Annotated in this window: 59 protein-coding genes (2 of these 59 only partly in view); 24 read left to right on the forward strand and 35 right to left on the reverse strand. The window is 65.0% G+C overall.

What is annotated here, in order from left to right:
• Both plsX and rpmF read right to left on the reverse strand, forming a co-directional pair.
• On the reverse strand, positions 1-304 hold the 5' portion of the coding sequence (gene plsX, locus OU999_07070) for a phosphate acyltransferase PlsX (protein WAC25372.1). It extends 767 nt beyond the left edge of the window; the window shows 304 of its 1071 coding nt (coding positions 1-304); its start codon is at positions 302-304; its stop codon lies off the left edge, out of view.
• Between the two features lie 49 nt (positions 305-353).
• Positions 354-530 (reverse strand): 50S ribosomal protein L32, encoded by a 177-nt coding sequence (gene rpmF / locus OU999_07075; protein ID WAC24939.1) that lies wholly within the window; start codon positions 528-530, stop codon positions 354-356.
• A 219-nt stretch (positions 531-749) separates the two neighbouring features.
• Here rpmF and OU999_07080 point away from each other — a divergent pair, with 219 nt between their 5' ends.
• Positions 750-1148 (forward strand): MAPEG family protein, encoded by a 399-nt coding sequence (locus OU999_07080; protein WAC24940.1) that lies wholly within the window; start codon positions 750-752, stop codon positions 1146-1148.
• A 48-nt stretch (positions 1149-1196) separates the two neighbouring features.
• On the opposite strand, the gene OU999_07085 is transcribed toward OU999_07080, so the two are convergent.
• From OU999_07085 to OU999_07100, 4 genes are read right to left on the reverse strand one after another with little or no spacing between them, the layout of a single operon-like run.
• Positions 1197-1874, reverse strand: coding sequence for an MBL fold metallo-hydrolase (locus OU999_07085; GenBank protein ID WAC24941.1), 678 nt, complete (start codon positions 1872-1874; stop codon positions 1197-1199).
• A 37-nt stretch (positions 1875-1911) separates the two neighbouring features.
• Positions 1912-2295: a helix-turn-helix transcriptional regulator gene (locus OU999_07090; protein WAC24942.1), complete on the reverse strand. Its 384-nt coding sequence runs from the start codon at positions 2293-2295 to the stop codon at positions 1912-1914.
• 9 nt (positions 2296-2304) lie between these two features.
• Positions 2305-2559 (reverse strand): type II toxin-antitoxin system RelE/ParE family toxin, encoded by a 255-nt coding sequence (locus OU999_07095; GenBank protein WAC24943.1) that lies wholly within the window; start codon positions 2557-2559, stop codon positions 2305-2307.
• Positions 2560-2604: 45 nt separating this feature from the next.
• Positions 2605-3300, reverse strand: coding sequence for a peptidase S24 (locus OU999_07100; GenBank protein WAC24944.1), 696 nt, complete (start codon positions 3298-3300; stop codon positions 2605-2607).
• 128 nt (positions 3301-3428) lie between these two features.
• Between OU999_07100 and OU999_07105 the strand changes: the two genes are divergently transcribed.
• Positions 3429-3614, forward strand: a complete 186-nt coding sequence (locus tag OU999_07105; protein ID WAC24945.1) for a hypothetical protein — start codon at positions 3429-3431, stop codon at positions 3612-3614.
• Positions 3611-3943 carry a hypothetical protein gene (locus OU999_07110; GenBank protein ID WAC24946.1) on the forward strand — a complete coding sequence of 111 codons (333 nt, stop codon included), beginning with the start codon at positions 3611-3613 and terminating at the stop codon, positions 3941-3943. The genes OU999_07105 and OU999_07110 overlap by 4 nt, the downstream gene beginning before the upstream one ends.
• Positions 3944-3989: 46 nt before the next feature.
• Here the strand turns inward: OU999_07110 and OU999_07115 are convergent, their stop codons facing one another.
• The 4 genes from OU999_07115 to OU999_07130 form a co-directional block, all read right to left on the reverse strand.
• The gene (locus OU999_07115) at positions 3990-8309 is read right to left on the reverse strand and encodes a hypothetical protein (protein ID WAC24947.1); all 4320 of its coding nucleotides are present in this window, start codon (positions 8307-8309) and stop codon (positions 3990-3992) included.
• Positions 8290-10113 (reverse strand): hypothetical protein, encoded by a 1824-nt coding sequence (locus tag OU999_07120; protein WAC25373.1) that lies wholly within the window; start codon positions 10111-10113, stop codon positions 8290-8292. The genes OU999_07115 and OU999_07120 overlap by 20 nt, the downstream gene beginning before the upstream one ends.
• A 342-nt stretch (positions 10114-10455) precedes the next feature.
• Positions 10456-12438 (reverse strand): heme-binding protein, encoded by a 1983-nt coding sequence (locus OU999_07125; GenBank protein WAC24948.1) that lies wholly within the window; start codon positions 12436-12438, stop codon positions 10456-10458.
• Positions 12439-12533: 95 nt separating this feature from the next.
• Positions 12534-13889, reverse strand: a complete 1356-nt coding sequence (locus OU999_07130; GenBank protein ID WAC24949.1) for a multiheme c-type cytochrome — start codon at positions 13887-13889, stop codon at positions 12534-12536.
• 304 nt (positions 13890-14193) lie between these two features.
• Here OU999_07130 and OU999_07135 point away from each other — a divergent pair, with 304 nt between their 5' ends.
• The gene (locus OU999_07135; GenBank protein ID WAC24950.1) at positions 14194-14871 is read left to right on the forward strand and encodes a cyclic nucleotide-binding domain-containing protein; all 678 of its coding nucleotides are present in this window, start codon (positions 14194-14196) and stop codon (positions 14869-14871) included.
• A gap of 77 nt (positions 14872-14948) precedes the next feature.
• Here OU999_07135 and OU999_07140 read toward each other — a convergent pair whose 3' ends face one another.
• The 15 genes from OU999_07140 to coxB all read right to left on the reverse strand — a co-directional run bounded on the left by OU999_07140 (position 14949) and on the right by coxB (position 26687).
• On the reverse strand, positions 14949-15545 hold the full coding sequence (locus tag OU999_07140; GenBank protein WAC24951.1) for a fasciclin domain-containing protein: 597 nt from the start codon (positions 15543-15545) through the stop codon (positions 14949-14951).
• Between the two features lie 26 nt (positions 15546-15571).
• On the reverse strand, positions 15572-16357 hold the full coding sequence (locus tag OU999_07145) for an SDR family oxidoreductase (GenBank protein WAC24952.1): 786 nt from the start codon (positions 16355-16357) through the stop codon (positions 15572-15574).
• Positions 16354-16737, reverse strand: coding sequence for a dihydroneopterin aldolase (locus OU999_07150; GenBank protein ID WAC24953.1), 384 nt, complete (start codon positions 16735-16737; stop codon positions 16354-16356). Before OU999_07150 ends, OU999_07145 begins: the two co-directional genes overlap by 4 nt.
• 170 nt (positions 16738-16907) lie before the next feature.
• Positions 16908-17804 carry a class I SAM-dependent methyltransferase gene (locus OU999_07155; protein ID WAC24954.1) on the reverse strand — a complete coding sequence of 299 codons (897 nt, stop codon included), beginning with the start codon at positions 17802-17804 and terminating at the stop codon, positions 16908-16910.
• Between the two features lie 10 nt (positions 17805-17814).
• On the reverse strand, positions 17815-19230 hold the full coding sequence (gene thrC, locus OU999_07160) for a threonine synthase (GenBank protein WAC24955.1): 1416 nt from the start codon (positions 19228-19230) through the stop codon (positions 17815-17817).
• Between the two features lie 66 nt (positions 19231-19296).
• Positions 19297-19803: a GNAT family N-acetyltransferase gene (locus OU999_07165; GenBank protein ID WAC24956.1), complete on the reverse strand. Its 507-nt coding sequence runs from the start codon at positions 19801-19803 to the stop codon at positions 19297-19299.
• Positions 19804-19820: 17 nt separating this feature from the next.
• Entirely contained in the window at positions 19821-20408 is a 588-nt protein-coding gene (locus tag OU999_07170) for an SURF1 family protein (GenBank protein ID WAC24957.1), read from the reverse strand.
• Positions 20405-20797, reverse strand: a complete 393-nt coding sequence (locus OU999_07175) for a DUF983 domain-containing protein (protein WAC24958.1) — start codon at positions 20795-20797, stop codon at positions 20405-20407. Before OU999_07175 ends, OU999_07170 begins: the two co-directional genes overlap by 4 nt.
• A complete protein-coding gene (locus OU999_07180; protein ID WAC24959.1) occupies positions 20790-21302 on the reverse strand; it encodes a DUF3291 domain-containing protein in 513 nt (170 codons plus the stop codon). The genes OU999_07175 and OU999_07180 overlap by 8 nt, the downstream gene beginning before the upstream one ends.
• A gap of 19 nt (positions 21303-21321) precedes the next feature.
• Positions 21322-22137: a cytochrome c oxidase subunit 3 gene (locus OU999_07185; GenBank protein ID WAC24960.1), complete on the reverse strand. Its 816-nt coding sequence runs from the start codon at positions 22135-22137 to the stop codon at positions 21322-21324.
• Positions 22138-22180: 43 nt separating this feature from the next.
• On the reverse strand, positions 22181-22756 hold the full coding sequence (locus OU999_07190; GenBank protein WAC24961.1) for a cytochrome c oxidase assembly protein: 576 nt from the start codon (positions 22754-22756) through the stop codon (positions 22181-22183).
• A complete protein-coding gene (locus OU999_07195; protein ID WAC24962.1) occupies positions 22753-22911 on the reverse strand; it encodes a hypothetical protein in 159 nt (52 codons plus the stop codon). Before OU999_07195 ends, OU999_07190 begins: the two co-directional genes overlap by 4 nt.
• Complete coding sequence (locus OU999_07200) at positions 22908-23822, reverse strand: heme o synthase (protein WAC25374.1); 915 nt, start codon at positions 23820-23822, stop codon at positions 22908-22910. Before OU999_07200 ends, OU999_07195 begins: the two co-directional genes overlap by 4 nt.
• Before the next feature lie 150 nt (positions 23823-23972).
• Complete coding sequence (gene ctaD / locus OU999_07205; GenBank protein WAC24963.1) at positions 23973-25640, reverse strand: cytochrome c oxidase subunit I; 1668 nt, start codon at positions 25638-25640, stop codon at positions 23973-23975.
• A 15-nt stretch (positions 25641-25655) separates the two neighbouring features.
• Positions 25656-26687, reverse strand: a complete 1032-nt coding sequence (coxB, locus tag OU999_07210) for a cytochrome c oxidase subunit II (GenBank protein ID WAC24964.1) — start codon at positions 26685-26687, stop codon at positions 25656-25658.
• A gap of 259 nt (positions 26688-26946) precedes the next feature.
• Between coxB and pyrE the strand changes: the two genes are divergently transcribed.
• From pyrE to lepB, 5 genes are all read left to right on the forward strand, one after another.
• The gene (gene pyrE, locus OU999_07215; protein ID WAC24965.1) at positions 26947-27540 is read left to right on the forward strand and encodes an orotate phosphoribosyltransferase; all 594 of its coding nucleotides are present in this window, start codon (positions 26947-26949) and stop codon (positions 27538-27540) included.
• Positions 27537-28664 carry a serine hydrolase gene (locus OU999_07220; protein WAC24966.1) on the forward strand — a complete coding sequence of 376 codons (1128 nt, stop codon included), beginning with the start codon at positions 27537-27539 and terminating at the stop codon, positions 28662-28664. Before pyrE ends, OU999_07220 begins: the two co-directional genes overlap by 4 nt.
• A complete protein-coding gene (locus OU999_07225; GenBank protein WAC24967.1) occupies positions 28661-29401 on the forward strand; it encodes a pyridoxine 5'-phosphate synthase in 741 nt (246 codons plus the stop codon). The genes OU999_07220 and OU999_07225 overlap by 4 nt, the downstream gene beginning before the upstream one ends.
• 193 nt (positions 29402-29594) lie before the next feature.
• Positions 29595-29999: a holo-ACP synthase gene (acpS, locus tag OU999_07230; protein ID WAC24968.1), complete on the forward strand. Its 405-nt coding sequence runs from the start codon at positions 29595-29597 to the stop codon at positions 29997-29999.
• A gap of 64 nt (positions 30000-30063) precedes the next feature.
• On the forward strand, positions 30064-30906 hold the full coding sequence (lepB, locus tag OU999_07235; GenBank protein WAC25375.1) for a signal peptidase I: 843 nt from the start codon (positions 30064-30066) through the stop codon (positions 30904-30906).
• 156 nt (positions 30907-31062) lie between these two features.
• Here lepB and OU999_07240 read toward each other — a convergent pair whose 3' ends face one another.
• Entirely contained in the window at positions 31063-31860 is a 798-nt protein-coding gene (locus OU999_07240) for an NTP transferase domain-containing protein (protein ID WAC24969.1), read from the reverse strand.
• A 132-nt stretch (positions 31861-31992) separates the two neighbouring features.
• Between OU999_07240 and OU999_07245 the strand changes: the two genes are divergently transcribed.
• The gene (locus OU999_07245) at positions 31993-33297 is read left to right on the forward strand and encodes a homoserine dehydrogenase (protein ID WAC24970.1); all 1305 of its coding nucleotides are present in this window, start codon (positions 31993-31995) and stop codon (positions 33295-33297) included.
• 3 nt (positions 33298-33300) lie between these two features.
• Entirely contained in the window at positions 33301-34239 is a 939-nt protein-coding gene (locus tag OU999_07250) for a DUF808 domain-containing protein (GenBank protein WAC24971.1), read from the forward strand.
• Positions 34240-34281: 42 nt separating this feature from the next.
• On the opposite strand, the gene OU999_07255 is transcribed toward OU999_07250, so the two are convergent.
• The gene (locus tag OU999_07255) at positions 34282-34812 is read right to left on the reverse strand and encodes a GNAT family N-acetyltransferase (protein ID WAC24972.1); all 531 of its coding nucleotides are present in this window, start codon (positions 34810-34812) and stop codon (positions 34282-34284) included.
• Positions 34809-35318 (reverse strand): hypothetical protein, encoded by a 510-nt coding sequence (locus tag OU999_07260; GenBank protein WAC24973.1) that lies wholly within the window; start codon positions 35316-35318, stop codon positions 34809-34811. Before OU999_07260 ends, OU999_07255 begins: the two co-directional genes overlap by 4 nt.
• 98 nt (positions 35319-35416) lie before the next feature.
• Here OU999_07260 and glpX point away from each other — a divergent pair, with 98 nt between their 5' ends.
• Positions 35417-36418: a class II fructose-bisphosphatase gene (gene glpX, locus OU999_07265; protein WAC24974.1), complete on the forward strand. Its 1002-nt coding sequence runs from the start codon at positions 35417-35419 to the stop codon at positions 36416-36418.
• 31 nt (positions 36419-36449) lie between these two features.
• On the opposite strand, the gene OU999_07270 is transcribed toward glpX, so the two are convergent.
• Entirely contained in the window at positions 36450-36650 is a 201-nt protein-coding gene (locus OU999_07270) for a hypothetical protein (GenBank protein WAC24975.1), read from the reverse strand.
• Between the two features lie 132 nt (positions 36651-36782).
• Positions 36783-37679, reverse strand: coding sequence for a LytTR family DNA-binding domain-containing protein (locus OU999_07275; GenBank protein WAC24976.1), 897 nt, complete (start codon positions 37677-37679; stop codon positions 36783-36785).
• 115 nt (positions 37680-37794) lie between these two features.
• On the opposite strand from OU999_07275, the gene nadC reads away from it, so the two are divergent.
• Both nadC and OU999_07285 read left to right on the forward strand, forming a co-directional pair.
• Positions 37795-38643, forward strand: a complete 849-nt coding sequence (nadC, locus tag OU999_07280) for a carboxylating nicotinate-nucleotide diphosphorylase (GenBank protein WAC24977.1) — start codon at positions 37795-37797, stop codon at positions 38641-38643.
• Positions 38643-39359, forward strand: a complete 717-nt coding sequence (locus tag OU999_07285) for a ribonuclease T (protein WAC24978.1) — start codon at positions 38643-38645, stop codon at positions 39357-39359. Before nadC ends, OU999_07285 begins: the two co-directional genes overlap by 1 nt.
• A gap of 4 nt (positions 39360-39363) precedes the next feature.
• On the opposite strand, the gene OU999_07290 is transcribed toward OU999_07285, so the two are convergent.
• Positions 39364-40713, reverse strand: coding sequence for an MFS transporter (locus OU999_07290; protein WAC24979.1), 1350 nt, complete (start codon positions 40711-40713; stop codon positions 39364-39366).
• Positions 40710-41045 (reverse strand): antibiotic biosynthesis monooxygenase, encoded by a 336-nt coding sequence (locus OU999_07295; GenBank protein ID WAC24980.1) that lies wholly within the window; start codon positions 41043-41045, stop codon positions 40710-40712. The genes OU999_07290 and OU999_07295 overlap by 4 nt, the downstream gene beginning before the upstream one ends.
• 130 nt (positions 41046-41175) lie before the next feature.
• Between OU999_07295 and OU999_07300 the strand changes: the two genes are divergently transcribed.
• The 3 genes from OU999_07300 (at position 41176) to OU999_07310 (ending at position 43081) form a co-directional block, all read left to right on the forward strand.
• On the forward strand, positions 41176-41835 hold the full coding sequence (locus tag OU999_07300; protein ID WAC24981.1) for a methyltransferase domain-containing protein: 660 nt from the start codon (positions 41176-41178) through the stop codon (positions 41833-41835).
• Between the two features lie 66 nt (positions 41836-41901).
• Positions 41902-42246, forward strand: a complete 345-nt coding sequence (gene rpoZ, locus OU999_07305; protein WAC24982.1) for a DNA-directed RNA polymerase subunit omega — start codon at positions 41902-41904, stop codon at positions 42244-42246.
• A 310-nt stretch (positions 42247-42556) separates the two neighbouring features.
• The gene (locus OU999_07310) at positions 42557-43081 is read left to right on the forward strand and encodes a hypothetical protein (GenBank protein ID WAC24983.1); all 525 of its coding nucleotides are present in this window, start codon (positions 42557-42559) and stop codon (positions 43079-43081) included.
• 226 nt (positions 43082-43307) lie between these two features.
• Here the strand turns inward: OU999_07310 and ettA are convergent, their stop codons facing one another.
• A complete protein-coding gene (ettA, locus tag OU999_07315; GenBank protein WAC24984.1) occupies positions 43308-44987 on the reverse strand; it encodes an energy-dependent translational throttle protein EttA in 1680 nt (559 codons plus the stop codon).
• Positions 44988-45103: 116 nt separating this feature from the next.
• On the opposite strand from ettA, the gene OU999_07320 reads away from it, so the two are divergent.
• Both OU999_07320 and OU999_07325 read left to right on the forward strand, forming a co-directional pair.
• Positions 45104-46498: a M20/M25/M40 family metallo-hydrolase gene (locus OU999_07320; GenBank protein ID WAC24985.1), complete on the forward strand. Its 1395-nt coding sequence runs from the start codon at positions 45104-45106 to the stop codon at positions 46496-46498.
• Between the two features lie 282 nt (positions 46499-46780).
• Positions 46781-47320 (forward strand): RcnB family protein, encoded by a 540-nt coding sequence (locus OU999_07325; GenBank protein ID WAC24986.1) that lies wholly within the window; start codon positions 46781-46783, stop codon positions 47318-47320.
• Positions 47321-47420: 100 nt separating this feature from the next.
• Here OU999_07325 and OU999_07330 read toward each other — a convergent pair whose 3' ends face one another.
• Positions 47421-47909 carry an SH3 domain-containing protein gene (locus OU999_07330; GenBank protein WAC24987.1) on the reverse strand — a complete coding sequence of 163 codons (489 nt, stop codon included), beginning with the start codon at positions 47907-47909 and terminating at the stop codon, positions 47421-47423.
• Between the two features lie 134 nt (positions 47910-48043).
• Between OU999_07330 and OU999_07335 the strand changes: the two genes are divergently transcribed.
• Both OU999_07335 and OU999_07340 read left to right on the forward strand, forming a co-directional pair.
• Positions 48044-49072, forward strand: a complete 1029-nt coding sequence (locus OU999_07335; protein ID WAC24988.1) for a D-glycerate dehydrogenase — start codon at positions 48044-48046, stop codon at positions 49070-49072.
• Between the two features lie 117 nt (positions 49073-49189).
• Positions 49190-50560: an ammonium transporter gene (locus tag OU999_07340; GenBank protein WAC24989.1), complete on the forward strand. Its 1371-nt coding sequence runs from the start codon at positions 49190-49192 to the stop codon at positions 50558-50560.
• A 28-nt stretch (positions 50561-50588) separates the two neighbouring features.
• Here the strand turns inward: OU999_07340 and lepA are convergent, their stop codons facing one another.
• On the reverse strand, positions 50589-52394 hold the full coding sequence (gene lepA, locus OU999_07345; protein ID WAC24990.1) for a translation elongation factor 4: 1806 nt from the start codon (positions 52392-52394) through the stop codon (positions 50589-50591).
• Positions 52395-52499: 105 nt separating this feature from the next.
• Here lepA and OU999_07350 point away from each other — a divergent pair, with 105 nt between their 5' ends.
• The 3 genes from OU999_07350 to OU999_07360 all read left to right on the forward strand — a co-directional run.
• A complete protein-coding gene (locus OU999_07350; GenBank protein ID WAC24991.1) occupies positions 52500-53336 on the forward strand; it encodes a diacylglycerol kinase family protein in 837 nt (278 codons plus the stop codon).
• Positions 53333-54064, forward strand: a complete 732-nt coding sequence (locus OU999_07355) for a metallophosphoesterase (protein WAC24992.1) — start codon at positions 53333-53335, stop codon at positions 54062-54064. Before OU999_07350 ends, OU999_07355 begins: the two co-directional genes overlap by 4 nt.
• A gap of 92 nt (positions 54065-54156) precedes the next feature.
• A protein-coding gene (locus tag OU999_07360) for a GMC family oxidoreductase N-terminal domain-containing protein (protein WAC24993.1) crosses the window boundary here: on the forward strand, positions 54157-56027 show its 5' portion. It continues 181 nt past the right edge of the window; the window shows 1871 of its 2052 coding nt (coding positions 1-1871); its start codon is at positions 54157-54159; its stop codon lies off the right edge, out of view.

Here is a 56027-nt window from a genome sequence, read left to right on the forward strand (position 1 = left end):
TGACAGCAGCGCTGCAATCACCGGACTTCACCGCCTGGATGGCGAGGCCCATCGACGAGTTCTTGGACTTGCGCAGCGCCTGGCTCGGCTTGTCCTCACCCTTCACCACCTCTTCGGTGTGAAGGATTTCGGACGCAGCGCGCAGATTGGGGTGATTATCCAGGCCTGCCTTGATCTGCTGTTCGTCGCCGACCAGCAGAAAGGTGAAGCTGTCATGGCGGTGGCGAGCCTCGGCCGCCCCACCCAGCATCACGCGCACGCCTTCATCACCGCCCATCGCATCAATCGCGATCCGCGGCTTCATCGGCACCGGTTAATCCCCCTGAAAAAGTGCAAAGACCGTCTGAAAAGGATCAGGCGACTTCGAGCACCTCACGGCCGTTATAATGGCCGCATGCGCCGCAGACATGGTGCGGGCGCTTCAGTTCACCACAGTTGGAGCATTCGCTGAACGCATCGATGGTCAGCGAATCGTGGCTGCGACGCATGCCACGCTTGGAGGGCGAAGTTTTTCTCTTAGGAACAGCCATGGCAGCCTGCTTACCTTAAATTGCTTGTCAATCAATGCGATGCTGCCAGGTCATTCCATCAGGAAGCGACTGGCGCGGCCTGACGGGAGAGCGACAAGGCCCATTCGCGTGCGAAGGCGGGGCTATAGCGAAAATATCGTGCGTTGCAAGCTTTGTCGCGCTAATCCGCCACCGAAAGCGCCGCTGCGATGAGCCGGTGCACCAGAGGGGACGAACCACATGAACCTGCCGCTGACACTGACCATGGCCGCTGCCGCCGGATTGATCAACATCTGGCTCGCCATCCGCATCGGCCAGGTGCGCACCAGCCAGAAGGTGAGCGTGGGCGACGGCGGCAATGAATTCGTCATCCGCCGCATGCGCGCGCAGGCCAATTTCGTCGAGTTCACGCCCTTCGTGCTGATCCTGATCGGCGCACTGGAATGCTCTGGCTATGCCGCAACCTGGCTGTGGGTGGTCGGCATCGTCTACATGATCGGCCGCCTGGCGCATGGCCTTGGCATGGATGGCGGCGCGTTCGGCATCGGCCGCACGCTCGGCACGATCACGACGCTGCTGACGCTGCTCGGCCTTTCCGGCTATGCGGTCTATGTCGCGAGCGTGCTGCCGGTGGCTTGAGGGGCGCGCCGCCCCACTCTCCCCTGCCGCTTGCGGGAGGGGAGAGAGTTAAGCCAGCACGTGGTCCGCGACGAAGCCGTTGCGCTGGCGCTCGAAACCGAAATTGCTGGTAGGCCCATGGCCAGGCACGAACACCGTGTCATTGCCCAGCGGCCAGAGCTTCTGGGTGATCGAATCGATCAGGTCCTGGTGATTGCCGCGCGGAAAATCGGTGCGGCCGATCGATCCCTGGAACAGCACATCGCCCACGATCGCGAGCTTCGACGGCGCGTGGTGAAACACGATGTGCCCCGGCGTGTGCCCCGGGCAATGGATAACGTCGAGCACCAGATTGCCGACGGTGACGGTATCGCCATCCTTCAGCCAGCGATCGGGCTCGAACACCGATCCGGCAATCCCATAATTGCGGCCATCGTCATCGAGCCGCGAGATCCAGAACCGGTCTTCCTCATGCGGCCCCTCGATGGTGAGGCCGAGTTCCTTCGCCAGCGTGCCGGTCTCGCCGCAATGGTCGATATGGCCATGCGTCACCAGCAGCTTTTCCAGCGTAACCCCGGCCTGTGCCACCGCGGCCTTGAGCTTGGGCAGATCGCCACCCGGATCGACCAGCGCCCCCTTCATCGTCTCGGTGCACCAGAACAATGTGCAGTTCTGCTGCAGCGGCGTCACCGGAATGATCGCGGCACGAAGCGGCGGCTGGGCGGGATTTGCGGATGCGTCGGTCATGCCAAGCTATGTGGCAAGGATGGCGGATGGGTGCAAGTCAGTCGTCTTCGATCGACCAGAGCGGTGCCTCGAGCGCTGTCGCGATTGCCCGGCGCAGCTTGGCGGCTCCGCGCGACGCGCCGGATTCGATCTTGCTCAGCCAGACCTGGCTGCATCCGACCTTCGCCGCAAGTTCGGCCTGAGACAGGCCGCGATATTTGCGCCATGCGCCAATCGGCGACATCTCGTCGTTGAGGATGAAAGCGAGCACTTCACCCGGCATGCCCCCCTCGCCCTGGCGGAGACGTTCGAGTTGGAGGGTGGCGGCGATCACATCCTCGGCATCTTCGGCCAGTTCGCGCAGGCGCTCGAACTCGTCTGCGGTCAGCACGACCATCCTGGTGCCATCGGGCGCAGTAAAATGCTGCGGTTCGTATCCCATTACCCAACCTCAATCATAAGCGCTGCCGCGCGAGGCGACCCGGACCACGTGCACGACAACCATGTCCTGGTTGAAGATCACCCGCCAATCGCCAACCCGCAAGCGCCAAAGCCGCTCTTCGCCCTGCAGCCGCTTGACCTGATTGGAAAGGCTGGCCGGGTCCTCTGCATATTGCGCCACCTTCGCCTGAATGCGTCTGGCGGTCGCATTGTCGATCGATCGCAGGGTCTTGAGCGCATCGCGGGCATAGATGATCTGACGCACGCCCAACACTATAACGAAACGTACAAAAAACCAATAACCAATCGTTTAAACCCGCCGCCCCGCCCAGATCACGCGACCGACGATATGCACGCTCTCCGGCGCCAGATCGGGGAAGCTGGGGTAGAGCGCATTGTCCGAGGTCACTGACAATCGCCCATCGGGACGGAACGCCAGCCGCTTGACGATTAGCGCGTCGTCCATGCGCAGCACATGGATGCCGTCGCGGCGGGGCGTGCCGGTGCCGCCGTGCATCGCGACCAGAATGTCGTCGCCATCGCTGAGCGTCGGGGCCATGGAATCGCCCTCGACGCGGATCATCGTCACTGCGTCCGATCCTGCGCCCAGACGCCGCAGCCAGGCCTCGTCAAAGGCAATCTCGGCAATAGGCGCCTCGTCATCGGCCAGCGCTCCAGGGCCTGCCGATGCCCCCACCGCGAGGCGCGGGATCAGCCGCATGCGCTGAGGCAGGCTGCGGAGTGCACCGCTGCGCGCCGGGCCGCGCATTGCCCTGCCCTGCCCTGGCGCAAGCGCCGCGTCAGGCGCGCCGAGCGCCTGTTCGCTGACGCCAAAGAATTGCGCGAGGATCCGCCGGTCGCGTTCGTCGAGCCTTTTGGGCGTGCCGCGCTTGATGAATTGCTGGATATAGGCGGAATTCTTGCCGAGCAGCTGCGATACCCCGGCAAAGCTCACCCCACGCGCCGCGATCAATCGTTCCAGCGTCTGGCGAACATCCTGTTCCATAATGGACATATAGCATCTCGGCCGATTTTCTCAAGGATATTTCCTACAACCCACGAATCGCTTATAGGATTATTCCTACGACTGTCCTGCGGGCCCTGCCCCGCCCCACGGCCCAAGGGAGAATGCCGATGCCGCTGCTGCGCCTGGTCGAGAAATTCCTGCGCGAAACGGGGATGCCGCGCACCCGTTTCGGCCGCCTCTCCGCGCGCGATCCGCGCCTGGTCGATGATCTGCGCCGGGGACGCGAGCCGCGCGAGGCCTTGCGGAATCGGATAGAACATTTCATGAACATATATCGACAGGAGCAGGCATGATTCACCAGAAAATCCGCCACGACCCCGCCACCGCGCTGATCCGCGCCGTGCTGACGCTCGCCCGGGGCCAGGCGCAGCTGGAGGAGCATCGCGGCACCAGCTGGGCCAGCGCGACCTTTACCGGGATGCGCCATGTGATGCGCGTCTCGCTATTGGGAGAGACGGGCGTGCGCACCGGTGCATGGCTGGTCGGCACCCTGCCCGACCACGAATTCCATATCGCCGGTCATCTTGTCGCGGACATCACCGTCAGCGAGATTCATCGTCGCGCCGAAGGCACGCCCAGGATGACGCTGACCATCGAGGCGCTGACGGTCGAGGCGGACTGACGTCCGCCTCTCCCCCTCCCCCTATCTCAGAAATTGCTGAAGCGGCCTATTGCCCCTTGGCTGCCAGCATCGCCGGGCGCGGGCCCAGCCAGTCGGCCATGGTCACGGTATCGCTGACCTTGTAGGGCCTGCCCGCCTTGTTGAGGAAAAGCTTCTCCATTTCCGAGCGGGTAAAGGGACGCGAGCCCAGACGTCCGAAGATCGCCATCTGCCCACCCGATTCATCGACCCCGCGGTCACGGTCCAACCCCTTGGCCACCGCCAGCGCCGCCGATGGCGTCCGCGCCCAGGCGATCAGATCGGGCCTGGGATCGGGCGAGAAGCCATAGAAATTCGGCTGGCTGGAGGGCGATGTCAGCTGCAGCACCTTCATGCCGTTGCGACCATCGGCGACATAGGCGAACAGCGTCGCGTTGGTCGACCCAACGATCACGTCCTCGGCATCGTTGAGCTGGCCGCCAGCATTGTAGCGCATATATTCGCGCGGGGCCTCCGGGTTGGTCATGTCGAGGATCACCAGGCCGTCCTGCTTGGCAGCGACATAGGCGAAGGTGCGGGCCAGGTAGAGCTTGCGCGCATTGGCCAGCCGGAAGGTGCCCGAGGGCACCGCCACCGGCGCTTCCAGCCGGGTGATGTCGAACAGCTTCACGCCTTCGGCATCGGTCACCCACAGGTAACGGAACTGCACCGCGCTCGCCCGCGCATCGGTGAGCGGCAGGACCGCCATCAGCTGCGGGTTGAGCTTGCTGTAATCATAGTCGCGCGGCGGATTGGCCGGGACGGGATCGGACAGCCGCACCACGACAAGCCCGGCATCGGCGGTGATATAGGCATAGTCGCCCGCCAGCGTGATGTGCCGCGCCCCCTTGAGCACATTGTCCGGGTTCCAGGTCAGCGTGCGCTTGAAGAAGTTGTTGCGGAACTCGCCATCGGCCAGCGTGTCGATGTTCACCGCGATCAGGCCTTCGACGCTGTCGGTGACAAAGGCGTAATGATAGACCGCGTGGAACGGCTGTTCCTGATTGGCCTCGCGCATTTCCGGCGTGTTGCGGCTGGGCGCAATCGGCTGGGTCGTCGCGATCGCCATGCAGGTCGCGTTGGTCGTGTCGACATGCGTGTCATGGCCGAGCGACGAGAATGGTGCGCGGATGATGCGTTCGGAAAAGCCCTTGTTCCCGATCGAGGCGATGTCATAGGCGCGGAAACCGCCCTTGCCTTCCGCGACGAACATGTACTCGCCGCGGTTCTGCAGGCAGTTCACCGCGCCATCGGTGCCCTGCACGACATTGGCAAATTCCTCGCGCGCCTGCGTCTCACCCGACAGGCCATCGCTGAAGATCGGGCCACGCGTCCAGTTCTTCAGCTCGCGGCCATTATCCTCGACATGCTGCTTGTAGTAATCGGGATAGGCATAGCGGTGCAGATACGATCCGATCACCGCCTGCGGCTCGTCCCATTCGGTGACGCGCACCGCCTCGAAGCCGCCTTCCAGACCGAACCAGCTGTTCAGGCCGACAAAGTTGACGAAATTGGTGCCGAGCAGCAGCAGCTGCGACATCACCGCGTTATTGTCGTTCGCCTCGCTCAGGTGGCAGTCGGTGCACTGCTTGGTCTCGGTCTTGCGCACGGTGTGCGGGAAGTGCGGTGCGAACGCCTGGGACGAGAAGCCCGGTGCCGAGATCGGCGGCTGCTGCACATAGATGCGCTCGCGGTTGATGTTGGTCGACGACAGGATCAGCGCCGAGGTCGAGCGGATCGGGGCGATGATGTTGCCCTTGCTCGTCTGGTGACGGCCGATCTGGAACATCTCGTCACGCGCGACCTGCGGGTTGTAGGTCGCATAGTTGCGCGTCTCGTCTTCCTCGTATTTGTGGACCTTGGCCTTCCAGTTGGCCTCGATCGGCAGGTGACAGCCGCCGCACGAAGTCGTCCAGCTCAGATGGCAGGTGAAACAGGCCATCTTGTCGGTATCGTGCGCGCGGTTCTCCTTCGAGACCGCGAGGCCAAAGCCGTATTTGCCGGTTTCCGCGCCCTGCTTGGCCATCAGCTTGGAGCGCGCGGCCTTGGGGTTGAAATCGGGGCTGTCGGGATTGACCGCATCCTTGACCAGGCTGACCTTCCACGACAGTTCGGGATCGAGCACCGAGCGCTGGATCAGCACGCGCCGTCCGGTCGCATCCTTCATCCATTCGAAGCGCCGCTGGCCATCGGGATTGCGGATCAGCGACAGGTTGTTGCCCTTGGGCCGCGCCGCCAGGTTCGAGGTGAACAGCGTCGGATAGGCATCCGCGGTACCGTGGCAGTCCTTGCAGCCGATCTCGACCGCATTGGCGACTTCGCCATAGATCAGGCCGTTGCCGTGCCCGTCCTGGCTGAAGTGACAATCGACGCACTGCATGCCGAGCTCGGCATGAATGTCCATCATGTGCACGGCCTTGCCGGGATTGGTGCCGACGGGCACGAACTTGCCCTCGCCTGCCTTGCGGAATTTCTCCGGATCGTCGGGCGAGACCATGTTGGCGGTATCGGTGCCCCAGGTCGCCATATTGCCTTCCGCGTCGAGCAGATTGCCCTTGCGGTCGCGCTTCAGGATCGCGCGGAAGTTCCAGCCATGGCCGTGATAGTCGGCAAACTGGGTGTCCTTGGCCTCGGTATTGAGGTCATAGACGTTGCGGACGAAATCGATATCCGACCACAGACCGCGCGGCGATGCGCCTTCCGGGTTGCGATCGAGCGTCGCGCGCACTTCCTTGGCGGTCGGATAATGCTGCTTCTTGTAGATGCGCTGATAGTCTTCTTCCGACATGCCCTCGGGCTTGGGCGCACGGTTTTCCGGCCCCGGCCACAGCAGCGGCGCGTCGGATTCATAATCCCACATCGTGTAGCCGAGATAGCTGTTCAGGAAGATATTGGGCTGGTGCATGTGGCAGTTCATGCACTGAGCGGTTGGGATCGCACGGGTGAAGGCGTGCTTGAGCGGATGGCCCTTTTCCTTGAACGCGACCTTCTCGGCATGCGCATCCTTGGCGCCATGGCCATCGCCGCGGCCGTGCGACGCGCCATGCTCGCCTGCGCCTTCGGCCAGCGTCGTGCCATGATCGCCGCCATGGCCCGACTTGTGCTCGCCGCCATGCTCTTCGTGATGCTCTGCCGCGTCATAATCGCCATAGCGACCCGGGCGCTTCTGCCCCTCGGTCAGGCTGTTGATCGTCGGGTCATCGGTGATCGTCTGACCATCGCGGCCATATTTGGCATAGACCAGGCTGTGGCGCGGTTCGCGGTCATTGGCGTACACCACATGGCACGCCGCGCAGCCCGATGTGCGATAGTCGCCCGGCTGGTCGTTGGTGCCCATCTGCCACAGGAACGGATCGTTGAGGCGGGTCTTGTGGATGTTCAGCACCGGAATGGCGACACGCAGTCCGGTGCCGGGTCCACGGTTGGACTGCTTGAGGTCGGGACGGCCAGGCTCTTCGAGACGCTGGATGATGCCGACGCTGTTGGGCAGGCCGATTTCCGGGAAGGTGGGGTTGATGTTGCGGCCGCCGCGTTCGAACACGCGGAAGATGTCGCCCGGCGGAATGATGTGCCAGGTCGGCAGCGGGTACATGACCGGCAGCGCGCCGCGCGCCTTTTCCGCCTCGGTCACGGTGCCGTGCGCTGCGCCCGGCTCGGTCGCGGCAGACTTGATCATCGCAGGCTTGCCGTCGCGAGTGAAGCTTTCACCGAACATGTAGTTCTTGAACGGCACGATGCCGTTATTATAGGCCGCGCCGCCCCACAGCATCGCGCCGGTCGCCATCAGCGAGCGTTCGGATGCCTCGATGATCTCGATATGGCAGGCGCCGCAGGATTCGCGCACCACGCGGTAATCGGACGGATTGACGAAGCGGATGAACTCGGGCGCTTCCTTGGCGAGCAAGGCATAGGAACGCTGCGGGTTGGCCGAGCTCGGCCATTTCCACGCCACCGGATATTTGGGCAGGACGTGGCTCTTCATCAGCGCGTCCTGATAGGGCAGGCTTTCGCGGCCCCATTTGTTGTCGCCCATGATGGTCGCATCGCCGCCATGGCAATCGGTGCAGCCCAGCACCACGGCGGGCGATGCGTGCATCGTCTTGTGGTCGCTGGCGGTGTGGCAAGACTGGCAGCCTGCGCTCTTGGCGTCGGCCTCTGCCCATTCCTGGTTCTCGGGTGCGGGCGGCGTGAAGGTGTATTTGACCTTCTGCGCTTTCTCCTTGCCCGAGGCGAGCAGCTGATCGGCGGGAAGCGCAGCAAAGGTGACGAGCAGCAGGCCCGTCAGCAGCAGCTTCCAGTTGAAGGCGGGCATGACGCCGCGCAGCCGGTCAGTACGCCAGGATCGCATTGAAAAGCACCGAATAAAAGAGGTCTGACTTGCCCGATTGGGTGAACAGGTCGCGGAAGCCGCGCGAAGGATCGAAGATCGCGCCCGAAAGGCGGAACACCAGATTCTGGTTGGCATTGGGACGCCAGATCGCCGCCGCCGAAACATCCCAGCCAATCGACGCCGGGATAGTACCCTCCTGGCGCAGCGCCTCAAGTGTATCGGTCTTGTGGAACCACAGATGGTTCACGTTCGCCGACAGCCGGGTCGTCGTGCTGAGATCGAAATCCGCGCCTGCACCCAGCAGCACCGTGCCGGGATTGTTGAAGTTCGACTGGCCTTGCTCCTTGGACGAGCGCAGGTTGTTCAGGATGCCATTGCGGGTGTTGATACCGACCGCGCGGCCACCACCGGCAAAGGGGATGACCTGGCGGATCCAGTAGCTGGTATCGGCCCCGGCAAAGATCGGGTTTTCGAAGATCGCGTCGAACCCGCCCTCGGTATCGTTATACGGATTGCCATCGCCGCTGGCGAACAGGCCCTGCAGTCGGAAGCGCGCCCAGTCATTGTCATAGCTGATTTCGGCAGCGCCGAAATAGCTGCGGATATCGGCCTTGCGGCTGGTGAAGAAGCTGTTGCGGTCCTCGCCGAACGCGCCATAGGCCTGGCCGGTGATGTTGATCCGCCCGATGCGGCCATCGACCGCATAACCCAGATACACGACATCATATTCGCGGCTGCGCAGGTCGCCGAGCAGCGCCGGGCGCACCGGGAAGCCGTTATCGTCGATCTTGAGCTCGCGCCCGCCTTCGCGGTTCATGTTGTACGTGACCGAGACCTGGCTGGTCAGGCCGACAATCGGAAAGTCCTGGCGATAGACGTTGGCGAAGAACACCCAGTCGTCGCGCGGCGTATCGACGATGCTGTTGAGGCCCGAATTGGTGTCCTTTTCCAGCCGCCAGAACGCGCCCAGATTGAACTGGAAGCGGTTGTTGTCGCGGTTGCCGAACAGGCGGATGCCGAGCTGGTTGTCCTGGAACAGGAAGCCGCGGAAATCGGCCTGCATCGGCTGCACGCCTGCGCGAAGCGAGATGAAGTCGTAGCGCGAGCTGTCATATTTGCCGAGGTGGTAGTCGATAAACGCTTCCTGCACGCCGACAAAATGGTCGGTACGGTGCGTCGGGCGCGACGGTTCGACGAACAGGATGCGCCGTTCGTTTACATCGACATAATTGACCTGTGCCGCCAGCACGAGGCGATATTCGATCGCGGGCGGCTTGTACGCGGTCTCGCCCTTGAGCAGCGAGAACCCGGCGATCACCGTCTGGGCCACCACCAGCGAATCCGCACGCCCGAACACGTCCAGGCTGTCAGGGCGAGAGGTCGTCTGCACACCGACGGGCGTCGGGAAGCTGCGCGGCTCGATCACCGTGTCGGACACGACATTGGCGATGAAGAACCAGTCATCCTCCTTCAGGAAACCGGGGCGCTTGCCCTCGGGCAAGGGCCGGTCGCCCTTGAGCACGTTCTGGTGATAGGGGTCGAGCTTCGAGCGACAGACGTTCGAAAGGTTCGGGTAAAGCCCGTAGATCGACTGATCGCCGCCCTTGGTCGGGCAGAGCGAGGTGACGATGCGCCAGCGATCGGGCACCGGGAACTCGTCGGTCGGGAATGCCTCGGGTGCGGGCGCGCGGACGGCCCCCGGATTGTCCTGCGTCACCCGGTCAGGCAGCTTCTTTTCGAGACCGGGACGGCGGCGGTCGTCGATCAGCGCCTCATCGGCATCGATGGTATCACCATCGCTGGAGGACGGCGCGGGCGGCATCGCGCCCGGTGCCGGGGGTGCTTGCTGTTCGTCGGTCAGCAGCAACTCGTCCGCGCCCGCACCGGCGAAGAACAGGCTGTGGTCGCCCATCGCCCGCGGCGAGCTCAGCCGATGCGGAACGGGGGCCATCACTCGGTGCGAAGGCGCAGGCGATGCCGACGCGCTCGACTTCGCGATGAGGCGCTCCAGCGCCATGCCCCGGCCCAGATCGGCAGCCACCAAAGCCGCGACAGCGGTCTGCGGCCCCTGATGCAGGACTGTGCCGGAAACCGGCTCGCCATGCTCAACGCCAGCCCCGGCGAAAGCCATGATCGGGATAAGGGCGACGAGCGGCACGGCCATTTACAGACCCTCGCAGACGTTCTGGGTGTTGGTATCGAGGAACGGCGCAAACGGGCAGCTGACATAGCGCAGACGCACCTGCGCGCTGCCGACATTCACCACCACCCGGTCGGCGCGGCGATCATTGGCGGCATTGCCGACCCCGCCGACGCGCTGGCCGCCATTGTTCAGGCCCAGAAACGCGACCATGTCATCCTGGTCGATACCGTCGCCCGACACGCCGATACCGCCGATCAGCGTGTTGCCACGATAGATCGGCACACCGCCGGGGAAGATCTGGATGCCGTTTTCCAGCCGGTTCTGGCCCTGCACCGTGTCAGGCAGCGCGGTGCAGCGCTGCGCGGTATCGGTGGGCGAGGCCCCCGCGACGAACTGCGCGTGCTGGATGATGTTGGCCGCCACGAGCTGCACCTGCAGGCCCACGGCAAACGGGTTGAAATCGTCGATCGGGCGCGAGAGCGGGCCCGGCGGACGGCCAAGCTCGCCATCGGGGAAATAGGGCCGCGCCAGATTGCCGACGCTGCGGTTGCCATAAGCGAAATTGCCGGTCAGCGCGTTGGGATCACCCAGAAAGGTGCGCATCGCCTGAACGAACGGCGCGACGCCGCCACCTGCCGCGAGCAGGTTGGCCCCGGCCTGCGGGTTCGAGAAGAACATCGCCGTGCGCGCCTTTTGCAGCGACACATCGGTGCCGAAGATCGGCGCATCGGGCGAACGGACGATGCCAAGCACCTCGCCATGCGTATCGACCACCGAGATCGTCGCCTGCATCCGGCTGTCGAGCGGGCGGCGGATCTGGGCGCGCGCGCGGGTGAGCACGGTGAACGCCTCTTCCAGGATCGCACGCACCTCGGCCGCAGTCAGCGGCTGGGTGACCGAGGCGGTATCGGTGCCGGCACGGATCGGGAAGCGCGGATTGCCCGCGCCATCGGTGAGGATGAAGGCGTCCGTATTGGCGAACTCGGCCGCGCGCGCGGCGCGGATGCCCGATGCTTCCGTACCATAAGGCGTACCCGCGATGATCGCGGCGCCATTATAGCCGCGCACCGCGATTAGGCTGCCGGCGCTGCCGTTGATCGCCGCGAAATTGGTCGAGACCGCACCGATGTCGCTGGCCAGGATATCGCTGAACCGCAAGGTGGTGCCGTCCACCGTGATACGGTCGGCGCGGATGGCTTCCGGCGCGGCAAAGCTCTGGGTTCCGGCAAAGGCGATCGCCTCTTCCGGATCGATATCGCGGTCGAGGATATTGGGATCAAAGCCGTAATCGCCATCGCCCATCACGCCGATCGCGCCGACGACGACGCCGTTCTTGTAGAGCGGGAGACCACCGGGGTCAGCCGCCAGGCCCAGCGGCGAGCGCTTGGGACCGATGAACGCGCTCGCTCCGCCCGCCGACTGGAAGCGCGCCGACAGGTCGGAGCACGGCAGCTGGCTGAACTGCACGCCGAACAGCGGACCGCTTTCAAGACCGCGGGTCGAAGGCGCGGGCGGGAAATGCTGCTGGACGATCTGGCTTGCCGTACGCGACGAAAACGCGTTGCCGCCGCTCGAAAGATAGGCCCCGGTGACCGCCTTGGAAATGGCGGCCATTTCCGCCGGCACATCCAGGCCCTGCGCGTCGATGGTCGGGCTGTTCAGGCCCGCCTCGGTCATCGCGCTGGTGCGGGCCAGCGCGCGCGCGCCGTTCATGCGGAAGACCGCAAGCACATTGCCGACCCGGTCCACGACCGCGATCACCGAAGGCAGGTTGCGCCGCTGCGCTTCGCTCACCGCCTGGGCGATCACCTGCTGCACTTCGCCCACGGTCAGCGCTTCCTGCGCCGGGGCGGTGAAATTGCCACCCGCAGGCGGCGGGGTGGGATTGGGCGTCGGGGTCGGGCTGGGCGCAGGCGTGGTGCCGCTGCTGTTGCCGCCCCCGCAGGAGCTGAGCACCAGCGCCATCGCGGCCAGGGATGCCGTTACCTTGCCAATTCGCATCATGCGACAATACTCCGCACCGATGCGACCCGGCCTGACATCACTGAACCAAACTCACCAAAACGTCCCACTTTGGTCATCTCCCTGCCCAGCCGGTCTTATTGCAGCGACCGGATGGTCCGCACTGCTCCGCCGAGGGCCCGGCGGAATTCCAGCGGCTTGTAGGCATTGGGCTCAGCCACTGCGGCATAGGCCTGGTTGATCTGCGCCCGTAGCGAGGTTGCGGCGCCCCCCGACACCTGACCTTGCGTGACCAGCCCGCTCAGCAGCGTATCGACGGCCATCACTGCCTGAACGCTGCCCTCGTAATCGGTGAAGCGCGGAGAAATCGCCTCGCTGGCGATCGATTCCATGATCGAGAAGGTCTGCGCGCGGCTGAAGTCGGTGCGGCTGAACTGGTCAGCCAGCGCCATCGCGGTCTGGCGCAGCCGGTTGGCCGCCTCGACGGCCGGACCACGGCCCTGCGCCATCGCGGCGTGGAAAGCGCGCGCCTGGGCTTCATATTGCGAAGCCATGCCCGGCGCTGCGATCCGCACCGCTGCCGAGAGCATGATCATGTTCTCGTCATTATAGGGCGGCATGCCCGACGGGATCGGACGGCCAGGGTTGGAAAGCTTGGCCGGACGCGCGTCCTCCTCGTCATAGATGCGGCGGTGGCAGCTATGGCAGTCGAAGAAATAGAATTCGGGAAACACGCCTTCCTGGGCCAGGCCAGGCTTGCCGAACAGGCTGAGCGAACGTTCCAGCGCGATCGCCTGGCCCACCGCCCACATGCGCATCGAATTGGGCTTGCCCTTGCGCTGGCGGTAATCGGCATCCTCGTCATGATGCTGGGTCAGCGTCGAGAACAGGTCGAGCTCGAACGAGATGCGCGGATGGCCCGCCGCCATGATGCGGTGGTTGACGAACTGGCCCGGCGCGTCGTTGCCCAGATGGCAATCGAGACACACGCCAGCGCGCGCCTGCGCACTTTCGAGCGGGATCATGCCTTGCGAGACGTTGCGCGCATGGCTGGTGCCGGTGGCATAATGGCTGGAGAGCCAGCCCGAGGCGGCACCATGGCAGGCTTCGCAGCTGACGCCATCGCTGACCTGGAAGCGCGCGCCCTTGGCCGCAGCCGGAGTCGAGTGACAGCCCAGGCAGATCGCTGCCGACCGCGGATCGCCGATGCCCAGCTTCTTGCCGATCGCCAGGCTGCGCGGTTCGCCCAGCACGCGGAAGGCGCGGCTGTGCGCGCCACCGGGCGTCGATTCTTCCTGCCAGCGCCACAATTCGTCCTGACGCACGACTTCGCCATCGGCCTCGTTGCGGCCATGACAGGTCGAACCCGCGCAGCTGCCCACGCCCATATGCGTGCCGCGCGCGGCGGTGCTGGCCGCCTGTGCCTCAAGCCGGTCGGCGGCTGCGAAATTCGCGATGAAGAAAGCGCCGATCGCCAGAGCAAGACAGGCCATGCCCGCAATTGCGGCACGGATTCCACCCACGCGTTGAACGGCCCAAAGCCATGAATTGTGCATCGTCGCTTTTACCCCCGGCTCCGTGAGGAACCGGCCCCCGATAGACTAACGATGCGACCCCTTAGTCTTGTCTTGCCTGCTCTTATCGCCGGTTCGCCTGCCAGTTTCAAGGCAATCCTTTAGGAATGCGCGCAAAAATCTGCGGCCCCTGCCAGCGGGCCCGTGCTGCCCCTGCCCTGCGCCAAGCTTGCCGCAACGCAGCATATTTGCCATGGTAACCGGCACATAGGGAGGCAAGGCAATGAAGCTGGGCTTGGGATTTTCAGATGGCGCATGGCTTGGGCATCTGTCGTTCATGATCCTGGCGGTGGCGCTGATCGCGCCGCCCATGCCGTGGATGCGACTCGGCATCGTCCTCTCGGCCATTCTGGGCCTGACCTATGCGCTGGGCTTTGCCAATGATCTGGGGTTGGCCCTGTGGTTCTTCGTGCTGCTGGTGATCGGCGCATCGATGCTGCTGCGCTATCTGATGGCAGAGCGCAATTCGCGCTTCTCCGCCGAAGAAGAGGCGCTGCGGGCGAGCTTCATGAGCGAGATGAGCCGCGCCGGTGCCCGGCACCTGATGGACCAGGGCAACTGGATCACGGGCCGCGAGGGCGAAGTGCTGATCAACGAGGGTGAGGCGATCAGCCATCTGTTCTACCTGCATGAGGGCGAGGCGGAGATTTCGCTGCACGGCAACCATGTCGGCACGGTCACCAGCGGCGACCTGATCGGCGATGCGACCGCGCTCAGCGGCGAGCCTGCCACCGGCACCGTCAGGCTTGCCAGCGACAGCCGCTTCTGGTGCGTCTCCGCGCCCAAGCTGCGTCAGTATCTGGAACTGCACCCCGATGCCCGCACGGTGATCGAGCGCCAGATCAACCATGCGCTCGACCGCAAGCTGCGTGCCGCCAATGCGGCGCTGGCGGGCGGCTGAGCGTTTCGCCGCATTGCTCACCAACGCCCCTGCCCTGACGCAGGTGGGGCGAGCAACCCAGCCGGAGAGCCCGCGCCTTATTCCTGCGGCGAGAGCACCTGGTCGATCACATGGACCATGCCGTTGCTCGCGGCAAGATCGGTCTGGTGCAGCGATCCGACATCGCCGCTGGCATCCGCCAGCCGCACCTGATCGAGCTCGATCGATGCGTTGAGCTTCTCGCCCTGCAGCGTGATAAGCTCGATGCTGCCCCCCTTGTCGCCGATCTGCTTGCGCAGGTCCGCCACGGTCAGCCGCCCCGGGATGACGTGATAGTTGAGCACAGCGGCCAGCCGCGCCTTGTTCTCGGGCAGCAGCAACTCGGCCAGGGCATCGACACCCAGCTTGTCGAACGCGCCATTATCGGGCGCGAACACCGTCATCGGCTTGTCGGCGGCAAGCGCCGCGCCGAGGTCCGCCGCCTTGATCGCACGGGCGAGCGTCGACAGATCGGGATTGCGCAGCACCACCTCGTCGACGCGCAGGATCGCATCGGGCTCGGCAGCGGCTTCGTCCTTGACCTCGAGGCTCGCGGGATCGACGCGTTTGACCGGATCGCCGCCGCCGTCATGGCTGCCGCAGCCCGCGACCGCGAGAGTCAGCGCCAGAAGGGATGCAGTGGCAGTCAATCGCATGTCGGTCTCCAGTGTCGTGCGCGGGTTCAGGCTTGGTCCTGCTTGTCCATGAAGACAAAGTCGCGCTCCATGCTCAGCATATGGGCACCGCCATCCACGAAAAGCAACTGGCCGGTGATGGCAGGCTCCTGCGCAAGGTAACGCACCGCGCGCGCAATGTCTCCCGGAGCCGACAGCCGATGCAGCGGCATGCGCGCGGCAAGCCGGGCCATCTGCGCATCGTCATAGTCGCTGGTGGCGAGCGTCAGGCCTGGTGCGACGCCGTTCACCCGGGCCCTGGCACCAAAGGCGCGGGCCAATGTGCGGATCGATTCGGCGAGCGCCTGTTTGGAGAGGGTGTAGCTCAACTGGTCGCCATTGGGGTTGCGCACCCGCTGGTCGATGATCTGGACGATCGAGGGCACCCTCCCCTCGCCCGCCCCGGCCACCACCGCGCGCGTCAGCAGCATCGGCGCGAACAGGTTGACCGCGAAATGATCGGCCAGCATCTGCGCCGACATGCTCTGCCAGTCGTCATAATCGAACAGCGACGCATTGTTGACCAGAAGGTCCGGCGCGCGGCCGAAATGCGCGGTCACCTGGTCGATCAGGGCCTGCGGGGCAGCCGGATCGGACAGGTCTGCGGCAAAGCCCGCCCAGTCGGTCGCCTCGGCTGCCAGCGTCGCCGCCAGTTCCGGTTCGGGTGTCAGGTCGCTGCGCCCATGCAGCGCGATGGCATAGCCGGCGCGGGCCAGCTCCATCGCGATGGCCGCGCCCACCCGGCGAAAGCCGCCGGTAACCAGCGCCAGCGGGGCAGCGACCGGGCGGCTCACCTGCGCGTCCGCGTCAAGGTGATGCCGATCGACTCGCCAGCTTCTGCAATCGCGAGCTTGATGATCTTCACCTTGAGCCGCCAGATGCGCGGATCCTGCAGGAACAGCGTGTCGATGACATGATCGGCCACCGCCTCGATCAGCGTAAAATGCACGCCTTCGGGCAGCGCGGTCGAAGCTGCATGCTTGAGGTCCATATAATTCTTCGACGCCGAAAGCGGGGTATCGGGCGCGTAATGATCCTGAGCCAGCATCTCCGCCCAGATGGTGAAGCGCAGCGGCTGGGGCAGCTTGGTTTCCTCCGAATAGATGCCGGTCAGGACGTTGACGTCGAGATCGGCGATTTCGAGGATCAGGCTATCGGGAGTGGTATCGGTCAAATGCTGGGCCTATTTCCGTGTAGTTCAGGGTTCGTCACCCCCGCGATGGCGGGGTCCGGCAATTCTTCACCGTCAGCGCGAAAGCGGGATTCCCGCGTTCGCGGGAATAACGATTGATCTGTCCAAATGTCAGCGCGCGTTGGCAAATTGCGCGGCCAAGCGCAAGTGTTTCACCCGTTCGACCAGCGCGCGAAGATCGCGGTGGGCAGCAGCCGCCCGCCCGATTGTTCGCGCACCGCCAGTTCGCCGATCTCGATCCTGCCGGGCAGATCGGCAAAATGCGCCGCGAGCAGTTCGCCCAGCGCCAGCGCCGACATGCGCACCGCATAGACGGTGAGGAACAGGCAAGCCGACTGTTCGTCCAGCAACCTGCGGCAATCGGCGATCAGCGCGGGCAGATGCTCTTCCAGCTTCCACACCTCGCCTTCGGGGCCGCGCCCGAATTTGGGGGGGTCGAGCAGAATCGCGTCATAGCGCTTGCCCCGGCGCACCTCGCGCGCGGCGAACTTGACGCAATCATCGACCAGCCAGCGGACCGGCAGCGCTTCCATGCCCGACAGCGCCGCATTGGCGCGCGCCGCTGCGACCGATTTCTTCGACGCATCGACATGGGTGAGTTCCGCGCCCGCCGCGGCCATCGCCAGCGTACCGACGCCGGTATAGCCGAACAGGTTGAGCGCCCTGGCGCGCTTCTCGCCCGCATGCGCCGCGATATGCCCGCGCAGCCAGCGCCAGACCGGGTCCATGTCGGGGAAGAAGCCCAGATGCCGGAACGGCGTATTGAGGGCAGTGAGCTGCACCTCTTCCCAGGCGAGCGGCCAGCCATCGCGCGGAACGTTCGGCTCCAGCTGCCAGCGCCCGCCGCCATCCTCGTCCGATCCGGGGATGAACGCGCCGTCGGCGTCCCAATCGGGCAGCCGCGTCGGCCACATCGCCTGCGGTTCGGGGCGGATGAAGCGATAGGGTCCGTAAGCCTCGAACTTGCGCCCGCCGCCGCTGTCGATCAGCGTGTAATCGGCGCGTGGCTCGCCGATCATCAGCAACGGTTGCGGGTCAAGCTCGGCCATCGCGCGGTGCTCAGCCCTTCGCCGGAACGGCGCGCTCGGCGATATAATCGCGCACGGTGATATAGTCGCCGGGCAGCTTGTCGAACCGTTCGGCACGCTCGAACAGGTCGCCAACCCGCGCAGGCAGACGCGGACGCAGGCCGGTGGCGCGCTCGACCGCATCGCGGAACTTGCTGGGATGCGCGGTCGCCAGCGTGACGCAGGGAATCGCGCGGTCGATCACGCCTGAATCCTGCAACCGGTGGGCCGCGCCCAGCCCGATCGCGGTATGCGGATCGATCATCTGCCCCGCCTCGTCCCATGCGCGGCGCATCGCAATGCCCATTTCCTCGGGGTCGATGCGCGCGCTGGAGAACAGCGCCTCGGCCTGGAGGCGCATCTCGGGCGAAAGCTGCATCGCACGGGTCGCTTCAAAACCCCGCATCCGCGCAGCCGTCAGCCCGCCATCGCGGCCTTCGAGATCGAACAGCAGCCGCTCGAAATTGGAGCTGACCTGGATGTCCATCGACGGTGCCGCGGTGGGCGTGACGCTGCCTGCCGAATAGTCGCCCGCGCTGATCGCCCGGTGCAGGATGTCGTTGACGTTGGTCGCAACGATCAGCCGCGCCACCGGCAGCCCCATTTGCGCAGCGACATAGCCGGCAAACACATCGCCGAAATTGCCGGTGGGCACCGAAAAGGCGACCGGGCGGTGCGGCGCGCCCAGCTGCAGCGCGGCGGCGAAATAATAGACGATCTGCGCCATCAGCCGCGCCCAGTTGATCGAATTGACCGCCGACAGCGAGAAGCGACCGGCGAAATCGGGATCGCCGAACATGCGCTTCACCATCGCCTGCGCATCGTCAAAGCTGCCGTCGATCGCGATATTGTGGACATTGGGGGCGAGCACCGTGGTCATCTGCCGCCGCTGCACGTCCGAGACGCGGCCATCGGGGTGGAGCATGAAGATATCGACCTTCTCGCGCCCGGCGACCGCATCGATCGCAGCCGATCCGGTATCGCCCGAGGTCGCGCCGACGATCGTCAGATGCGTGTCGCGGTTCGACAGGAAGCGTTCGAACAGATGCCCGAGCAGCTGGAGCGCCACATCCTTGAACGCCAGCGTGGGGCCGTGGAACAGCTCGAGCAGCCAGTTGCTCTCATCGACCTGGGCCAGCGGCGTTACCGCCTTGTGCGAAAAGCGCCCATAGGCCGCCTCGCACAGACCGTGCAGCTCGGCCTCGCTCAGGCTTCCGGCGACAAACGGGGCCATGATCCGCACCGCCAGCTCTACATAGGTCAGCCCGGCCATCGCAGCAATCTCTGCATGTGTGAATTTCGGCCAGGCGCGCGGCACGTACAGCCCGCCATCGCTTGCCAAACCTGCCAGCGTCACGCCCTCGAAATCGAGCGCCGCGGCTTCCCCCCTGGTGCTGATATAGTCCATGGGGTGGACCCGTTAGCGGTCCTGCCCTGACCATGCAACCGGCGCGTTACAATCCGCGCGCCCCGCTCAGTCCTCTTCGGGGCTTTCGTAGAACATCAGCACCGCCGGACCTTCGGGCGTTTCGATCAGCCCGTGCTCAACAAAGCCGGCGTTGACATAGGCGCTGCGGGCACGCTGGTTGTCCGGATCGGGATCGATGCACAGCACGCGCACCCCTTGCGCGGCGAGCTGCTTGGCCAGCATCGCCAGCAGTTTTGCACCATGGCCCTTGCCGATCAGCGAGGGGATGCCGATGAAGCAATCGACCGCGCGCGCACCCTGGGGCAGGTCCTGCAGATGCTTTTGCGGCCAGGCATGGACCTCGAAATGCTGGATATAGGCAATCGGATGGCCATCGAGCATGCCGATCAGCTGCACCATGTCGGGATTGTCCATATCCTCGACGATCAGCGCAAGCTCATGCTTGGGGTCGCCCCACCATTGCTGGACCTCGGGAGTCTTCAGCCATTGCTCGAGCATCGGCAGGTCCGAATGGGTGACCCGGTGAAAACCGTAAAAATGTCCGCCCAGCATGGTCTCTCCTTACGGCGTCATGCGGACGATGGGGATCGCGTCCGCCTTGCGACTGCCAGACCATATATAACGGCAGCGATGGCCGCGAATAAAAACCATTGTACCGCATAGGCCCAGTGGTTGTTCGGAATATCCTCTGGCGAGGGCTTCTGTACCGGTCCCAGGCCCGCAACCGGCGGCGAAGCAACCAGGCGGATCAGGTGCGTGCTATCGGGCGCGATAACGCCGCTGACGGGCCCTCCCCGCCACGCCGGATCACCCGGGCGCTGAGACCATCCGGCGACCACCTGTGCCCCCGGCCCTTCGGCCCCGGTGCGGCAGGATGCGATATGCACCCAGCCCGCTGCGCCGCTGGCGCTGCGCCCGCTCGACGAGCGCCAGCCAGTGACCTCGAGGCAGGTGACGCCTGATCTGCGGTAGAGCGGCAGCGCGTCCGGATCGGGCACTTGCGGCCAGCTGATCGCGGGCCTGTCGGCGGCGCTGGCATATTCGGCCAGCAACGCCTCTTTCCAGGCCATGCGCTGCATCTGCCAGACTCCCAGGCCGATCATCACCGCGATGGCGATGCCGACGATCAAAGTGGGCCAGAAGGGCAGTTTTTTCACGTTTCGTCCTTGCCAGATTCGTCGATCCGCCCCTCGCGCACCTCGGCGCGCGCCTCGTGGATCAGCATCGCCGCCTTCGACACGCGCAGCGACAGGATGACCAGCGCAAAGGTCAGCGGCACCCAGAGCAGGACATGCACCCAGAAGGGCGGGCTCGCCTTGACCTGAAGCACGACCGCAAGCGCGGAGACCAGCGCGCCGATGACGAGGATCAGGAACGCCGCAGGGCCATCGCCGACATTATAGGCCGAAAAATCATGGCCACAGGCACGGCAGCGGGGGGCGAAGCGGACCCAGCCGGCAAACAGCGTGCGCGCACCGCAGGAAGGGCATTCGCCAAAAAGGGCAGCCTGGATCAGCGGCGATCGCGGGTTCGTGCCCTCAGGCACGCCCGATGCACCAGGGATCAGGTTTCCAGTCGACCGGAGGCATCGCCGTGCCGGGATGCGGGAATTGCTGCTTGAACGTGAAAGCGTGCGGGCTGGGCCCGAACCGGTCGAGCCGCCACAGCGCAGCGAGCCCTTCATCAACCCCGGGAATGTGCCCCGCTGGCACCCACCAGAGCGCTTGATAGGCGCTGTCCATCCGCTCGATCCACTCGCGCCGACGCGCCATCACCGGCGTGTGCGCGCTGCGGTAGACGAAATCGAACAGGCTGGCAGGATCGCGCCAGACCGACATGTTGACCACGAACCGCGGATCGGGAGTCGGCTGAAGATCCACTGCGTTGCCGCTGTCGCTCTGCAACCGCCAGACATAGCCATCGGACTGCTCGGCAATGGCATTGATTCCATCGAGCATATTCATGAACCCGGCTACGACCGGATCCTCAGGATGCGCGATCAGCCGGGCGACATTTATCTGGGCGATATGCCAGCCGGGCTGATCGGTCATCACTGGTTACTCGAAACTATCAGTGCGTCGCAGCGCCCCAGCCACCCCAGACATAGATGACCAGGAAGAGGAACAGCCACACCACGTCGACGAAATGCCAGTACCAGGCAGCCGCTTCGAAACCGAAATGCTGCTTGGGGGTGAAGTGGCCCTTGTACGCGCGCACCAGGCAGACGATCAGGAAGATCGTGCCGACCAGCACGTGGAAGCCGTGGAAGCCGGTCGCCATGTAGAAGGACGAACCGTAGTTCAGATCCTTGAACGGGAACGGCGCGACCGAATATTCATAGGCCTGAACGCAGCTGAACACGGCGCCCAGCAGGATCGTCAGCCACAGGCCCTTGATCAGGCCGTCACGGTCGCCGTTGATCAGCGAGTGGTGCGCCCAGGTGACCGTGGTGCCCGAGCAGAGCAGGATCAGCGTGTTGAGCAGCGGCAGTTCGAAGGCGTTGAGCACTTCGACGCCCTTGGGCGGCCACACGCCGCCGATCACGTCAGCGGTCGAGGGGAAGAGCGAGAAATCGAACCAGGCCCAGAACCAGCCGACGAAGAACATGACTTCGGAGGCGATGAACAGGATCATGCCATAGCGCAGGTGCAGCTGCACCACCGGGGTATGGTCGCCGGCATGGGCTTCCTTCACCACCTGCGCCCACCAGCCGTACATCGTGCCGATCACACCGGCGAGACCGGCGTAGAAAACGATGCCCGACTTGTCCATGCTGTGCATCCACAGAATGGCGCCAACCGCCATGACAAGCGCCGCCATCGATCCGGCGAACGGCCAGATGCTGGGGGGAAGAATATGATAATCGTGGTTCTTTGTTCCGGCCATCTCTCTGGTCCCCGTCGTCCCTTAAACGTCTTGTGCTAAGCCCTTAACTGCCCTTTTTCGCCTGGTCCAGCGGGTAAAAGGTGTAGCTGAGGGTAATCTCTTCGATATCCTTGGTGTCCGGATCGGTCAGGATCGCGGGATCCACATAATAGATCACCGGCATCCGCACCTTCTCACCCGGCGCCAGCGTCTGCTCGGTGAAGCAGAAGCACTGCACCTTGGCGAAATAACGCCCGGCCTGGGTCGGCGTGACGTTGAACGTTGCGGTCCCGGTCACCGGCTTGCTCGACAAATTGGTGGCAGTGAACGCCGCCATGTCGCGCGCGCCGATGGTGATCTTTTCGGTCGGATTTTCCGGCTTGAAACGCCACGGAAGCGCCGAGGACACATTCGAATCGAACCGCACTGTGATGACCTTGTCGGTCACCGCAACCTTGGCTGCATCCGCTTCGCTGACCTTCATCGTCGTGCCACCAAAGCCGGTCGCCTCGCAGAAGATGCGGTAGAGCGGCACGGCAGCATAGCCCAGGCCCAGCATGGCCAGCGCCAGGCTGAGCGCGATGATCCCTGCCCGCCGGTTGCGGCGCGCCATGTCGGGGCTGATCGCAGCGCTGCTCATCCCCACACCCCGATCTTCACGATGGTGATGACATAGAACAGCACGCACAAGGCGATGAGGATACCGGCCATGAACAGCGCGCGGCTGCGCTGGCGGGCGCGCAACTGAGCGAGCACTGCAGGATCGCTGAAATCGGGGGTCGGGCGATCGGTCATGCCGCGATCACCGGAACCACCGCGCGGTCGACGACCACGGCGGCAAAGATCAGGAACAGATAGACGATCGAATAGGCGAACAGCTGCTTTTCGGGCTTGAGCGCATCGCCCTCGCCCGCCGTGCGGAAACCGACGCGCGCAGCCAGCGCCACGAAGATTGCCGACAGCACGAACGCGCTGATGCCATAGGTCCAGCCGACCAGGCCCAGTGCGGCGGGTGCCATCACGGTGGCGAGCAGCACCAGCGAATAGCCGAACACCTGATGGCGCGTGGACTTTTCACCCGCGACATTGGGCATCATCGGAATGCCGACGCGCGCATAATCCATCTTCACGAACAGCGCGAGCGCCCAGAAATGCGGCGGGGTCCAGAAGAAGATGATCGAGAACAGCAGGATCGGCAGCATCGTGACATCGCCGGTCACGGCGGCCCAGCCGATCACCGGCGGAAACGCCCCTGCCCCGCCACCGATGACGATGTTCTGCGGCGTGTTGGGCTTCAGCCAGATCGTGTAGATCACGGCATAATAGAAGACCGAAAAGGCCAGGATCCCGGCGGCGAGCCAGTTGACCGCCAGCCCCATGATGACGACCGAAAAGCCCGACAGCGCCAGGCCGAACTGCAACGCAGCCTCACGCTCCATGCGCCCGGCAGGGATCGGACGGTTGGCGGTGCGCTTCATCAGCGCGTCGAGATCGGATTCGTAATACTGGTTGAGCGCGGCGGCACCGCCTGCGCCCATCGCGATGCACAGGATCGCGACAAAGCCGATGACCGGATGGATATGGCCCGGCGCGGCCAGCAGGCCGCACAGGCCGGTGAACACCACCAGACGGATCACGCCCGGCTTGGTCAGCGCCCAGAAATCGCGCCAGTGCGCGGGCATAAGCACGCCCTGCTGGGCGGCCATGGCTCCGGTCTGCGCCTGAATCTGCGGTACGGCTTCGGTCATGCTCATGTCGGTACCCATATGGCAAACCCCTCGCCGGCATGGTGAGGGGTGCCGGGCCGGTTCGGGTTGCCCCTTACCGGCCCTGTCGGAGTTGCGAAGCTGCTGCGATCACTTGATGACGGGCAGCGTTTCGAACTGGTGGAACGGCGGCGGACTGGACAGGGTCCATTCCAGCGTCGTTGCACCTTCGCCCCAGTAGTTGCCTTCCGCACGACGACCGGCAACCAGCGCATAGGCGATGTTGATGAAGAAGATCAGCATGCCGGCGGCCATGATGGCGTAACCCAGCGAGGCGATCTCGTTCCAGTAGGCGAAGGCTTCCGGATAATCGGGGTAGCGACGCGGCATGCCCTGACGGCCCAGGAAGTGCATCGGGAAGAACAGAACGTTCACGCCGACGAAGAACACCCAGAAGTGCAGGTGGCCGAGCAGCTCGCTATAGTGACGGCCGCTCATCTTCGGGAACCAGTAGTAAAAACCGGCGAAGATCGAGAACACCGCGCCCAGCGAGAGCACATAGTGGAAGTGCGCGACCACGTAGTAGGTGTCGTGCATGTTGTCGTCGACGCCGCCATTGGCGAGAACGACGCCGGTGACGCCACCAACGGTGAACATGAAGATGAAGCCCAGCGCCCAGACCATCGGGGTCTTGAAGGTGAGCGAACCGCCCCACATCGTCGCGATCCACGAGAAGATCTTGATGCCGGTGGGCACCGCGATGACCATGGTTGCGGCGGTGAAGTACATCTTCATGTTAACCGACAGACCGACGGTGAACATGTGGTGCGCCCACACCACGAAGCCGACGACGCCGATGGCGACCATGGCATAGGCCATGCCGAGATAGCCGAACACGGGCTTCTTCGAGAAGGTTGCGATGATGTGGCTGATCATGCCGAATCCGGGCAGGATCATGATGTACACTTCAGGGTGGCCGAAGAACCAGAACAGGTGCTGGTAGAGAACCGGGTCACCACCGCCTGCGGCGTTGAAGAAGGCCGAACCGAAGTTGCGGTCGGTCAGCAGCATGGTGATGGCAGCGGCCAGAACCGGCAGCGAGAGGAGAAGCAGGAACGCGGTCACCAGCATCGACCACACGAACAGCGGCATCTTGTTGAGCGTCATGCCCGGAGCGCGCATGTTGAAGATGGTGGTGATGAAGTTGATGGCACCCAGGATCGACGAGGCACCGGCAAGGTGCAGCGACAGGATGGCAAGGTCAACTGCGGGGCCAACCGAACCGCTGGTCGACAGCGGCGCGTAGACCGTCCAGCCGGTACCAGCCCCCAGGCCCGAACCGCCGGGCACGAAAGTCGAGCCGAGCAGCAGCAGGAACGCGGGGATCAGCAGCCAGAACGAGATATTGTTCATCCGCGGGAAGGCCATGTCCGGCGCGCCGATCATGATCGGAACGAACCAGTTGCCGAAGCCGCCGACCATGGCGGGCATCACCATGAAGAACACCATGATCAGACCGTGCGCCGTGATCAGCACGTTCCACATGTGATAGGCCTGGTCGAGCGTGGCTTCGCTGCCCTGCATCATCGTGGCCCAGCCCTGCAGATACTGCACGCCGGGCTGCGCGAGTTCCATGCGCATCAGGCCGGAAATCGCACCGCCGATGATCCCCGCGACGATCGCGAAGATCAGGTACAGCGTACCGATGTCCTTGTGGTTGGTCGACATGAACCAGCGCTGGAAAAACGCGGGCTTGTGATCGTCATGTGCATGATCATGGTCATGCAGATCGGCCGGATTGGCTGCAATCGTGGTCATGGTCTTGCCCTGTCCTTACTGAGCGGCTGCAGGAGCGGCAGCGGCTGCGGCCGCGCCTTCTGCTGCGGGAGTGGTGGTGGCGGCTGCCGAAACTGCGGCGGGTGCTGCAGCGGCGGGAGCGGCGGCGGCGACTTCATCGCCCTTGACGGTGCCGCCCTGCGAACGGACCCATGCGTCGAACTTGGCGCGCGGAAGCGCTTCGACGGCGATCGGCATGAAGCCGTGACGCGCGCCGCACAGTTCGGAGCACTGGCCGTAATAGACGCCCGGTTCCTTGATGATCAGCATCTTCTCGTTCGAACGACCGGGAACGGCATCCATCTTGAACCAGAGCGAAGGCACCGCGAAGCTGTGGATCACGTCCGATGCGGTGGTGATGATGCGGATCGGCTCACCGGCGGGGACGACCATGCGGTTGTCCACCGCAAGCTGGTGCGGCTCGCCGCGCTTGGCGGCATCTTCTTCGCTCAGCATGTTCGACACGACTTCGAAGTCGCCATTGTCGGGATAGCTATAGCCCCAGTACCACTGATAGCCGGTCACCTTGACGGTCACGGCATCGGCGGGGGCCGGCTTGTACTGCTTGGCGAGCAGATCGATCGAAGGGACGGCAACACCGACCAGGATGAGCACCGGAACCAGCGTCCAGATAACCTCGATGGTGGTGTTATGCGTGACCTTCGACGCCACCGGGTTGGCGGCAGCGCGATAGCGCACGATGATCCAGATCAGCAGACCCAGCACCAGCAGCGAGATCGCGACGATGATCGGCAGCAGGACCGACGTGTCGAGCCAGTGCGCATATTCGCCAAGCTCGGAATACTGGTCCTGGAAATCGATGCCCTTGTCGACGGGCATGCCCTTGCCGGCGGTGGGCGCCATCGGCGTGTAGCTCGAATCGAGCGCCGATGCGGCAGCGTCAGCCGGGGCAGCTTCAGCGGCAGCGGCCGGAGCGGCAGCTTCAGGCGCTGCAGCTGCGGGCGCGGCTTGCGCGCTGGGGGTGGGCGCCGTCACCGGCGGAGCGGGCGGCGTCTGGGCCAGCGCCATCGGCGCGGTAACGAGAACAAGGGCTGCGAAACCAATAGATTTCGTCCAAGATGCGAACGCCATTCGTAGAATGTCCCTGTATAGGCAGGGCATCCGTCCACGTCCCATAGTGCCGGATCACTGCCGTGTTTGCGTCATAGCTACAGGTGCCTATACGCAGGCTTGCCGCCAGTCTCAAGCCAATCTAGGGATATTTTTTAAGCGGAGGTTCAGCTTGGCGACCCCCTGCCCGGCGACGCTACGTAAAGGGTATATCAAGATGCAGGATGATGACATTCTGGCCGAATTTCGCGCCAGCCAGGCCTTGCTGGAGGGGCATTTCATCCTCTCGTCCGGGCTGCACAGCGCGCACTATCTGCAGTGCGCCCGGGTGCTGATGGACCCGATGCGCGCCTCGCGCCTGGCGAGCGCACTCGCCGCGCGGATGCCGCGCGATCTGCGGGCGCAGATCGACCTTGTCGTATCGCCCGCGATGGGCGGCCTTATAATAGGGCATGAAATGGGACGCGCGCTGGGCGTCGAGGCGATGTTCGTCGAACGCCCCACTGGCACCTTCGAACTGCGCCGCGGATTTGCCATCAAGCCGGGCCAGAAGGTGCTGCTGATGGAGGATGTCGTCACCACCGGCCTTTCCTCGCGCGAGGCGATTGCGGCAGTCAATGAAGCCGGCGGCCAGGTTATCGCCGCCGGTGCGCTGGTCGACCGCTCCGCCGGAGAAGCCTCGCTAGGTGTGCCCTTCTTCCCGCTGATTTCGCTCAACTTCCCGAGCTATCCCGCCGATTCGTTGCCGCCGGAACTGGCCGCAGTGCCCGCCACCAAACCGGGCAGCCGCAAGGAACCCGAAGCAGCATGAGCGCCGCATTCCGGCGCGCCCTGGGGGCCGCAGCCACGCTGGCAGGACTGATGCTGGCCACACCTTCGGCTGCGCAATCGTCCGAGGCCCGCATCGACGCCGCTGCCAGCAGCGCGCGCTTTGCCGGTGTGGTGCTCGCAGCAAAGGGCGATTCCGTGATCGTCCGCAAAAGCTATGACAGCCCGATCCCGCCGGGCATGCTCAGCGACTATGAGGAGCCGTTCGACCTCGGCATCCGCTGGCGCTGGGCCTCGGTCACCAAGCAGGTGATCGCGGTGCTGATCATGCAGCAGGTCGAGGCCGGACGGATCGACCTGGATGCGCCCTTGTCGCGCTATCTGCCGGGCTTTGCCTCTGCCAATGCAGACAAGGCCAGCGTGCGGCAGTTGCTCAAGCATCAGGCCGGTCTGCCCAATCCCGATGACAGCCCGCGCGACGGCGATGCCCTGCCCGCTTATTATGGCCATGGCTATACCGGCAGCCGCGACCCGATGACGGGCTATTGCGCCGGAACACCCAAGGCTGCGCCCGGTGGCAATTGGGAGTATAACAATTGCGATTTCATCGTCGCCGGTGCGCTGCTGGAGGCGGTCACGGGCACGCCCTGGCCGCAACTGGTGGCAGAGCGCATCGCCACCCCGCTCAAGACCCAGACGCTGAACACGTCCGTGCTGCCCGATAGGCTCCCCTATCAGTTCGAGATCGGCGAATTCGGCACCAGAGTTCCCGAACGCCCATTCGATCTGAGCGCCTTCGGCGCGTCGGGCGGCTTGTTCGGCACCGTTGACGATCTGTGGCATTTCGACCGGGCCCTGATGACCGGACAGCTGATCGGTGCCGAAGCCCTGGCGCAATTGTGGCAGAGCAGCCCGGAGCAGGGCTTTATCGCCATGGGCCAATGGGTCTACGAGGTGCCGATTGCCGGATGCGATGCGCCGGTGCGCATCGTCGAACGGCGCGGTTCGATCGGCGGCACCGCCGTGCGCAACTTCATTCTGCCAGACAAGGATATCGTCGTGATTGCCTTTACCAACCGGGGCGCGTTCGAGTCAGGGTTCGGCGAACCCTGGCAGGGCAAGGGATTCAGCCATGACCTGATCAGCGCAGCGGCGTGCCCGGCATGACCCATCACCTGCGTCTGGGCGTCAACATCGACCATGTCGCCACCATCCGCAACGCGCGCGGCGGCGATCACCCCGATCCGATGCGCGCGGTGCGGATCGTGCAGCAGGCGGGCGGCGACGGCATCACCGTGCACCTGCGCGAGGACCGGCGGCATATCCGCGACAGCGATCTCGACACGATCATGGCCGGGGCCACGCTGCCGATCAATCTGGAGATGGCCGCGACCGAGGAGATGCTCGAGATCGCACTGCGCCACAAGCCGCATGCCGCGTGCATCGTGCCCGAAAAGCGCGAGGAGCGGACCACCGAGGGCGGGCTGGATGCGGCGGGCATGCACAACACGCTGGCGCCGATGGTCGGCCGCCTGACCGATGCGGGCATCCGGGTCAGCCTTTTCATTGAGCCCGAGGCGCGGCAGATCGAGGCGGCGATGCAACTGGCCGCGCCCGTGGTCGAGCTGCACACCGGACGCTATGCCCATCTGTGGCTGGACGAGGATGCTGCCGGGATCGAGGTGGAGCTGCGCCGAATCGCCGACGCCGCTGCCCTATGCGCCAAGAACGGCATCGAACCGCATGCGGGCCACGGCCTCACCTTCGACAATGTCCAGCCGATCGCCGCGATTCCCCAGCTCGCCGAACTGAACATCGGCCATTATCTGATCGGCGAGGCGATATTCGACGGGCTGGAAGCCAGCATCCGCCGCATGCGTCAGCTGATGGACGAAGCGCGATGAGCTTTGCGACGCGGAAAGTTCGCGCGCTAAACCCCTCTCCCTTTACGGGAGAGGGAGCGAGACTTGGCAGCTCGCTGCCTAGTCGCAGCGGGAGAGGGCTGATGCGCTATGCCGCCCCCCCTCTCCAAGAGTTGCTAGGCGGCAAGCCGCCAAGCCAACTCTTTCCTCCCCCGCAAGTGGGGAGGAGAGTTTCATGATCATCGGCCTGGGCTCTGACCTGTGCAATATCGAGCGGATCCGGAATTCGCTCGAGCGCTTCGGCACCCGGTTCGAAAAGCGCGTGTTTACCGAGGTCGAGCAGGCCAAGGCCAATCGCCGCCCGTTCACCAAGGCCGGTACGCTCGCCAAGCGCTTTGCCGCCAAGGAAGCTTTTTCGAAGGCGGTGGGAACCGGGTTCAAGGCCGGAGTGTTCATGAAGGATATCGGCGTGGTCAATGCCCCTTCCGGCGCGCCGACACTTCACCTGACCGGGGGCGCGAAGGCACGGCTGGACAGCATGATTCCTGCAGGCCACAGTGCCGTCATTCATCTCACGCTCACCGACGATCATCCATGGGCTCAGGCCTTCGTCATTATCGAGGCGCGGCCCGTTGACTGACAGCCCCCCGCCCCGTCCGGCCCCGAAAGACCCCGAAATGGCACCAGAATCTTCCGATATCGCGATGGAAGCACAGGACGCGCGCGCGCCCGAGGCGGAAAAGCCGGTCAACTGGTTCGAAGAGATTCGCGGGCTGTTCCTGCTGCTGCTCGCGGTGCTGGCCTTTCATTCGCTGGTCGCCAAGCCCTTCTACATCCCGACCATGTCGATGATGCCCAATCTGCTGGTCGGCGACCGGCTGGTGGTCACCAAATATCCCTATGGCTGGTCGTGGGTGTCGGTGTCGTTCCACCTGTTGCCGCCGATGAAGGGGCGGATCATGGGATCGACCCCCGAATATGGCGATATCGTCATCGCCACCCCGCCGGGCGGCAGCAGCGATTATATCAAGCGCGTCATCGGCCGCCCCGGCGACACGATCGAAGTCCGCCAGGGCCGCGTCATCCTGAACGGCAAGGAAGTCTCTCGCGCGGTGCAGCCCAATCTTCTGCTGCCGGTGGACACCAATTCGCCCTGCAACGCCAGCGACTTCCCGATGCTGAAGATGCGCGGTGCGGACGGCAAATTCTATTGCGAGCTGCCGATCATCCGCGAAACGCTGCCCAATGGCGTGTCGTACAACACCATCGACCTTGGCCCCGATTACCCGCTGGACAATTACGGGCCGTACAAGGTCCCCGCCGGCCATGTCTTCCTGATGGGCGACAATCGCGACCGCAGCGCCGACAGTCGCGCCAGCCTGGAAGAGCTGGGCCTGGGCGGCGCAGTGCCGCTGGAGAATATCGGCGGCCGCGCAGAAATCGTCACCTTCTCGCTCGACGGCAACACCAGCTGGAACCCGCTGAGCTGGTGGGACTCGCTGCGCGGCGACCGCGCGGGCACAAGCCTGCGCCCCGACAAGGGGTGAGCCTGCACCTCGCCTCTCCCCTCCCTTCAGGGAGGGGAAGGTCCGGCTAGCCGGACCGGGGTGGGAAGGGAGCACGACCCTCCGCGCAGACCCACCCCGCCCTGCGGGCACCCCTCCCCACGGGGAGGGGAGAGGTTGATGGGAATGGCGATAGCGTCAATTGGGCTTGCGCTTGGCCAGCAGCATCTCGGCAATCTTGTAGGTGCGCTCGTTGTCGACATCGACCGCATAGGCGCCCTCCGACAGCAGCAGCGCGCGCACCTTCACCTTGAAGCGCCGCGAGATCGCGGCCATCGCGCCATCGACGCTCCACCAGCCCAGCCGGAAGCGCACGAGGTTGAGCAGCCCGAAGGCCTGCGCGATCCGCCCCTTGGTCTTGATGAACTGCCCGCCGGCGCGGAACGCCTCGGCCGCGCGGAAAGATGCCGCATCGCGCAACCAATAGGCGTTGCAGTTCGAGATCGCCATGTCGCTGAATTCGTAGAAGCGCCGCTGCGCCTCGGGATGTTCGGCGAGGATCGAGGATTTCTCGGCAATCGCAATCACCGCGCCCGCGCCTTCGCGCATGCCGAAATCGTGGATCGAACGGATTTCCTCCGCCGTCACCAGCACATTGTCGCCGGTGGTAATCATCATCGGGAACGGGCTGCCCCCCTCCTCGATCACCGCCTCGATGCTCTCGACAATGCCTTCGCGCGACACGCTCATGCGCAGCCGCCCGCTTTGCGTCAGCTTCTGCACCGCCGGCAGATCGGCGATCACCGCCGGATCGTGGATCGACACCCAGATCGGACTGTCCGGCCAGGCATGCTCCACGCCTTCCAGCACCCATTGCAGCAGCGCCTTGCCCTGGATCGGCACATTGCACTTGTGCGTGACCCCTGCAGCCTCTGCCAAGGGATCGAGCTTGCCGTCGCGCTTGCCGGCGAGGATGACGATATGCGGCGATGTCATGCGGGACCCTTCTTGAAACTGCGCGGCCTATAGGGCCGCAAGGCGCGGCCCACAAGGCCGCTACGCCCCCTTCCCTTTGCCGCTCCAGCCGCTAAGGACGCAATCGGATGAACTTTCGCTGAAGGACCGTTTATGGCTGAAACGCTGAACATTGCGCTGGTCGGGCTGGGCACCGTGGGCGCAGGCGTGATCCGGCTGGTCGAGGAAAATGCGGCGCTGATCGCGCGGCGCGCGGGCAAGCCGATCCGCATTGCCGGAATCACCGCACGCGATCGGTCCAAGGATCGCGGCGTCGACCTGTCGCCCTATGAATGGGTTGATGACATGGGCGAATTCGCCACGCGCGCGGATATCGATGTCGTGGTCGAGCTGATCGGCGGCGCGGATGGCCCGGCGTTGACGCTGGCGAAGGAAAGCATCGCAGGCGGCAAGGCGTTCGTCACCGCCAACAAGGCGATGGTCGCGCATCACGGGCTGGACCTCGCCCAGCGCGCCGAAAACGCGGGCCTTGCGTTCAAATATGAAGCGGCGGTCGCAGGCGGCATCCCGGTGATCAAGGGCCTGCGCGAAGGCGCGGCGGCCAACCGGCTGAGCCGCGTCTATGGCATTCTCAACGGCACCTGCAACTTCATCCTGTCGGCGATGGAAAAGACCGGCCAGGATTTCGCCGAGGTGCTCGCCGAGGCGCAGGCGCGCGGCTTTGCCGAGGCGGACCCGAGCTTCGACATCGATGGCGTCGATGCCGCGCACAAGCTCTCGATTCTCGCCGCACTGGCCTTTGGCACGCAGCTCGATTTCGAAGGCATCGAGCGCAGCGGCATCCGCAAGATCCTGTCCGCCGATATCGCCCAGGCCGCTGCGCTCGGTTATCGCATCCGCCTGATCGGCATGGCAGAACTGGACGGGCACAATGGCGATGCGCAGCTGTTTCAGCGCGTCCATCCCTATCTGGTGCCGATGCACCATCCGCTGGCGCATGTCGACGGATCGACCAATGCGGTGGTGGCCGAGGGCAATTTCTCCGGTCGCCTGCTGTTCCAGGGTGCAGGCGCGGGCGATGGCCCGACCGCCAGCGCCGTGGTCGCCGACCTGATCGATATCGCGCGCGGCGAAATCGGACCCGCCTTCTCGATGCCGGTGCGCGAGCTCGACAAGGTGGCGCGCGCGCAAACCGGCCATCGCACCGGCAAATGCTATCTGCGCTTCGAGGTTGCCGACCGCCCCGGCGTGCTCGCCGAGATCACCGCTGCAATGCGCGATGCGGGCGTCTCGATCGAAAGCCTGATCCAGAAAGGCCGCAGCCCCGATGGCAGCGTACTCGTCGCCATGGTAACGCATGAAGGCCCGGAAAGCGCGGTCGCTGCAACCTTGTCCGCGCTCAAGGGTTCCCCCAGCTTGCACGCAGACCCGCTGGTCGTGCATATTCTTGGAGACTGACCGATGCCTTCTGGCCTGGCCGCCCTGCTCGATGACGTCGCGGCGCTGACCCGCCTTGCTGCCGTATCGCTCGACGATGTCGGCGCGGCTGCTGCCAAGGCCGGTACCAAGGCTGCCGGTGTCGTCGTCGACGACGCAGCGGTCACGCCGCAATATGTCACCGATTTCACCCCTGATCGCGAGCTGCCCGTCATCTGGCGGATCGCAAAGGGGTCGCTGTTCAACAAGTTCGTCATATTGCTGCCCATCGGGCTGATCTTGAGCGCTTTTCTGCCCTGGGCGATCACGCCGATCCTGATGGCGGGCGGCGCGTTCCTGTGCTTCGAGGGTGCCGAAAAGGTCATCCACAAGCTCAGCCACAAACAGGACACGACCGAGGTCGTCGAGCAGGTCAAGGACATGTTCGCGCTCGAAAACGAACGCGTGAAGGGCGCGGTGCGCACCGACCTGATCCTTTCGGCCGAGATCATGGCGATCGCATTGTCCGAAGTTGCCGAACGTTCGATTGCGATGCAGGCAGGCGTGCTCGCCGTTGTCGGCCTGCTGATCACCGCGGGCGTCTATGGCGCGGTCGCGCTGATCGTGAAGATGGACGATTTCGGCCTGCATCTGGCGAAAAAGCCCTCTGCCGCCGCGCAGGGCTTTGGTCGGGGCCTGGTCAAGGCGATGCCGATCGTGATGTCGGCGCTCGGCATCATCGGCACGGCGGCGATGATCTGGGTCGGCGGGCAGATCATCATCCATGGCCTGGCCCAATTCGGCATGGCCGTGCCTGAGCATTTCATCCACGACATTGCCGTCGCCGCAGGTCAGGCTGTTCCGGCAGCTGGCGGACTGGTCGAATGGCTGGTCGGCGCGCTGGGCGCGGGCATTGTCGGCATCATCCTGGGTGGCATCATCGCCGCGATCTACGGCGCCGTGACGCGCGGCAAGGCGCACTGAGCCTGGCTCGCGGCCCGGATCGCCGGGCCGCGAAGCCATGGGCTAGTCCATGGCACAAGGCCGGGCATAGACATTGACCGGCTTGCCGCCGCTCTCGCCCATGCCGATCGGTATGAAGCCCAGCTTGGCAGCGACATGCTCCGATGCAGCATGGCCCGGATCGATGATGCAGCGCACCGCCGGCGCGCGCAATCGGGTGTCGCTCCAGCGCAGCGCGGCCTGCATCGCCTCGGTGACCAGCCCCTTGCCCCAATGATCCGGCGCGATCGCCCAGCCGGCTTCGGGCATGCCTTCCAGATGGGGGATTCCCCGCTCGAAATTGGCCAGGCCGCCTACGCCGACCAGCGTGTCGGTCTGCCGGTCGGCGAACAGCCAATAACCGAAGCCGCAGAGCGCCCAAAGGCCGTGCATGCCGATGAAGCGGGTCCAGCTCTCGTTGCGGTTGCGCGGCTGGCCGCCGATAAAGGTAGTGACGCGCTCGTCCGCCCACATGGTCGCATAGGCCTCGAAATCGGTCAGCACCGGCGCGCGCAGACGCAGCCGCGCGGTCTCGATCACCGGGATATCGATCACTCCCCTCCCCCTTCGTCCTTCTCGCGCGCCCTTTCTGCCGCCTCGGCCTCGCGCGCCTTTTTCAGATATTCCTCATCGACCTCGGGCAGCTTGGAAAAGTCGATCATATAGGCCTTGGGCGGCGGACAGGGCGGGACGATACAGCCCAGCCCCATGGTCGGCTTGCCCTTGAAGATGCCATCGCCCGCCACATCCGGCGCAGGCGGCGGGCCGCCGGTGGCCAGCCTGCCCTCGGTATCGGCGGGCACGCGGAACTTGGCCCCAGCATCGGCCTCGCCACACACCACGATATCCTTGCCCGCGGCACTCGGCTGGCAGCGCTTGGCGCGCTCTTCCTTGCCGGTCCATTCGTCAGCCTTGCGAATCAGTTGCTTCACCTTGGCCTCGACCGGGTCAGGCTCACGCTTCTCCGGCTCTGGCAGGCGGGTATCGTCCTGCGCCTCCTGCGCATGGCTCGCCGGAGCCAAAACCCCCGAAATGGCGAGCGCGGCGGCCACCAACAGCATTCTCGACAATGCAATAATGCTCCCTTATGGACCGGGCGCAACGCACCAGGCCTGAAAGCGCAACTGGTGCCCCACAAAAGAAGGATGACCCGCCTGCCATGTCCAGCGCAAGCCTGAAAGCGACGCCCGCCTCACAAACCCCGCAGCTCGACCGCGTGCTCGTGCTCGAAATGGTCCGCGTGACCGAAGCGGCGGCCATTGCGGCATCGAACCTGATCGGCCGCGGCGATGAAAAGGCGGCGGACGCAGCGGCGGTCGAGGCGATGCGCGCGGCGCTCAACGGTCTCGACATCGACGGTACCGTGGTGATCGGCGAAGGCGAGCGCGACGAGGCCCCGATGCTGTATATCGGCGAAAAGGTGGGCCTGGGCAATGAAGGCGCACCGCGCATCGACATCGCGCTCGATCCGCTGGAAGGCACCACCATCACAGCCAAGGCCGGCCCCAATGCGCTGGCCGTGCTGGCCATTGCCGAAAACGGCTGCCTGCTGAACGCGCCCGATGTGTACATGGACAAGATCGCGGTCGGCCCGGGCTATCCCGAAGGCGTGATCGACCTCAACAAGACCCCGACCGAAAACGTCCAGGCGGTTGCCGCCGCCAAGGGCGTGCAGCCGGGCGAGATCATCGTGTGCGTGCTTGATCGCCCGCGCCATAGCGACCTGATCGCCGAACTGCGCGGCCTGGGCTGCGGCATCATGCTGATCCCCGATGGCGACGTGGCGGGCGTGATCGCCACCACCAACCCGGATACGACGATCGACCTGTACATGGGTTCGGGCGGTGCGCCCGAGGGCGTGCTGGCCGCAGCCGCGCTGCGCTGCGTCGGTGGCCAGTTCAAGGGCCGCCTGCTGTTCCGCAACGATGACGAGCGCGCCCGCGCCCGCAAATGGGGCATCGAAGACCTGAACGCAGTCTATGACCTGACCGACCTTGCCAAGGGCGACTGCATCTTTGCGGCGACGGGTGTGACCGATGGTTCGCTGCTGCAGGGCGTCAAGCGCCGCCGCGACGGCATCATGACCACCGAAACCGTCGTGATGCGCTCGGCCAGCGGCACCGTGCGCTGGGTCAAGGGCGAACACCGCATCGCGCGCTAAGCCGCGCAAGGGCGGCCGTCGCGGGGCTCTCTCACCCCCGCGCCAGCCGCCCCGCGAGCCGCGCGACCAATGCGGCACGAACTGTCTCGGCCTCCCCCGGCACCAGGCAATCGGCCTGCTCATAGCCGCAGCGACGCAGCAGTGCCTGGACCAGCGCTCCCCTATCCTGCGTAGAATCCCGCGCCAGCTCTTCGGCCAGCGCATCGACAATCCACAAGGCCGCGTGTGTCATCCCGTCATCCTGCGATCCGCGCAGCGGCTTCGTTTGGGGGCGTTCCAGTAACTCAAGCATGCACCGGCCATGGAACCGCAGCCCCCCGGCCCCAAGCCGAGTGACGCGAATGGCTCGCATTTGTGACGAACGTCAGGTCGCGCGTGCGCCGCTGGCGGGCCGTGATACGGTATCATCCATATCGGATGGATGCCCGTTTGGCCGCTGAATCTGCGCGGTCAGAGCGCGTGCAAAACTCCGCCCGATCGGCGCTTCCGCCCCGCTGGCGAGCAGCGCCAGCATCGCGCCGCTGGGCTTGCGGCGATAGCCCCGGATCGCCGAGCGGCGGCACAGCGCCGAACGGTGGATGCGGATGAACTCTTCATGCGGCAGCTGCGATTCGATTGCCGCCAAAGTGGAGCGGATCAGGCCGTGCCCGCCATCCAGCGCGTGGATGCGGACATAATTGCCCTCAGCCTCGATCCATTCGACCAGCGCATGCGGGATGCGGATCGTCTGCCGCCCGGTCTTCACCCAGAACCCGCCATCGGCATCCGGAGTGCGCGTGCCCATGGCTTCGGATTGATCTGCCGCCTGCTGCTCGGCCTCGGCCAGGGCGGCTCCATATTGCAGCGCCAGCCAGGCAGCGAGGCCGGTGCCGAAATAGCCGCTCCACAGCAATATCCAGCGCAGGTTGCGCGCAGTCATGTCCTGCACCTCGCCGCTGACCAGCATGTCCCAGCCATTGGCCAGCGCAAACAGCATCGCCAGCCCGGGCAGCCCCGTCAGCGCAAGGCGGCGCAAGGTCGCCCATCCGGGCCGCCTGCCCGACGTTCCGGAAATAGCGGTCCAGAATACCAGCGCGCCAGCCGCAATCAGCAGCGTGCGCTTGGGATGGAACAGCTCAAAAACGGTGTCGGGATTCAGCGACGCGCGGAAGGCGGAGATCACGAAGGTCGACAGGCAAAAGAGCAGCGCCGCCGCCAGCGGTGAACGCTGCAGCCTGCCGGCAAGGCCGGGTATCGGACGATCAGCGGGCAGCAACTTCATTCTGGCGGCGATCCAAGGCTTGTCCTATTGCGCGGGTTCGGGGCGGGTGCGCTGGGGGCGATCCCAGGGCCGCGTCCGTCCGAAGCGCGCGTTAGCAACCAGGGGACTTGGCCAAATGAGCTTTTCGATCAACGACTTCGATTTGGGACGGTTTGTTACCGCAACCCTGGCCGAAGACCTTGGCCCCGATGCCCGCGATGTCACATCGCAAAGCGTGATCCCTGCGGATGCGCGCTTCAACGGCGTTATGGACGCGCGGCACCCGATCGTGGTTGCAGGGCTTCCGCTCGCCGAAGCGTTTTTTCGCGCGCTCGACCCCGATTGCACGGTGGAACTGCTGGCACAGGAGGGTGAAGCTGTCGCGGCGGGGACCGACATTCTGGCGGTATCGGGCAAGGCCCGCGCGTTGCTGACGGCGGAACGCTCCGCGCTCAATACCGTCCAGCATCTGAGCGGCATTGCCAGCCTCACCCGGCTTTATGTCGATGCCATTGCCGGGACCGGCGCGACCCTGCTCGATACGCGCAAGACGATCCCGGGCCTGCGCGCGCTGGAGAAATACGCAACGCGCATGGGCGGCGCGAAGAACCATCGCATGGGCCTGTGGGATGCGGCGATGATCAAGGACAATCATGTCGCGGTGGCGGGCGATATCGGCGAGGCGGTGCGCCGCGCGGTCGCAGCGGGGATCGGCCAGATCATCGTCGAGGTCGACCATGTCGAACAGATCGAACCCGCGCTCGCCGCCGGCGCGACGCACCTCCTCCTCGACAACATGGCCCCTGCCACGCTGCGCGGCGCGGTGACGCTGGTCGGCGGACGCGTGCCGTGCGAGGCATCGGGCGGCGTGACGCTGGAGACGATCCGCGCGATCGCCGAAACCGGGGTGGACTATATCTCGGTCGGGCGCATCACCCAATCGGCGCCTGCCGCCGATATCGGGCTGGATTTCAAGGCCGCCTGATGCGCCTGCCTGCTGCCCTGCTGTTGATGGGGTTGGCGCTCGGCCCCGCCCCGCTGCTGGCCCAGGCCTATCAGTGTCGCATGCCCGACCGGCTGACTGCGCCGCCTGCCGCGCAGCGCGGGCGCGATGCGGTCAAGCGGGTGGTGCCGGTGACCGGCTATACGCTGGCGCTGAGCTGGTCGCCCGAATATTGCCGGGGACGCGAGGATGATGCCAGCCAGGCGCTGCAATGCAGCCGCCGGTTCGGCGAATTCGGCTTCGTGCTGCACGGCCTGTGGCCCGAGGGCAAGACCGCCGCCTATCCGCAATATTGCGCCGCGCCGCCCTATGCCGTGCCGCTGTCGGTGATGCGCCAGACGCTGTGCGCGATGCCGTCGCAGCGGCTGATCCAACACCAGTGGGACAAGCATGGCAGCTGCATGGCGCGCGATCCGGCGCGCTATTTCCAGACCGCGACGCGGTTGTTCGCCGCGGTGCGCCTGCCCGATATGGAGCGGCTGTCGCGCCGTCCGCTGACCCAGGGCATGCTGAAGCGCGAGATCGCGCGGCTCAACCCCGGAATGACCGCCAGCAGCATCGCCATCAAGGCAAACGGACGCGGCTGGCTGCAGGAGGTGCGGCTGTGCCTGGGCCTCGATTACCGTCCGCGCGCCTGCCCGGCCTATGTCCGCCAGCCGCGCGGCGACGCAGCGCTCAAGATCTGGCGCGGGCTCTGACGGTTCAGCTCGGCTGGACCAGCACCTCGTCCGCCTGCAGCGCCTTGCGTCCCCAGACCAGCACGAACACGCACAGCCCGATGATGATGGCGAACGATTCGAGCGGCACGATATTGTACAGCCACACGCCGATGGCCGGCGCGATGATATAGGCCGCGCCGTTGACCGAGGCGACGATGCCTGCGACCTGGCCCTGTTCGGCCCTTGTCACGGCCAGCGAGGAACCGGCGGTAAAGCCCGGACGGAAAAGGCCAAATCCCAGCGAGGCGATGGCAAAGCCCAGCGTGATCGCATTGAGGCTCTCCGAAAACGCGACCATCGTGCAGCCGCCCGCCGCCAGCGCCATGCCCCACAGCGTCGAATTGCGCGGGCCCATCTTCAGATACGGGATCAGCCCCCATTGCGCGAGCAGCGTGGCAAAGGCGCCCGCCATCAGCACCAGCCCGGTCGGGCCAGCAGCCAGTTCGGGCGTGGCGCGCAGATCGAGCCGGTCGAGCAGCATGAAGCCGACCAGCCCCAGGATCATCGCATTGGCATGGCCGCCGACCAGCCCGGCGATCAGCCACGGACGCAGCCGCGGATCGCGCCAGGACAGCCTCTCCACCACCGGCGCCACCGCTTCGGGCTCGGCATCATGCTCGCCAGCGTCATAGACCTCGCCCGCCGATCCCGAACTCATCGGCTCGGACACCAGGCGGCCGCGCGCGGCATAAGTCGGCGTGTCGTCAGGCAAGCGCAGTTTCAGCGTCACCAGCACCAGCAGGCCGAACGCGGCAAAGATGAAGAACGGGCTGGGCAGACCAAGGAACGGCAGGATGATCAGCGGCGCGAGCGCGGGGCCGATCACGGTGCCCAGGCCAAAGGAGGACGAGATCATCGACAGCGCCTGGGTGCGCTCTGCCCGGCTGGTGCGCGCGGCGACATAGGCCTGCACCGCAGGCGGCCCTGCCGAGCCCAGGCCGCCATAGAGGCTGCGAAACAGCGCGAAGATCAGCATCGTCCACATCGCCGAGAGATAGCCGTGCAGCCCCGCCATCAGCGTCAGCCCGCACAAGGCGAAGGACGAGATGAAGCCCAGCAGCCCCAGGTTCATCAACGCCTTGCGTCCGCGCCGGTCGGACTGGCGCGCCCAGCGCGGCGCGAACACCATCCACAGCAGCGCCGACCAGCTATAGGCCAGGCTCACCCAGAAATCTGCCACGCCCAGCCGCGTGCCGATCGCCGGCATCACCGATTGCATCGCGGTATTGCCCGCAGCAGTCACCAGCATGACCGTGAACAGCAGCGCCATGCGGTCGGCGGGCAGTTTCTGGCTCCCGGCCAGCGCGTCTTCGGAAGGCTGTAGCATCGTCATGGCCAGGCATAGCCCCGCTCGATTCGCGCGACGTGCAGCGTATAGTGATCATACCAGCGGTCGCGGCCGGCCTCGCGCGCGGCGCGGTGTTCGGCATTGTCGCGCCAGGCGCGTGCGCTGGCATCGTCCGCCCAATAGCTGACCGTGATGCCGAAGCCGCCCTCGCCGCCGCCATGGTCCATGCCCAAATAGCCCGGCTGGCGCGCGGCGAGCGCGTCCATCGCATCGGCCATCGCGCGATAGCCCTCGGCATCGCGCCCGCTGTGCTGCGCCGCAAAGATCACGGCAATGGCACCAATGGCATGAATCCGGGAATCCGCTTTTCCGCTCATGCAATCGGGTCTAGGCGCTGATCGCGCGGTTGCAAAGTACTGCTATGCAACACTGACACACATGATTGCTTTGGGCGCACCAATCTGCAATTGTGACGGCTCGTTTACAGCCATTTCGAGAGGGGAATTCATGCAATCCAACGACCTGGCCCAGCTGCCGCTCCGGCAGCGGATCAAGGCGCGTGCCGAGCGGACTTTCGGGGCCTGGGGGGTGTTCTTCCGCGAGTTCGTCAAGCATCCGCGTATGGTGGGATCGGTGGTCCCCTCATCCGACCGCACGATCCGCAAGATGCTGGCCCCGGTGGATTGGCCCAATGTGAAGCTGTTCGTCGAATATGGCCCCGGCGTCGGCACCTTCTGCCGCGCGGTGCTCGATCACCTGCCGCGCGGCGCGACCTATATCGCGATCGATACCAACCCGGATTTCATCCGCTATCTGCGCAAGACGATCCCAGACAGCCGCTTCATCGCGGTGCATGGATCGGCGGCCGATGTCGAATCGATCATCGCCGCGCACGGCTTTGACCATGCCGATTACGTGCTCTCGGGCCTGCCGCTTTCGACCCTGCCCGATGGCATTGCCGATCAGATCGCCACCGCCACCTATCGTGCGCTGACGCCGGGCGGCGCGTTTCTGGTCTATCAGTTCACCAGCTTCACCGATCAGCTGATCCGCCCCTATTTCGACAAGGTCGAACGCGGGTTCGAGGCATGGAACGTGCCGCCCTGTTTCCTGTTCTGGGGCTGGAAGGCCCGCGACGATGGCAGCCTGACGCGCGGCCATCATTGACTTTGCGCTCCCCAGGGTTTAGGGGCCGCGCTTTCCTAATATTCGCATAGAGTCTGGAGCCCGTTCATGGCGCGCGTTACCGTTGAAGATTGCATCGACAAGGTCACCAACCGGTTTGACCTGGTTCTGCTCGCCGCCCAGCGTGCGCGCGAGATCAGCGGCGGTGCCGAACTGACCATCGATCGCGACCGCGACAAGAACCCGGTCGTCGCGCTGCGCGAAATCGCCGACGAGACCGTCTTCCCGGATGAGCTCAAGGAAAGCCTGACCCAGTCGATGCAGAAGGTCCAGGTCGATGACGACGATGCAGCCGACGAAATCGGCTCGCTCAGCCTGTCCGCCGAAGCCCTGCGCCTCACCGCCTCGGCCCCGGCCCGCACCAGCAGCATGGGCGGCGATTTCGACGCCTGATCTGCCTGGGTAAGAATTACAAAAAAGCCGCGCGAGCCGGATGGTTCGCGCGGCTTTTTTGTTGGTAGCTATCGGCACGACCCCCGCTCAGCCTGAGCCTGTCGAAGGCTCCGCGCCACCTCCACTACCCCCGCTCAGGCCAAGCGGATGTGGTGCGGCTTTGGGTCCGTGCAGGAGAAAACCTGCCGTTCTGAAAACGACGCGGTTGCAGATGTTTCGGCCTGCATGGCGCAAGGTCCGCCATGGTCGCACAGGCACTTGGGCCTGTTATCGGTTGTTAAGCCGCCTAGCGCTCGATAATCAACAAGGCATGGATACGCATAAGCAGGAACCTGAGGACGGGCAGGATACGCTTCAATTTCATGCGTCAATCTCAGTGAAGCGCGCCTTATCAATCGCGCTCTTCTCGATCACGACCCTTTTACTGAGCTATGGGGCGATAAGGGCGCCCAACTGGAATTCAGTGACGCTGTTGCTTGCCTCGAGCTTGCTCTTGTGGGTGAGCGCGTGGCTTGAATGGCGACGGGGATGGCCGAGCCAATGGCATGGCCCCGCATGTGAATTGAACGCGACCGGCATTACGTTCTGGCCAAAGCAATCGCGCCAACAATTCCTTCCCTGGGACGACCTCGCGGCCGTCCGACACGATATGTCTGACCAGTCCGTGATATTTCAAACCAAGGAACCCTTGAAATACGACCGGAGATATCTGCTTTTACTGAAGCGACCGCCATATGTGAGCAGTGGCTTGCAATCACCCCAGGGAGAACATCTCGTCAATGTTCTCCATCGCTATTGGGATGAGCAAAAAAGAACAGCTATCACACCAGCATAAGCGGGCATTGTACGGCCCGATCCGGCACGATCACCTCACCCAGGCCTCCCCCATCGAGAGGGAGGGCTTTTGGGTTGCGCGCGGGTGAAGGTGCGCAAGGCCTCTCCCCTCCCCTTGGCGAGGGGTGCCCGCAGGGCGGGGTGGGGTTGCGCTGACGGAGGTCGATCCCACCCCGGTCCGGCAAGCCGGACCTGCCCCTCCCGCACGCGGGAGGGGAGAAAAAAGGTCAGCGCGTCAGCTTCTTGTAGCTCATCCGGGTCGGACGATCCGCTTCGTCGCCCAGGCGACGGCGCTTGTCTTCCTCATAGCTTTCGAAATTGCCTTCGAACCATTCGACATGGCTGTTGCCCTCGAAGGCCAGGATGTGCGTGCAAAGGCGGTCGAGGAAGAAGCGGTCGTGGCTGATGACCACCGCGCAACCGGCGAAGCTTTCCAGCGCCTCTTCGAGCGCGCGCAGCGTTTCGACGTCGAGATCATTGGTCGGTTCGTCGAGCAGCAGCACGTTGCCGCCCTCCTTGAGCATCTTGGCCATATGGACGCGATTGCGTTCACCGCCCGAGAGCTGGCCGACCTTCTTCTGCTGGTCCTGGCCCTTGAAGTTGAAGGCACCGACATAGGCGCGCGTCGGCACGTCATGCTTGCCGAGCTTGAAGAAATCGAGCCCGTCGGAGATTTCCTCCCAGACGTTGTGGTTGGGGTCGAGATCGTCGCGGCTCTGGTCGACATAGCCGAGCTTGACCGTATCGCCGACCGCGATGGTGCCGCTGTCGGGCTGTTCCTTGCCGGTGATCAGCTTGAACAGCGTGGACTTGCCCGCGCCGTTCGGTCCGATCACGCCGACAATGCCGCCCGGCGGCAGCGTGAAGCTCAGGTCCTCGAACAATAGCTTGTCGCCATAGGCCTTGGACAGGCCGTGCGCCTCGATCACCTTGCCGCCCAGGCGTTCGGGGGTCTGGATGACGATCTGCGCCTTGCCGGGGGCGCGGTTTTCCTGCGCCTCGACCAGCTCGTCGAACGCGCGGATACGCGCCTTGGACTTGGTCTGGCGCGCCTTGGGGCTCTGCCGGATCCACGCCAGCTCGTCCTGGATCGCCTTCTGGCGGCCCTCGTCCTCGCGCGCTTCCTGCTCGAGCCGCTTGGCCTTCTTGTCGAGATAGGTCGAGTAATTGCCCTCGTAGACAAAATACTTGCCGCGATCGAGCTCGAGGATCCAGTTCACCACATTGTCGAGGAAATAGCGGTCATGGGTAACGAGGATGACGTTGCCCGGATAATCGACGAGGTGCTTTTCCAGCCAGGCGACGCTTTCGGCGTCCAGATGGTTGGTCGGTTCGTCGAGCAGCAGGATGCTGGGCTTTTCGAGCAGCAGGCGGCACAAAGCCACGCGGCGGCGTTCACCGCCCGACAGGTTGGTGACATCGGCATCGCCCGGCGGGCAGCGCAGCGCTTCCATCGCGATTTCGAGCTGGTTGTCGAGCGTCCAGCCATCGACCGCGTCGATCTTTTCCTGCAGCGTGCCCATCTCTTCCATCAGCGCGTCGAAATCGGCGTCCTCCGGCGGATCGGCCATCAAGGCGCTGATCTCGTCGAAACGCTCGACCAGATCGGCGACGGGGCGCACGCCATCCATCACGTTCTGCTTGACGGTCTTGCTGGGGTCGAGCTCGGGCTCCTGCGCCAGATAGCCGACCGTGATGCCCTCGCCCGGCCAGGCTTCGCCGGTGAAATCCTTGTCGATCCCGGCCATCACCTTCATCAGCGTCGACTTGCCCGATCCGTTGGGGCCGACAATGCCGATCTTGGCATCGGGATAGAATTGCAGATGGATGCCGTTGAGCACCGGCTTGTTCGCGCCGGGAAAGGTCTTGGTCAGACCCTTCATCACGAAGGAATATTGAGCAGCCATGCGGGAGTACGCCTCTATGCGGATTATGTGGATTTGCCCCGCGCCTTAGCCGTGCGCCAGCCTGCGGGCAAGACGCCATTGGCAAGCCGGGATGTTGCAGTTAAGCGTTTCGCCCCATGAACACACGCTTCCTGCTGGCCGCTGCCGCCCTCGCCCTTCCCTTCTCCCTCGCCGCCCAGCAGAACCCGGCGCATGATCCGGCGGCGCTGCAGCAAAAGGCGCTGACCGACGATACGGCCTATAGCATCGTAGAGGACCTGACGACCGAGATCGGCCCGCGCCTCGCCGGAACCGAGCGCGAGGCGGCGGCACGCGCCTGGGCGGTCGAGCGGCTGAAGGCGATGGGCTTTTCCAACGTGCGCATCGAACCGTTCGACATGAAGACCTGGGTACGCGGCACCGAAACTGCGGAGATCACCGGGCCCTATACCGGCAAGCTGCACATTTCGGCGCTCGGCAATTCGGCCAGCACCGGCGACAAGGGGCTTGAGGCGGAGGTGGTGTATTTCCGCACCCTCGCCGACCTCCAGGCCGCGCCCGCCGGTAGCCTCAAAGGCAAAATCGCATTCGTCAGCCACAAGATGACGCGGACGCAGAGCGGCGCGAGCTATGGCCAGTTCGGCGGCGTCCGGCGCGCAGGGCCAGGCCTTGCGGCGCAAAAGGGTGCAGCCGCGATCGTGATCCGCTCGGTCGGCACCGATTATCACCGCAACCCGCATACCGGCGGCACCAATTTCCCCGAGGGCGTCACCCCGATCCCCGCCGCTGCGCTGTCGATCCCGGATGCCGAAAATCTGGAACGGATGATCACGCGCGCCGCGAAACTGGGCCAGCCGGTCAAGATGAAGCTGGTGCTCACCCCGCGCCAGATCGGCATCACCCAGTCGGGCAATGTCATCGCCGAAGTGCCGGGCAGCGATCCCAGTGCAGGCATGATCCTGGTCGGCGGGCATCTCGACAGCTGGGACCTGGGCACCGGCGCGATCGATGATGGCGCAGGCGTCGCGATCAGCGCGGCTGCGGCCAAGCTGATCATGGACGCTGGCCAACCGAAGCGCACCATCCGCGTCGTCTGGTTCGGCGCGGAAGAGGTCGGCCTGTTCGGCGGCATCGCCTATGCCAAGGCGCATGGCGCGGCGGGCCATGCGCTGGCGATGGAGTCGGACTTCGGCGCGGACCGCATCTGGCAGGTCGATTTCAAGCTGCCCGAAGGCACGGATGGCCTGAAGACCCGGATCGCCAACGCGCTGGCGCCCTTGGGCATCGGCCGCAGCAACGATGTCGCTGGCGGCGGCCCCGATGTCGGACCGACCGTCGCGCTGGGCGTCAACGCCATCGACCTGCAGCAGGACGGCACCGACTATTTCGACCTGCACCACACGCCCGACGATACGCTCGACAAGATCGATCCCAAGGCTCTGCAACAGAATGTCGCCGCCTGGGCGACGGTGCTGGGCATCGTGGCGAACGATCCGGCGGATTTGCTGCCCAAGGCCAAGGCTGGCGACTGAGCACCGACCTCGATCCCAGACTCTGCCGTCACCCTGAACTTGTTTCAGGGCCCATTTCTCGCCACGCGGCTTCGGCTTTTGGGGCACGATGGGTCCTGAAACAAGTTCAGGATGACGGTAAGGAAAGCCGGAGGCTAAGCTTCGCCAGCCCCCCGTTACACCTTGCGACAACATTTCATGAAAATGAGCGGCATATTCGCAACCTGTTCAGGCAGGAGGGCGTATTCCTGAACATGTCCACAGCGCTTCCCCCAAGCGCGGGCCATGACAGGAGTACAAACAATGAAGACCCTTTCGAAAGCCCTGATCGGCACCCTGATGCTGGCCACGACGCTGCCCGTCGCGACCGCCCCTGCCTTCGCCCAGTCGCGTGGCGAAGTCGTCCGCTCCGAGCGCGAGTTGCGCCAGGAACAGCGTGAGCTGCAGCGTGACCGCCGCGATGTTCAGGATGCCCGCCGCTACGGCGACCGCCGCGACGTGCGCGAGGAACAGCGCGATCTGCGTGACCAGCGCCGCGACGTGCGCGATGCCCGCCGCGAATATCGCGAGGACCTGCGCGACTATCGCGATTACCGCGCCGGCAACCGCCAGGCGTTTCGCGGCCCCGCCTTCCGCGCGAACTTCCGCTATCAGCAGTTCCGCCCGGGCGTCCGCATCGCGCCGAACTTCTACGGCCAGCGCTATGTGGTGAACAACTATCGCAACTATCGCCTGCCGAACCCCGGCGTGCGCCAGGTGTGGGTGCGTCACTATAACGACATGCTGCTGGTCAACGCGCGCACCGGTACGGTCATCCGCGTGATCCCGAATTTCTACTGGTAACTGTCCTTTCGCCAGTAGGATGACAGCTCGCCCATCGTCCCCCAAGACGGTGGGCGGGCCCATATCCGGCCGGGAAGATCTCCGGCCTGGATCACCGGCGTCAGGGTTCGCCCGCGCCCCAGATCTGGTCCTGCCGCACCCAGCCGGCGCGGCGCTCGACCGCAAATTCGCACCAGCCGTTCTCACAATCGCCCAGATCCCCGACAACGCCGGGCTCTGCCCGCCACATCAGCTTGGCGCTGTCCTGCGGCGCGGAACGGATGGAGATGACCGGGCCGCTGACGATCGCGGTGCGCTTGCGGCTGAGCATGTTCGAATGCATCCAGCCGGTCCAGCCCGACGGATCGACGATCTGCCGCCAGACGCCATAGCGCTTGATCACCTTGACCGGCAGATGCTTGCGCCGGAACACCCATTCGATCTGATAGGTCGCCATCGGTCCTGCGCGGGCAAAAGCCTCGTCGCGCTGGATCGATGCCCAATAGGGCGTCTTCACCTCGGCCTGCGCACTGGCGCCATCATGTCCGGCCAGCACAATAACGGCTGCCAGGCCGCCCAATACCAGTCTTGAAAACCATGTAGCCTGCATGAACCTGTCCCCCGTCGGTCCCAAATGTACCATGTCGCCCGACGATCCTTCGTAAATAATCGCTTAGGCCAAAAAACGCCCCGCAAGCAAGTGCCGCAGCTTGACCTTTGAGGCGGTTGCGGCATAGCAAAGCCATGCCCGCCACCCCCTCTTCCAAGCCCTCCGCCCCGCCGCACGAGCCCGGCAGCCGCCCGCGCGTCATCGTCACGCGCAAGCTCGCCCCGGCGGTCGAGGCACGCATGGCCGAACTGTTCGACGTGACGCTGAATGCGGACGACCATGCCTTCACCCGCGAAGAGCTGGCCGCCGCGCTGCAGGACTGCGACGTGCTGGTGCCGACGGTGACCGATGCGCTCGACGCAGAGCTGCTCGCAGGCGCTGGCGACAGGCTCAAGCTGCTCGCCAATTTCGGTGCAGGCGTCGACCATATCGACCTCAAGGCGGCGCGCGCGCGCGGCATCATCATCACCAACACGCCCGGCGTGTTCACCGACGATACCGCGGACATGACCATGGCGCTGATCCTGTCGGTCCCGCGCCGCCTGGCCGAGGGCGAGAAGCTCGTGCGTTCGGGCCAGTGGGAAGGCTGGAGCCCCTCAGGCATGCTCGGCCACCGTATCGGCGGCAAGCAGCTGGGCATTGTCGGCATGGGCCGCATCGGCCAGGCGGTGGCGCACCGCGCGCGCGGCTTTGGCCTCAACATCGTCTATCACAACCGCCGCCGCCTGCCCGAAAGCCTGGAGCAGATGCTGGGCGCGACCCATGAGCCCGATCTGGACGCGCTGGTCGCAGGCTCCGACATCATCACCCTGCATTGCCCGCGCAGCCCGGAAACGCGCGGGCTGATCGATGCCCGCCGCATCGGCCTGATGAAGCCGAGCGCCTATCTGATCAACAGCGCGCGCGGCGAGCTGGTTGACGAAGGCGCGCTGATCGATGCGCTCGAGGCCGGCCGCATCGCCGGGGCCGGGCTGGATGTCTATACCCGCGAACCGCATGTCGATGCGCGGCTGCTCGCGCTGAAGAATGTCGTGCTGCTGCCGCATGTCGGCAGCGCGACGTTCGAGGGGCGCGAGGTCGCTGGTCTCAAGGTCATCGCCAATATCCGCTTCTGGTTCGACGGCCATCGCCCGCCCGATCAGGTGCTCGAAGGCTGGATGTAACCCATCCGTTCGCCGCAGAAATGCGCGCGCGTTAATCGATTATTTGCCAAACTGCGCCATGAGGCGGCACTATGCTGTGCCATCGGACCGGGCACGAAATTTGGGAAAGTCGAGAGCATGATCGCAAGGCTGGCGCGCATTTTCACCATGGCCATGGCAGCGGTTGCCGCGCCTGCATGGGCCGCGCCCGCGATGGTCGATCCGGCGACGCTCGATGTTTCCAATTCGGGCGATACCGCCTTCATGCTGGTCTGTGCCGCGCTGGTGATGCTGTTTGCAGCACCGGGCGTGCTGTTGATGCAGGCCGGACGCGGCACCGCGCGCGCCGCGCAGGGCGTGTTCCTGCAGGGCACGGCCATCGCCGCGCTTGTCTCGCTGCTCTGGGTCGTGGTCGGCTATACCCTGGCCTTTGGCGATCCCAGCGGCGGCGTGATCGGCGGCGGCAATGCCTGGATGCTGATCGCGCTGGGCAATGTCCGCTTCGGCACCGCCGTGCCCGAAAGCGCGTTCGTGCTGTTCCAGATCGCCGCAGCCATGTTCGCCGCCGTGCTGGTCGCAGGCGCCTGGGCTGGGCGCGGCCGCTTCGGCTGGGCGCTGGCCTTTGGCGGGCTGTGGAGCCTCATCGTCTATGCGCCGGTCGCGCACTGGATCTGGGGCGGCGGCTGGCTCTACGGCTTTGGCGTGCTCGATTATGCCGGCGGCATCGCGCTGCATTTCTGCGCCGGCCTGTCCGCGCTGGTCGCTGCCCTCGTCATCGGTCGCCGCACCGGATGGCCGGGCGCTGCTGCTGCGACGCACAGCCCGGTGATGGTGCTGGCAGGCGGCGCGCTGCTGTTCATCGGCAATTTCGCGCTGACCGGCGGCTGGACTCTGGCAGCGACCGACGATGCCAGCAGCGCGATCATCAACGCGCATGTCGCAGCGTGCACCAGCGCGCTTGTCTGGCTGCTGATCGAAAAGCTGCGCACCCGCACGGTCACCGCGATGGGCGCGGTGAGCGGCCTGGTCGCAGGCCTTGCCGCCATCGCCCCCGCATCGGGGCTGGTTTCGCCGGGCGCGGCGATCCTGATCGGGGTGATTGCCACCCCGGCCTGCTATTTCGCGTTACGCTTCGTCACCGAAACGCTGGCGATCGACGACAGCAACCATGCCTTTGTCCTGCACGGGGTCGGCGGTCTGGTCGGCGCGCTGCTGGTCGCGGTGTTTATCAGCGATGGCTTTGGCGGCGTCGGCTATGCCGAAGGCGGCAGCATGATCGGCCAGCTGGTCGCGCAGCTGGTGGGCCTGGCCGGTGTCGCGATGTGGTCTATCCTGGGCACGCTGATCATCAGCTATGGCATCGCCACCGCCATCCCGATGCGCATTTCTCCGGCGGAAGAGGCAGGCGAGGCGCTCGCTCCGCCCGCACCGCTCGCCCCGCCCGCACCGGCACCAGTAGCCGAAGCCGCCCCGCCCGCTGCCGAACAGGTCGCCGCGCCGCAGGGCTGATCCAGCCCCCGGCGCAAGAGCGAGGCGCTTATTCCTCGCCCATCCGCAGCGCGGCGATAAAGGCTTCCTGCGGGATGCTGACCGATCCGTATTCGCGCATCCGCTTCTTGCCCTCTTTCTGCTTTTCCAGCAGCTTCTTCTTGCGGCTGATGTCGCCGCCATAGCATTTGGCGGTGACGTCCTTGCGCATCGCCGCGATCGTCTCGCGGGCGATCACCTTGCCGCCGATGGCTGCCTGGATCGGGATCTTGAACAGGTGGCGCGGGATCAGGTCTTTCAACCGCTCGCACATGCCGCGACCGCGCGATTCCGCGGTGCCGCGATGGACGATCATGCTCAGCGCGTCGACCGGCTCGGCATTGACCATGATCGACATCTTGACGAGATCGCCCTCGCGATAGCCGATCTGGTGATAGTCGAACGAGGCATAGCCGCGCGAAATCGACTTCAGCCGGTCATAGAAATCGAACACCACTTCGTTGAGTGGCAGCTCATAGGTCACCTGCGCGCGCCCGCCGACATAGGTCAGGTTCTTCTGGATGCCGCGCCGGTCCTGGCAAAGCTTGAGGATGCTGCCGAGATACTCGTCGGGGCAATAGATGATCGCCTCGATCCACGGCTCCTGGATCTCGTCGATCTTGGTGGGATCGGGCATGTCCGCCGGGTTGTGCAGCTCGATCTCGCCATTTCCGTGGGTGAGCTTGATCTTGTAGACCACCGAGGGCGCAGTCGTGATGAGGTCGAGGTCGTATTCGCGCGTCAGCCGCTCCTGAATGATCTCCAGATGCAGCAGGCCGAGGAATCCGCAGCGGAAGCCGAAGCCCAAAGCCGCGCTCGATTCCATCTCGAAGCTGAACGAGGCATCGTTCAGCCGCAGCTTGCTGATGCTGTCGCGCAGCTTGTCGAAATCATTGGCATCGACCGGGAACAGCCCGCAGAACACCACCGGCTGCACTTCCTTGAAGCCGGGGAGCGGCTCGGTAGCCGGGTTCTTCACCGTGGTGATGGTGTCGCCGACGCGGGTCTGGCTGATGTCCTTGATCTGCGCGGTGATGAAGCCGATCTCGCCTGCCGCCAGCTCGGGCAGGTTCTCGATCTTGGGCCGCATGCAGCCGACGCGGTCGACCAGATGTTCGGTGCCGCCGGCCATGAACTTGATGTTCTGGCCCTTTCTGATCACGCCATTGACGACGCGGACCAGGATGACGACGCCCAAATACGGATCGTACCAGCTGTCGACTAGCATCGCCTCGAGCGGCGCATCGCGGTCACCCTTGGGCGGGGGGATCTTCAGCACGATCTGCTCGAGGATTTCCTCGATGCCGATGCCCGACTTGGCGCTAGCCAGCACGGCTTCGGAGGCGTCGAGGCCGATAATGTCCTCGATCTCCTTCTTCACCTTGTCGGGCTCGGCGGCGGGCAGATCGATCTTGTTGATGACCGGCAGAATCTCGTGGTCATGCTCGATCGACTGGTACACGTTCGCCAGCGTCTGCGCTTCCACGCCCTGCGCGGCATCGACGACGAGCAGCGCACCCTCGCACGCGGCGAGCGAGCGCGACACCTCATAGGCGAAATCGACATGGCCCGGCGTGTCCATCAGGTTCAGCTCGTACAGCTGCCCATCCTTGGCAGTGTAGTTGAGCCGCACCGTCTGCGCCTTGATGGTGATGCCGCGCTCTTTTTCGATATCCATGTTGTCGAGCACCTGCGCGGACATCTCGCGCTCGGAAAGGCCGCCGGTCTGCTGGATCAGCCGGTCGGCGAGCGTCGATTTGCCATGGTCGATATGCGCGATGATGGAGAAATTGCGGATGTGCTTGAGGTCGGTCATTGCGCGCGATTAGCAGGGGCTTGGGGCGCTGTCAGCAGGGAATAAGGGCTGGAGAAAATCGACATTTGCCAAGGCACCAAATCGGCGCAGGCGCGTAGAGCGCGCATGACCAAGACCTGGCTTATCGTCAACGAAGCGAGCGGCAGCTATGACGCAGCCGTGATCGCCGACATCGTCACCTGGTTCGCGCAAAGCGACCAGCCCGTGGACTGCATCGTCCGCTGCCCCGATGAAGAGCTGCCCGGCCCCGAAAAGCTGCGCAATGCGGGCGTCGATACGCTCGCCATCTATGCCGGCGATGGCACCACCAACAGCGCCCTGAAGGCGGCTGCCGGCTGGGACGGCGGCGTGCTGATCCTGCCCGGCGGCACGATGAACCTGCTCGCCCGCGCGCTGCACGGCGAACAGCCCTGCCAGGCGATCATCGCCGAAGCTGGCCGCGACGCGCGTACCCGGCAGCTCAATACGGTCGAGATCGGCGACAGCATCGCCTATGTCGGCGTGATCGCCGGGCCGACGACAAGCTGGGCCAAGGTGCGCGAGCATGCCCGGCATACCGAGCTGGCCGATCTGGTGTTCAACGCGATCCCCGCCGCCATCTCGGAAAGCTTAAGCGGACCGCAGGTCGGCATCGCGGCGAACGACCAGCGCTTCCCTGCGATCTTCGCTGCCCCGCGCGAGAACATGATGGCGCTGTGCGGCTTTACTGCATCGACTATCGGCGAGGTGCTCAGCCATGCCAATGCCTGGCTGAGCGGCGATTTCCGCGAAGGCCCGCGCGTCGATCTGGGCAGCGCAACCTCCGCCACCCTGGTCAGCGATGCCGACACGATCGGCCTGCTGATCGATGGCGAACCGGCGGAAGCACGCCCCGGCGATACCCTGCGCCTGGGCCATGCGCCACACAATTTCATCGAAACGCGCCCGCCCGCCGCGCCATGACCCTGTTGTTCCACGCCAGCGACCTGCATTTCGGCGCCGAGGACAGCGCCGCGCTTGCCTGGTTTGCCGATCAGGTGACCGAAGAGCAGCCCGATGCGGTGATCATCACCGGCGACCTGACGATGCGCGCGCGATCGGCCGAATTCGCCGCCGCCCAGGCCTGGCTGGCCGAGCTGGGACGTCCGGTGCTGATCGAGCCCGGCAACCACGACCTGCCCTATTTCAACCCCGTGCGGCGCATCTGGCGGCCCTATGGCCGGGTGATGCGGCTGCAGGAGCAGTTGCACGATGGCGTGATGCTCGATCATGTTCAGCTCGTTTCGCTGCGCACCACTGCCCGCGCACAGCTGCGGCTCAACTGGTCCAAGGGCCGGGTCGGCAAGCGCGCGCTGCACGAGGCGCTGCACGCGCTGGGCGACGCCGATCACGCCACCAAGCTGCGGCTGGTGCTGGCGCATCATCCGCTGATCGAGGCCGAGACCCAGACCAGTGGCCGCACCACCGGCGGCCGGGCGGCGCTGGAGGCGCTCACCGCAGCGGGCGCGGATGCCGTGCTTTCCGGCCATGTCCACGACCCGTTCGACCTCAATGTCGATACCCCCGCTGGCTCGATCCGGCTGATCGGCGCGGGCACGCTGTCCGAGCGGGTCCGCGCATCGCGCCCCTCGTTCAACCGGTTGCAGGTGCACGGCGGCAAGCTCGACGCCCGCGTCTGCGCGATGTCCTGATTCAGGCGATTAACGCCGCTTAATCATACGGTTTCTTACAATCCGCCATCGCTCTGCTAGCCTATGATCCGGGCGCAGGGGGATTCGCGAACATGATGAGGAAGCCGTTCGATCCGTTCGAGGCCGCGATCTGGAAGCGGCTGGCTGAAACCATGCTGGTCGAACCCGCGCGCATGGCGATCACGCCCCGGCAGGTGGTGGACAACCTGCAACAAGTGTTCGGCAATATGGAGGGCGACAAGCCGCGCGAAACCGCGCTGTCGGTGATCGCAACCTGGGTCGTGCTGGGCGGCCCGATCTGGCATTTCGCGCCGCGCAGTTTCCGCATCTGGCGGATCGAGCGGCGGCTGAAGAACAGCCGGATCGACCTGTTCCAGGACATGGCCCGCATTCGCGGCATCGTCTATGCCGGCTATTACGGCCATTGGATCGATCAGGATGACGCCAATGCCAGCGATGCGGCGGCGGAGGATGCCAACCGCGCCAACCCGGTGTTCAACGCCATCGGCTTCACCCTGCCCCGCCACCGCACCCGCGCAGGGACGCCCGACGATCCGCTGATCACCGAGCATACCGGCAACGACCTGCCCTATACCGTATTCGTCGGCGAGGATGCGATCCCCGACAGCGTCGAGGTGGTGGTGATCGGTTCGGGCGCAGGCGGCGCTGTTGCGGCATCGAACCTGGCCGATCAGGGCTATGAGGTGCTGGTCGTCGAGGCCGGGCCCTATCTGCCCAGCGCGCGGATGACGCCCAACGAGGCGCATATGTCGTCCACCCTGTTCAAGGATGGCGCGATCCAGACGACGCGCAACCGCGACATCATCGTCTTCCAGGGCCGGACCGTGGGCGGATCGACCGTGGTCAACAATGGCATCTGCCTGCGCCTGGCGCGCCAGGGCGAGACGCATCCCGATGCGCATGACGTGCTGGCGCACTGGCGCTCCATCGGCGCGCCGGTCAGCGAGGATGCGCTCGAGGCGAGCTATGCCCGGGTCGAGGCGCGGCTGGGCGTGCACGAGATCGATCGGCGGCTGGGGCGCAACAACGGCACGCGGCTGCTTAGCGGCTGGGATGCCTATAGCGCCGGATCGACCGACCCGCTTGACCAGCGCGCGGTCACCGGTTGGTTCCGCAAGAACTGGGGGCAGAAGACCGAGGCCAATGCCTGCGTCTCGTGCGGCTATTGCAACACCGGCTGCCCCTATGGCCGCAAGCGCGCGATGCCCGAGAGCTTCCTGCGCCATGCCACGCTGCACGCTCCCCGCAAGGCGCGCATCCTGCCGCGTGCGGCGGTGTCGCATATCGGCTGGGAGGACCGCGACGCACAAGGCCGCCGCAAAGCCTCGTCGGTGCAGGTGATGCTGCCCGATGGCCGCGCCAAGACCATCCGCGTGACCAGGGGCGTGGTCGTCGCCGCGGGCACCATCGCGTCGAGCAACATCCTGTCGGCGAGCGGCATCAAGGGCACGGGGCGCGACATCTCGCTCAACATCGCCTGCCCGGTCCCGGCGCTGATGCCCGATCCGGTGGTCGCCTGGGACGAGGACCAGATGGCGACCTTTGTCGACCGCGCCGATTTCCTGATCGAGAGCCATTTCCAGCCGCCGATGAGCATGGCCTCGCTGGTCCCCGGCTGGTTTGACGAGCATTTCCAGCGGATGCTCAACTATAACCGGCTGGCGTCCGCCGGCGTGCTGTTCCCGGCGGATCGGCGCGGGACGATCAAGAAGGGCAAGCTCGGCTTCGATCTGGAGCCATCAGACCTTGCCGTGCTGCGCCGCGCGCTGGCGACCCTGACCAAGGTGCATTTCCGGGGCGGCGCGCAAGAGGTCTATCCCGCGCTGCTGCACGGCGAGACGCTGCGCGCCGGGATGAGCGATGCCGAGATCGACCGGTTCTTTGAGGAGAATATCGAGGAGCCCGACGATGTCGTGCTGTCGTCCAGCCACCCGCATGGCGG

Origin of the sequence: Blastomonas sp. SL216 (genome assembly GCA_026625625.1) — a bacterium.
In the GTDB taxonomy this organism is placed as follows: Bacteria; Pseudomonadota; Alphaproteobacteria; order Sphingomonadales; family Sphingomonadaceae; genus Blastomonas.

Bases quoted from the DNA above. Each gene is read 5' to 3' on its own strand.
- rpmF (WAC24939.1), bottom strand. From the start codon at position 530: ATGGCTGTTCCTAAGAGAAAAACTTCGCCCTCCAAGCGTGGCATGCGT.
- OU999_07080 (WAC24940.1), top strand. From the start codon at position 750: ATGAACCTGCCGCTGACACTGACCATGGCCGCTGCCGCCGGATTGATC.
- OU999_07085 (WAC24941.1), bottom strand. From the start codon at position 1,874: ATGACCGACGCATCCGCAAATCCCGCCCAGCCGCCGCTTCGTGCCGCG.
- OU999_07090 (WAC24942.1), bottom strand. From the start codon at position 2,295: ATGGGATACGAACCGCAGCATTTTACTGCGCCCGATGGCACCAGGATG.
- OU999_07100 (WAC24944.1), bottom strand. From the start codon at position 3,300: ATGGAACAGGATGTTCGCCAGACGCTGGAACGATTGATCGCGGCGCGT.
- OU999_07105 (WAC24945.1), top strand. From the start codon at position 3,429: ATGCCGCTGCTGCGCCTGGTCGAGAAATTCCTGCGCGAAACGGGGATG.
- OU999_07110 (WAC24946.1), top strand. From the start codon at position 3,611: ATGATTCACCAGAAAATCCGCCACGACCCCGCCACCGCGCTGATCCGC.
- OU999_07115 (WAC24947.1), bottom strand. From the start codon at position 8,309: ATGCGATCCTGGCGTACTGACCGGCTGCGCGGCGTCATGCCCGCCTTC.
- OU999_07120 (WAC25373.1), bottom strand. From the start codon at position 10,113: ATGCCGCCCGCGCCGTCCTCCAGCGATGGTGATACCATCGATGCCGAT.
- OU999_07125 (WAC24948.1), bottom strand. From the start codon at position 12,438: ATGATGCGAATTGGCAAGGTAACGGCATCCCTGGCCGCGATGGCGCTG.
- OU999_07130 (WAC24949.1), bottom strand. From the start codon at position 13,889: ATGGCCTGTCTTGCTCTGGCGATCGGCGCTTTCTTCATCGCGAATTTC.
- OU999_07135 (WAC24950.1), top strand. From the start codon at position 14,194: ATGAAGCTGGGCTTGGGATTTTCAGATGGCGCATGGCTTGGGCATCTG.
- OU999_07140 (WAC24951.1), bottom strand. From the start codon at position 15,545: ATGCGATTGACTGCCACTGCATCCCTTCTGGCGCTGACTCTCGCGGTC.
- OU999_07155 (WAC24954.1), bottom strand. From the start codon at position 17,804: ATGGCCGAGCTTGACCCGCAACCGTTGCTGATGATCGGCGAGCCACGC.
- thrC (WAC24955.1), bottom strand. From the start codon at position 19,230: ATGGACTATATCAGCACCAGGGGGGAAGCCGCGGCGCTCGATTTCGAG.
- OU999_07165 (WAC24956.1), bottom strand. From the start codon at position 19,803: ATGCTGGGCGGACATTTTTACGGTTTTCACCGGGTCACCCATTCGGAC.
- OU999_07180 (WAC24959.1), bottom strand. From the start codon at position 21,302: ATGACCGATCAGCCCGGCTGGCATATCGCCCAGATAAATGTCGCCCGG.
- OU999_07185 (WAC24960.1), bottom strand. From the start codon at position 22,137: ATGGCCGGAACAAAGAACCACGATTATCATATTCTTCCCCCCAGCATC.
- OU999_07190 (WAC24961.1), bottom strand. From the start codon at position 22,756: ATGAGCAGCGCTGCGATCAGCCCCGACATGGCGCGCCGCAACCGGCGG.
- OU999_07195 (WAC24962.1), bottom strand. From the start codon at position 22,911: ATGACCGATCGCCCGACCCCCGATTTCAGCGATCCTGCAGTGCTCGCT.
- OU999_07200 (WAC25374.1), bottom strand. From the start codon at position 23,822: ATGGCCGCCCAGCAGGGCGTGCTTATGCCCGCGCACTGGCGCGATTTC.
- ctaD (WAC24963.1), bottom strand. From the start codon at position 25,640: ATGACCACGATTGCAGCCAATCCGGCCGATCTGCATGACCATGATCAT.
- coxB (WAC24964.1), bottom strand. From the start codon at position 26,687: ATGGCGCTGGCCCAGACGCCGCCCGCTCCGCCGGTGACGGCGCCCACC.
- pyrE (WAC24965.1), top strand. From the start codon at position 26,947: ATGCAGGATGATGACATTCTGGCCGAATTTCGCGCCAGCCAGGCCTTG.
- OU999_07220 (WAC24966.1), top strand. From the start codon at position 27,537: ATGAGCGCCGCATTCCGGCGCGCCCTGGGGGCCGCAGCCACGCTGGCA.
- OU999_07225 (WAC24967.1), top strand. From the start codon at position 28,661: ATGACCCATCACCTGCGTCTGGGCGTCAACATCGACCATGTCGCCACC.
- acpS (WAC24968.1), top strand. From the start codon at position 29,595: ATGATCATCGGCCTGGGCTCTGACCTGTGCAATATCGAGCGGATCCGG.
- lepB (WAC25375.1), top strand. From the start codon at position 30,064: ATGGAAGCACAGGACGCGCGCGCGCCCGAGGCGGAAAAGCCGGTCAAC.
- OU999_07240 (WAC24969.1), bottom strand. From the start codon at position 31,860: ATGACATCGCCGCATATCGTCATCCTCGCCGGCAAGCGCGACGGCAAG.
- OU999_07245 (WAC24970.1), top strand. From the start codon at position 31,993: ATGGCTGAAACGCTGAACATTGCGCTGGTCGGGCTGGGCACCGTGGGC.
- OU999_07250 (WAC24971.1), top strand. From the start codon at position 33,301: ATGCCTTCTGGCCTGGCCGCCCTGCTCGATGACGTCGCGGCGCTGACC.
- OU999_07260 (WAC24973.1), bottom strand. From the start codon at position 35,318: ATGCTGTTGGTGGCCGCCGCGCTCGCCATTTCGGGGGTTTTGGCTCCG.
- glpX (WAC24974.1), top strand. From the start codon at position 35,417: ATGTCCAGCGCAAGCCTGAAAGCGACGCCCGCCTCACAAACCCCGCAG.
- OU999_07270 (WAC24975.1), bottom strand. From the start codon at position 36,650: ATGACACACGCGGCCTTGTGGATTGTCGATGCGCTGGCCGAAGAGCTG.
- OU999_07275 (WAC24976.1), bottom strand. From the start codon at position 37,679: ATGAAGTTGCTGCCCGCTGATCGTCCGATACCCGGCCTTGCCGGCAGG.
- nadC (WAC24977.1), top strand. From the start codon at position 37,795: ATGAGCTTTTCGATCAACGACTTCGATTTGGGACGGTTTGTTACCGCA.
- OU999_07285 (WAC24978.1), top strand. From the start codon at position 38,643: ATGCGCCTGCCTGCTGCCCTGCTGTTGATGGGGTTGGCGCTCGGCCCC.
- OU999_07290 (WAC24979.1), bottom strand. From the start codon at position 40,713: ATGACGATGCTACAGCCTTCCGAAGACGCGCTGGCCGGGAGCCAGAAA.
- OU999_07295 (WAC24980.1), bottom strand. From the start codon at position 41,045: ATGAGCGGAAAAGCGGATTCCCGGATTCATGCCATTGGTGCCATTGCC.
- OU999_07300 (WAC24981.1), top strand. From the start codon at position 41,176: ATGCAATCCAACGACCTGGCCCAGCTGCCGCTCCGGCAGCGGATCAAG.
- rpoZ (WAC24982.1), top strand. From the start codon at position 41,902: ATGGCGCGCGTTACCGTTGAAGATTGCATCGACAAGGTCACCAACCGG.
- OU999_07310 (WAC24983.1), top strand. From the start codon at position 42,557: ATGGATACGCATAAGCAGGAACCTGAGGACGGGCAGGATACGCTTCAA.
- ettA (WAC24984.1), bottom strand. From the start codon at position 44,987: ATGGCTGCTCAATATTCCTTCGTGATGAAGGGTCTGACCAAGACCTTT.
- OU999_07320 (WAC24985.1), top strand. From the start codon at position 45,104: ATGAACACACGCTTCCTGCTGGCCGCTGCCGCCCTCGCCCTTCCCTTC.
- OU999_07325 (WAC24986.1), top strand. From the start codon at position 46,781: ATGAAGACCCTTTCGAAAGCCCTGATCGGCACCCTGATGCTGGCCACG.
- OU999_07330 (WAC24987.1), bottom strand. From the start codon at position 47,909: ATGCAGGCTACATGGTTTTCAAGACTGGTATTGGGCGGCCTGGCAGCC.
- OU999_07335 (WAC24988.1), top strand. From the start codon at position 48,044: ATGCCCGCCACCCCCTCTTCCAAGCCCTCCGCCCCGCCGCACGAGCCC.
- OU999_07340 (WAC24989.1), top strand. From the start codon at position 49,190: ATGATCGCAAGGCTGGCGCGCATTTTCACCATGGCCATGGCAGCGGTT.
- lepA (WAC24990.1), bottom strand. From the start codon at position 52,394: ATGACCGACCTCAAGCACATCCGCAATTTCTCCATCATCGCGCATATC.
- OU999_07350 (WAC24991.1), top strand. From the start codon at position 52,500: ATGACCAAGACCTGGCTTATCGTCAACGAAGCGAGCGGCAGCTATGAC.
- OU999_07355 (WAC24992.1), top strand. From the start codon at position 53,333: ATGACCCTGTTGTTCCACGCCAGCGACCTGCATTTCGGCGCCGAGGAC.